Origin of the sequence: Pseudidiomarina sp., from assembly GCF_048268165.1 — a bacterium.
In the GTDB taxonomy this organism is placed as follows: Bacteria; Pseudomonadota; Gammaproteobacteria; order Enterobacterales; family Alteromonadaceae; genus Pseudidiomarina.
Genome location: NZ_JBLWWA010000001.1, coordinates 518,337 through 576,007, shown reverse-complemented (window position 1 = coordinate 576,007; position 57,671 = coordinate 518,337). Strand labels below are relative to the sequence as shown.

At 46.7% G+C, this 57,671-nt stretch carries 51 protein-coding genes and 1 tRNA gene (1 of these 52 only partly in view); 15 read left to right on the top strand and 37 right to left on the bottom strand.

From position 1 onward, the window contains the following. Positions 1-898 carry the final stretch of an FAD-binding and (Fe-S)-binding domain-containing protein gene (locus ACN0UY_RS02690; RefSeq protein WP_417665247.1) on the top strand. 2,162 nt of this gene lie to the left of the window's left edge, so 898 of the gene's 3,060 nt are visible here — the last part of the coding sequence; its start codon lies off the left edge, out of view; it ends in the stop codon at positions 896-898. Here ACN0UY_RS02690 and ACN0UY_RS02685 read toward each other — a convergent pair. Next, positions 895-1,938 carry a Glu/Leu/Phe/Val dehydrogenase dimerization domain-containing protein gene (locus ACN0UY_RS02685; protein ID WP_417665246.1) on the bottom strand — a complete coding sequence of 348 codons (1,044 nt, stop codon included), beginning with the start codon at positions 1,936-1,938 and terminating at the stop codon, positions 895-897. The two genes, ACN0UY_RS02690 and ACN0UY_RS02685, sit on opposite strands and share 4 nt — an antisense overlap. A 244-nt stretch (positions 1,939-2,182) precedes the next feature. Between ACN0UY_RS02685 and ACN0UY_RS02680 the strand changes: the two genes are divergently transcribed. After that, complete coding sequence (locus tag ACN0UY_RS02680) at positions 2,183-2,581, top strand: DUF4826 family protein (RefSeq protein WP_417665245.1); 399 nt, start codon at positions 2,183-2,185, stop codon at positions 2,579-2,581. Here the strand turns inward: ACN0UY_RS02680 and ACN0UY_RS02675 are convergent. From ACN0UY_RS02675 to ACN0UY_RS02655, 5 genes are read right to left on the bottom strand one after another with little or no spacing between them, the layout of a single operon-like run. After that, positions 2,578-3,729, bottom strand: a complete 1,152-nt coding sequence (locus tag ACN0UY_RS02675) for a cupin domain-containing protein (protein ID WP_417665244.1) — start codon at positions 3,727-3,729, stop codon at positions 2,578-2,580. The two genes, ACN0UY_RS02680 and ACN0UY_RS02675, sit on opposite strands and share 4 nt — an antisense overlap. Then, the gene (purB, locus tag ACN0UY_RS02670; RefSeq protein WP_417665903.1) at positions 3,726-5,099 is read right to left on the bottom strand and encodes an adenylosuccinate lyase; all 1,374 of its coding nucleotides are present in this window, start codon (positions 5,097-5,099) and stop codon (positions 3,726-3,728) included. The genes ACN0UY_RS02675 and purB overlap by 4 nt, the downstream gene beginning before the upstream one ends. Further along, complete coding sequence (hflD, locus tag ACN0UY_RS02665) at positions 5,099-5,767, bottom strand: high frequency lysogenization protein HflD (protein WP_417665243.1); 669 nt, start codon at positions 5,765-5,767, stop codon at positions 5,099-5,101. The genes purB and hflD overlap by 1 nt, the downstream gene beginning before the upstream one ends. After that, positions 5,764-6,894, bottom strand: coding sequence for a tRNA 2-thiouridine(34) synthase MnmA (mnmA, locus tag ACN0UY_RS02660; RefSeq protein WP_417665242.1), 1,131 nt, complete (start codon positions 6,892-6,894; stop codon positions 5,764-5,766). Before mnmA ends, hflD begins: the two co-directional genes overlap by 4 nt. A 40-nt stretch (positions 6,895-6,934) precedes the next feature. Beyond that, on the bottom strand, positions 6,935-7,471 hold the full coding sequence (locus ACN0UY_RS02655) for a pseudouridine synthase (protein WP_417665902.1): 537 nt from the start codon (positions 7,469-7,471) through the stop codon (positions 6,935-6,937). A 216-nt stretch (positions 7,472-7,687) separates the two neighbouring features. Here ACN0UY_RS02655 and ACN0UY_RS02650 point away from each other — a divergent pair, with 216 nt between their 5' ends. Further along, positions 7,688-8,485, top strand: coding sequence for a hypothetical protein (locus ACN0UY_RS02650; RefSeq protein ID WP_417665241.1), 798 nt, complete (start codon positions 7,688-7,690; stop codon positions 8,483-8,485). Positions 8,486-8,487: 2 nt separating this feature from the next. Further along, on the top strand, positions 8,488-9,315 hold the full coding sequence (locus tag ACN0UY_RS02645) for a glucosaminidase domain-containing protein (RefSeq protein WP_417665240.1): 828 nt from the start codon (positions 8,488-8,490) through the stop codon (positions 9,313-9,315). Here the strand turns inward: ACN0UY_RS02645 and ttcA are convergent. The 10 genes from ttcA to ccoN form a co-directional block, all read right to left on the bottom strand. Beyond that, on the bottom strand, positions 9,290-10,228 hold the full coding sequence (gene ttcA / locus ACN0UY_RS02640) for a tRNA 2-thiocytidine(32) synthetase TtcA (protein ID WP_417665239.1): 939 nt from the start codon (positions 10,226-10,228) through the stop codon (positions 9,290-9,292). The genes ACN0UY_RS02645 and ttcA overlap by 26 nt on opposite strands. Before the next feature lie 38 nt (positions 10,229-10,266). Then, positions 10,267-11,196, bottom strand: a complete 930-nt coding sequence (gene uspE, locus ACN0UY_RS02635) for a universal stress protein UspE (protein WP_417665238.1) — start codon at positions 11,194-11,196, stop codon at positions 10,267-10,269. 67 nt (positions 11,197-11,263) lie between these two features. Next, positions 11,264-11,923: a sulfite exporter TauE/SafE family protein gene (locus tag ACN0UY_RS02630; protein WP_417665237.1), complete on the bottom strand. Its 660-nt coding sequence runs from the start codon at positions 11,921-11,923 to the stop codon at positions 11,264-11,266. Beyond that, positions 11,913-12,095 carry a cbb3-type cytochrome oxidase assembly protein CcoS gene (ccoS, locus tag ACN0UY_RS02625; RefSeq protein ID WP_417665236.1) on the bottom strand — a complete coding sequence of 61 codons (183 nt, stop codon included), beginning with the start codon at positions 12,093-12,095 and terminating at the stop codon, positions 11,913-11,915. Before ccoS ends, ACN0UY_RS02630 begins: the two co-directional genes overlap by 11 nt. Next, entirely contained in the window at positions 12,095-14,533 is a 2,439-nt protein-coding gene (locus tag ACN0UY_RS02620; RefSeq protein WP_417665235.1) for a heavy metal translocating P-type ATPase, read from the bottom strand. The genes ccoS and ACN0UY_RS02620 overlap by 1 nt, the downstream gene beginning before the upstream one ends. 3 nt (positions 14,534-14,536) lie before the next feature. Next, positions 14,537-15,034: a FixH family protein gene (locus ACN0UY_RS02615; RefSeq protein WP_417665234.1), complete on the bottom strand. Its 498-nt coding sequence runs from the start codon at positions 15,032-15,034 to the stop codon at positions 14,537-14,539. 64 nt (positions 15,035-15,098) lie between these two features. Beyond that, complete coding sequence (gene ccoP / locus ACN0UY_RS02610) at positions 15,099-16,046, bottom strand: cytochrome-c oxidase, cbb3-type subunit III (protein WP_417665233.1); 948 nt, start codon at positions 16,044-16,046, stop codon at positions 15,099-15,101. After that, positions 16,039-16,230, bottom strand: coding sequence for a cbb3-type cytochrome oxidase subunit 3 (locus tag ACN0UY_RS02605; protein ID WP_128351550.1), 192 nt, complete (start codon positions 16,228-16,230; stop codon positions 16,039-16,041). Before ACN0UY_RS02605 ends, ccoP begins: the two co-directional genes overlap by 8 nt. Position 16,231: 1 nt before the next feature. Then, the gene (ccoO, locus tag ACN0UY_RS02600) at positions 16,232-16,852 is read right to left on the bottom strand and encodes a cytochrome-c oxidase, cbb3-type subunit II (protein WP_417665232.1); all 621 of its coding nucleotides are present in this window, start codon (positions 16,850-16,852) and stop codon (positions 16,232-16,234) included. A 12-nt stretch (positions 16,853-16,864) separates the two neighbouring features. Next, the gene (gene ccoN, locus ACN0UY_RS02595; protein WP_417665231.1) at positions 16,865-18,328 is read right to left on the bottom strand and encodes a cytochrome-c oxidase, cbb3-type subunit I; all 1,464 of its coding nucleotides are present in this window, start codon (positions 18,326-18,328) and stop codon (positions 16,865-16,867) included. Positions 18,329-18,552: 224 nt separating this feature from the next. Between ccoN and ACN0UY_RS02590 the strand changes: the two genes are divergently transcribed. The 7 genes from ACN0UY_RS02590 to ACN0UY_RS02560 all read left to right on the top strand — a co-directional run bounded on the left by ACN0UY_RS02590 (position 18,553) and on the right by ACN0UY_RS02560 (position 26,284). Next, positions 18,553-18,945, top strand: a complete 393-nt coding sequence (locus ACN0UY_RS02590; RefSeq protein WP_417665230.1) for a hypothetical protein — start codon at positions 18,553-18,555, stop codon at positions 18,943-18,945. 74 nt (positions 18,946-19,019) lie between these two features. Continuing rightward, a complete protein-coding gene (locus ACN0UY_RS02585) occupies positions 19,020-19,490 on the top strand; it encodes an NfeD family protein (protein WP_417665229.1) in 471 nt (156 codons plus the stop codon). Beyond that, positions 19,487-20,416, top strand: coding sequence for a stomatin-like protein (locus tag ACN0UY_RS02580; RefSeq protein ID WP_128351545.1), 930 nt, complete (start codon positions 19,487-19,489; stop codon positions 20,414-20,416). Before ACN0UY_RS02585 ends, ACN0UY_RS02580 begins: the two co-directional genes overlap by 4 nt. A 119-nt stretch (positions 20,417-20,535) precedes the next feature. Continuing rightward, a complete protein-coding gene (locus tag ACN0UY_RS02575) occupies positions 20,536-21,588 on the top strand; it encodes an efflux RND transporter periplasmic adaptor subunit (RefSeq protein ID WP_417665228.1) in 1,053 nt (350 codons plus the stop codon). Continuing rightward, complete coding sequence (locus ACN0UY_RS02570) at positions 21,585-24,671, top strand: efflux RND transporter permease subunit (RefSeq protein WP_417665227.1); 3,087 nt, start codon at positions 21,585-21,587, stop codon at positions 24,669-24,671. Before ACN0UY_RS02575 ends, ACN0UY_RS02570 begins: the two co-directional genes overlap by 4 nt. Then, positions 24,671-25,216, top strand: a complete 546-nt coding sequence (locus ACN0UY_RS02565) for an SRPBCC family protein (RefSeq protein WP_417665226.1) — start codon at positions 24,671-24,673, stop codon at positions 25,214-25,216. The genes ACN0UY_RS02570 and ACN0UY_RS02565 overlap by 1 nt, the downstream gene beginning before the upstream one ends. Before the next feature lie 63 nt (positions 25,217-25,279). Continuing rightward, entirely contained in the window at positions 25,280-26,284 is a 1,005-nt protein-coding gene (locus ACN0UY_RS02560; RefSeq protein WP_417665225.1) for a CFI-box-CTERM domain-containing protein, read from the top strand. Between the two features lie 229 nt (positions 26,285-26,513). Here the strand turns inward: ACN0UY_RS02560 and ACN0UY_RS02555 are convergent, their stop codons facing one another. Further along, complete coding sequence (locus tag ACN0UY_RS02555; protein ID WP_417665224.1) at positions 26,514-26,828, bottom strand: helix-turn-helix transcriptional regulator; 315 nt, start codon at positions 26,826-26,828, stop codon at positions 26,514-26,516. A gap of 8 nt (positions 26,829-26,836) precedes the next feature. Further along, positions 26,837-27,247 carry a hypothetical protein gene (locus ACN0UY_RS02550; RefSeq protein ID WP_417665223.1) on the bottom strand — a complete coding sequence of 137 codons (411 nt, stop codon included), beginning with the start codon at positions 27,245-27,247 and terminating at the stop codon, positions 26,837-26,839. Between the two features lie 191 nt (positions 27,248-27,438). On the opposite strand from ACN0UY_RS02550, the gene ACN0UY_RS02545 reads away from it, so the two are divergent. The 3 genes from ACN0UY_RS02545 (at position 27,439) to fabA (ending at position 30,908) form a co-directional block, all read left to right on the top strand. After that, positions 27,439-28,311, top strand: a complete 873-nt coding sequence (locus ACN0UY_RS02545) for a TraB/GumN family protein (RefSeq protein ID WP_417665222.1) — start codon at positions 27,439-27,441, stop codon at positions 28,309-28,311. A 64-nt stretch (positions 28,312-28,375) separates the two neighbouring features. Continuing rightward, complete coding sequence (locus tag ACN0UY_RS02540; protein WP_417665221.1) at positions 28,376-30,292, top strand: AAA family ATPase; 1,917 nt, start codon at positions 28,376-28,378, stop codon at positions 30,290-30,292. A 103-nt stretch (positions 30,293-30,395) separates the two neighbouring features. After that, complete coding sequence (gene fabA, locus ACN0UY_RS02535) at positions 30,396-30,908, top strand: 3-hydroxyacyl-[acyl-carrier-protein] dehydratase FabA (protein WP_128351537.1); 513 nt, start codon at positions 30,396-30,398, stop codon at positions 30,906-30,908. Positions 30,909-31,009: 101 nt separating this feature from the next. Here the strand turns inward: fabA and rmf are convergent, their stop codons facing one another. From rmf to rlmKL, 5 genes are all read right to left on the bottom strand, one after another. Then, on the bottom strand, positions 31,010-31,183 hold the full coding sequence (rmf, locus tag ACN0UY_RS02530) for a ribosome modulation factor (protein WP_128351536.1): 174 nt from the start codon (positions 31,181-31,183) through the stop codon (positions 31,010-31,012). 211 nt (positions 31,184-31,394) lie between these two features. Continuing rightward, positions 31,395-33,146, bottom strand: a complete 1,752-nt coding sequence (locus ACN0UY_RS02525) for a DUF3466 family protein (protein WP_417665220.1) — start codon at positions 33,144-33,146, stop codon at positions 31,395-31,397. A gap of 7 nt (positions 33,147-33,153) precedes the next feature. Continuing rightward, positions 33,154-35,061: an ABC transporter ATP-binding protein gene (locus tag ACN0UY_RS02520; RefSeq protein ID WP_417665219.1), complete on the bottom strand. Its 1,908-nt coding sequence runs from the start codon at positions 35,059-35,061 to the stop codon at positions 33,154-33,156. Beyond that, a complete protein-coding gene (locus ACN0UY_RS02515; protein WP_417665218.1) occupies positions 35,058-35,294 on the bottom strand; it encodes a glutaredoxin family protein in 237 nt (78 codons plus the stop codon). The genes ACN0UY_RS02520 and ACN0UY_RS02515 overlap by 4 nt, the downstream gene beginning before the upstream one ends. After that, positions 35,287-37,434: a bifunctional 23S rRNA (guanine(2069)-N(7))-methyltransferase RlmK/23S rRNA (guanine(2445)-N(2))-methyltransferase RlmL gene (gene rlmKL, locus ACN0UY_RS02510; RefSeq protein ID WP_417665217.1), complete on the bottom strand. Its 2,148-nt coding sequence runs from the start codon at positions 37,432-37,434 to the stop codon at positions 35,287-35,289. Before rlmKL ends, ACN0UY_RS02515 begins: the two co-directional genes overlap by 8 nt. A gap of 174 nt (positions 37,435-37,608) precedes the next feature. Here rlmKL and ACN0UY_RS02505 point away from each other — a divergent pair. After that, positions 37,609-37,685 (top strand) — tRNA-Met (locus ACN0UY_RS02505). Here the strand turns inward: ACN0UY_RS02505 and ACN0UY_RS02500 are convergent. The 14 genes from ACN0UY_RS02500 to ACN0UY_RS02435 form a co-directional block, all read right to left on the bottom strand. Then, the gene (locus tag ACN0UY_RS02500) at positions 37,642-39,357 is read right to left on the bottom strand and encodes a 5'-nucleotidase C-terminal domain-containing protein (RefSeq protein WP_417665901.1); all 1,716 of its coding nucleotides are present in this window, start codon (positions 39,355-39,357) and stop codon (positions 37,642-37,644) included. The genes ACN0UY_RS02505 and ACN0UY_RS02500 overlap by 44 nt on opposite strands. Before the next feature lie 51 nt (positions 39,358-39,408). After that, complete coding sequence (locus ACN0UY_RS02495) at positions 39,409-39,957, bottom strand: cell division protein ZapC domain-containing protein (RefSeq protein ID WP_417665216.1); 549 nt, start codon at positions 39,955-39,957, stop codon at positions 39,409-39,411. A gap of 54 nt (positions 39,958-40,011) precedes the next feature. Continuing rightward, positions 40,012-41,022: a quinone-dependent dihydroorotate dehydrogenase gene (pyrD, locus tag ACN0UY_RS02490; RefSeq protein WP_417665900.1), complete on the bottom strand. Its 1,011-nt coding sequence runs from the start codon at positions 41,020-41,022 to the stop codon at positions 40,012-40,014. Continuing rightward, entirely contained in the window at positions 41,022-45,866 is a 4,845-nt protein-coding gene (locus ACN0UY_RS02485) for an NAD-glutamate dehydrogenase (RefSeq protein ID WP_417665215.1), read from the bottom strand. The genes pyrD and ACN0UY_RS02485 overlap by 1 nt, the downstream gene beginning before the upstream one ends. Before the next feature lie 217 nt (positions 45,867-46,083). Next, the gene (gene pepN / locus ACN0UY_RS02480; protein ID WP_417665214.1) at positions 46,084-48,705 is read right to left on the bottom strand and encodes an aminopeptidase N; all 2,622 of its coding nucleotides are present in this window, start codon (positions 48,703-48,705) and stop codon (positions 46,084-46,086) included. A gap of 20 nt (positions 48,706-48,725) precedes the next feature. Continuing rightward, entirely contained in the window at positions 48,726-50,186 is a 1,461-nt protein-coding gene (nhaC, locus tag ACN0UY_RS02475) for a Na+/H+ antiporter NhaC (protein WP_417665213.1), read from the bottom strand. Between the two features lie 22 nt (positions 50,187-50,208). After that, positions 50,209-51,591, bottom strand: coding sequence for a sodium-dependent transporter (locus tag ACN0UY_RS02470; protein WP_417665212.1), 1,383 nt, complete (start codon positions 51,589-51,591; stop codon positions 50,209-50,211). A gap of 88 nt (positions 51,592-51,679) precedes the next feature. After that, complete coding sequence (gene prc / locus ACN0UY_RS02465) at positions 51,680-53,740, bottom strand: carboxy terminal-processing peptidase (protein ID WP_417665211.1); 2,061 nt, start codon at positions 53,738-53,740, stop codon at positions 51,680-51,682. 12 nt (positions 53,741-53,752) lie between these two features. Beyond that, positions 53,753-54,406, bottom strand: coding sequence for an RNA chaperone ProQ (proQ, locus tag ACN0UY_RS02460; RefSeq protein WP_417665899.1), 654 nt, complete (start codon positions 54,404-54,406; stop codon positions 53,753-53,755). Then, positions 54,396-54,689, bottom strand: a complete 294-nt coding sequence (locus ACN0UY_RS02455) for a hypothetical protein (protein WP_128351525.1) — start codon at positions 54,687-54,689, stop codon at positions 54,396-54,398. Before ACN0UY_RS02455 ends, proQ begins: the two co-directional genes overlap by 11 nt. Positions 54,690-54,708: 19 nt before the next feature. Continuing rightward, positions 54,709-55,173 carry a GAF domain-containing protein gene (locus ACN0UY_RS02450; RefSeq protein ID WP_417665210.1) on the bottom strand — a complete coding sequence of 155 codons (465 nt, stop codon included), beginning with the start codon at positions 55,171-55,173 and terminating at the stop codon, positions 54,709-54,711. Between the two features lie 8 nt (positions 55,174-55,181). Then, a complete protein-coding gene (locus tag ACN0UY_RS02445) occupies positions 55,182-55,475 on the bottom strand; it encodes a YeaC family protein (RefSeq protein ID WP_417665209.1) in 294 nt (97 codons plus the stop codon). Continuing rightward, a complete protein-coding gene (locus ACN0UY_RS02440) occupies positions 55,475-55,804 on the bottom strand; it encodes a hypothetical protein (RefSeq protein WP_417665208.1) in 330 nt (109 codons plus the stop codon). Before ACN0UY_RS02440 ends, ACN0UY_RS02445 begins: the two co-directional genes overlap by 1 nt. A gap of 126 nt (positions 55,805-55,930) precedes the next feature. After that, positions 55,931-57,616, bottom strand: coding sequence for an alanine/glycine:cation symporter family protein (locus ACN0UY_RS02435; protein ID WP_417665207.1), 1,686 nt, complete (start codon positions 57,614-57,616; stop codon positions 55,931-55,933). Between the last annotated feature and the right edge of the window lie 55 nt (positions 57,617-57,671).

The window sequence follows — 57,671 nt, the reverse complement described above, 5'->3', positions numbered from 1 at the left end:
AACCATGGCGAAATTGCCAAGGCTGAGCAATTTTCTCACCCACAACGTTGTTAGCCGGTGGGTTACGGAGCGCGTAGTCGGGTACGTTGATGCCCCTAAACTATCTACGCCAACTGCCGCGCAGCGGTGGCGTAAGTTGCAATGGCCAAGCTATTCCGCTGATCAACTGAAACAATTAAGTGCAGCGGAGCAAAATGATTTGGTGGTTCTGGTTCAAGACCCGTTTACTAGCTTTTACGAAGCCGACTTACTTGAGGCGTTTGGCACCGTTGCCGAGCGCCTTGGCTTTAAGCCGGTGTTGTTGGAGTTTGTAGGAAATGGCAAGGCGCAGCATGTTAAGGGCTTTCTTGATGCGTTCACCGATACAGCGACGCGCGTGACGCAACAATTGAATACGGTTGCCGGATTAGGCCTGCCATTAGTCGGGCTTGATGCTTCGACCGTACTTTGCTTGCACGATGAATATCGTGAATACGTTGCCGATGAGCAAAACTATCGGGTGTTACTGGCACATGAATGGCTAAGCGATGTATTGCCATCCCGCGCCGAGCGGTTAAGTTTAATACCACCTGAACTACCGATGCAGTTGCTTAGCCATTGTACCGAGCAAACGGCATTACCGACGGCTGCGAAGCAGTGGCAACAGATATTTGCTACTTGGCATGTGCCTTTAAACCTTGTTGCGACAGGCTGCTGTGGTATGGCAGGTACGTATGGTCATGAGTTGGCGCATCAGGAAACCAGCAAGAAGCTTTATGATATGAGTTGGAAAGCAAAGGTAGAGCAAGACGTAGTTACGCTTGCGACGGGCTTTTCATGTCGCTCTCAAGTGCACCGAATGAGCACAAAAAAGCGGGCATTACACCCGCTTCAATGGCTTGCTAATAACTGCGCTTAACGCGCAGCTTTAGCGTTGGCAATAACTTCACGCGCCATCTGGTCAGCAATCTCGCCAGTAGGACGCTGTTCTTCAGCTGAACGCGCAAAGATTTGATCGAGGGTGTCGTAGATATCACGCACACGCTTGTCAGTTTCCGCACGGCTCATGTTTGCAGCTTCACTGCAAACGTGGATAACACCACCAGCGTTGATAACATAGTCAGGGGCATACAAAATACCCATGTCCATGACAATTTTGTCATGCGCAGGCGTTGCTAACTGGTTGTTCGCACTGCCAGCAATGATTTTAGCCTTAATCAGTTTCAAGGTGTCATCATTGACCGTTGCGCCAAGTGCACAAGGTGCGTACACGTCAACGTCTAAGCCGTAGATTTCGTCTAACCCTACAACCGTGGCATTCAATTCACTTGCCGCACGGGCACAGGCTTCTTCATTAATGTCTGTTACGAACAATTGCGCGCCTTCTTTAGCGCAGTATTCTGCAAAGTCATAACCAACCGCACCAAGACCTTGAATTGCGATTTTAATTCCGTTCAAGTCGTCGCTACCAAGCTTGTGTTTAGCTGCTGCTTTTAGCCCTAAATAGGTGCCTAATGCTGTGTGTGGTGATGGGTCACCGGCTTTTTCAGCTGTGCCTGCAACAAACGCTGTTTCTTCCGCCACATAAGCAATGTCGCTGGTACGAATGTTAACGTCTTCAGCAGTGATATAACGACCGCTGAGCGAGTTCACGAAACGGCCATAGGCGCGCATCAATTCTGGTGTTTTAATCGTTTTTGCGTCGCCAATGATAACGGCTTTGCCGCCGCCAAGAGGCAGACCTGCCAAGGCGCTTTTATATGTCATACCGCGTGATAAGCGCAGTACGTCAGTTAATGCTTCCGCTGATGAAGGGTAGTTCCACATACGGGTTCCACCAAGCGATGGACCAAGCGTGGTGTCGTGAATAGCAATAATTGCTTTTAAACCCGTTTCTTTGTCATGACAAAACACGACTTGTTCGTGTTGGTCGAACTCTTTGTGTTCGAATAGAGACATTCTAGGTAATCCTCGTTCATCCCAAAAAATTGCGCGAACATTAGCATTTTGATCTGTATTTCGCTAGTGAATTACCGAAATAAACTGTTAACGTTTACGTAAACTGTTGCAAGCTAAGTTTACAGTCGGTAAAACCGTTGCGTTTAAGCCAAATCTCGGTAGTATAACTGAACGATTTAAGCGTATATGTTAACCATTATAAGCAGTAGGGCGAGACAAAATTATGGCAGAGCAGCCGCCAAAAATGACAGAAGAACAAATTTCCGAATGGGTTCGTGCGCAATTTCAGGCCGCGAATAAATACCTGGCAGAGCAGGGCATTATCACTGACCGTATTCTTTCGAAAGACAGTCGGTATTTAGTGCCACACGTAGCCGTTTGGAAGTTTACTACACAAGATAAAAAGACCTTGTGGGTAATCAATGGCGATGTGCCGACCGATATCATTGGTGAAAAGGCCGCGAAAGATGCGCGTGATGCCATGCGCTATTTTGCACTGCGTTGGCAGATGCAGGCGGAGGGCGTATTGCAGCAAGCAACGAACGAGCCTGAGCAAAAAAAATACGCTCAGTATTTGATTAATCGTGCCGAAAATTTGTATCAGTTATCTGAAAGCAAAGAAATGTGGCAGCAGCAAGCTTAGTCTTGCTGCGCAATCACATCAATTACACCGTTATTAATAAGGTCGCAGCATAAAGCTACGGCCTTTTTATTTTGTAGCACCGGAATTAAGTCTGTCAACGCGGTGTCTTCCCATAGCTTCCCAATAAACTCGGCAAGCGGCAGAACATCATTGTTTAATGGCCATGATTCACCATTTGCGTAAAGCTGCTCAGCGTTGGGCCCTATCAAGATCCGTGCTCCCGGTGTACGTGCGATATACACGTCCGTAGGCTGGCTTAATAGTTCAACGAGCTCTTCAGCTTGAATGAAGCCTTCAGGCTGCGGTAATGGCCGTTTGCTTTGCGACAACACCAACAACATGGCATGGTCGAGATTAATGCTGTTCATTGAATTCAGCAAAAACTCACGTACATGCTGCAATTGTTCGGTTGTTACATGATGTGGCTCACCGTAGCTTGATGCCTGTGCGTCACGGTAGCGCGGTAGCTGTACATCATTTAACTGACTTAGCATATCGGTTACAGAAGCACCCAATTCTGCAGTGTTTGGCGCACGAAAACCCACTGAATAATTAATACTAGGTTCTAAAGCGACGCCATTGTGCGGGCAACCGGCTGGGATATAGAGCATATCGCCGGGTTCCAGAATGGCATCAATTATGGGTTCAAATGTATCTGCAAGCTGTTTTAAATCGGGATGTGGGCAAATTTCATTAGCGCCGCTAACACGCGCACCAACCTGCCAATGCCGTCGGCCACTTCCTTGAATAATAAATACGTCGTATTGATCGAGGTGTGGGCCAACACCACCGTGTTCTGTGGCAAAACTAATCATCACATCATCGATACGCCAATCAGGCAAAAATCGAAATGGCGCAATGAGTTGCTGAACTTCCGGCACCCATTCGTTCACGGACTGGACTAAGAGTGTCCAGCCTTCTTCACCAAATCCATCATAGGATTCGAATGGGCCGTGGGTAACGTTCCAAGTGCCGGCATGGTTTTCAATTACCCGCGAATCAACACCTTCTTCAAGCGCCAGCCCAGCGAGTATTTCCGGTTCAATTAAGTCATTAAAGTTCTTAAAAGCACCGCGGATTAAACGTGGGTGTTGCTGCCAAGCTTCACGCAGAAAGTTGGCATGATCGATATTCAATTTCAAGCTCATTCGCTCAGCTCATCAACAAAAGCAATCGCACGGCCAATGTAGGTGGCAGGCGTCAGTTGCTTAAGTTCTGCTTTGGCATCTGCTGGCATATCCAGACTGTCGATAAAATCAGCCATTGCCGCTTGATTGATGCGTTTACCACGGGTTAATTCTTTTAGTTTTTCATACGGTTTTTCAATACCGTAGCGACGCATAACTGTTTGCACGGGCTCTGCTAATAATTCCCAATTCTGGTCCAATTCACGCAATAGATTGTCCGCATTCACTTCAAGCTTGCTAATACCTTTCAGGGTGGCTTGATAGGCGATAAGCGCGTAGGCAAAACCCACACCCAAGTTACGCAGCACGGTAGAATCTGTTAAGTCACGTTGCCAGCGGCTAATTGGCAGTTTTTGGGCTAAATGTGTCATGACCGCATTCGCCAGGCCTAGGTTACCTTCTGAGTTTTCGAAATCGATAGGGTTAACTTTATGCGGCATAGTTGATGAACCCACTTCACCAGCGATTGTGCGTTGTTTGAAGTGATTCAACGCAATGTAACCCCAAACGTCGCGATTAAAATCAATCACAATGGTATTAAAGCGTGCTACGGCATCAAATAATTCAGCAATGTAGTCATGCGGTTCAATTTGCGTGGTATAGGCATTCCAGGTTAGCCCCAACGAAGTTACAAATTGCTCCGATACCTGATGCCAATCAACGTCAGGGTAGGCCGCGATATGGGCGTTATAATTACCCACTGCGCCGTTTAGTTTTCCAAGAAATGGCACCGCAGCTATCTGGTCAAGTTGACGCTGCAAACGTACAAACACGTTCGCCATCTCTTTGCCCATGGTAGTAGGTGTTGCTGGTTGCCCATGGGTGCGCGCCATCATGGCCACTGATTTATGCTCAACGGCTAACCCACGAATAGCGCTGGTGAGCTCCTGCATACTCGGTAACATGACGGTTTCCATTGCCGCACGTAGCATTAACGCGTGCGATAGATTGTTTATGTCTTCAGAGGTGCAGGCAAAATGAATAAATTCGCTTACAGCGTTCAATTCGTCGTGTTCAGCAACTTTCTCTTTCAGAAAGTATTCGACTGCTTTCACATCGTGGTTGGTGGTGCGCTCAATGTCTTTTACGCGCTGGGCGTCTTGCTCCGAAAAGTTATCAATGATGTTCTGCAGAAATTGATTGGCTGATTCTGATAGTGCTGGAACTTCACTGATTTGTTCAACCGAAGCCAGTTGCTGCAACCAGCGGACTTCGACAATCACCCGGTTGTGAATAAGACCAAACTCACTGAAAATAGGGCGTAAAGCCGCTGCTTTGCTGCCGTAACGGCCATCAACTGGAGATAAAGCGGTGAGTGCAGATAAGTTCATCATGATAAAGGCTCCGAGTGCTCACGTAATTCGCGCAAGATTTGTTGAGCAACGCGCACCATGCGTTGCCGTGAGAAAATAAACTGACGGCGCTTGCCGTCAAGCTGACGCCACAACACCGCGTTTCGCACACCAGCTAACAGTAGGGCGCGGATCAGGTGTTGATTACTAGGTTGGTTCAAAAATTCTTGTTTCCCATTGATTTTTAATGGTTGCCCAAGCGGAGAAATCACATCGCTGTAGGTGCTTCCCATTCCCGCAAGTACGGTGTCATCAGCAAACTGAAATTCATGACGCTGGCGATGTAACTGTTGCAACCGTTGGCCCAACTGGTCAAGCGCCTTAGTATTGCGTTGTAAACGCCGCTCTAACGCCAATATGCCAACAACATAGCGCGTTACTTCAACGTCTTTGTCTTTGGTTGCGCCAATTTGTTGTAACAAGCTCTCCAAACCTAAGCGTAAATGGCTAAGATCTGGATACATTTCAACCACAGTAGTGGGGTTTTGATTGAGCACGCTGTCCAGCAATACACGTGTTGCCAGCGGGTCGCGCACACTGCCAAAGCGCGCCACTTGTTTTACGGCGGCAGCAGCTTGCGTTAAAGCCGCCAATGCCACCACGCGTTCAAACCAAGGATCACGTTGCAGGCGTGCAATATCGATCACAATAATACCTCATGACTGGCAATGCGCTGTTCGATAATACCGCCACCGAGGCACACATCACCTTGATAAAACACGGCTGATTGCCCTGGTGTTACTGCTGCGACGGGCTCGTTAAATTCAACGCGTACTTTGCCGTCGTCAAGCGGGGTAACACGGCAAGGAATATCTTGTTGGCGGTATCGCGTTTTAACAACGCAATCAAACGCTTCATGGCGCGGCTCACGGTCCACCCAGTCCAATTGACCCGCAATCAAACCGGTCGAGAACAAGCGCGGATGATTTTTCCCTTGCGCAACCACCAGTACATTGCGCTCAACATCTTTATCGACCACGTACCAAGGTTCGTCGCCGGCATCAGCTAAACCGCCTATGTGTAAGCCTTTGCGTTGGCCCAGCGTGTGATACATCAAGCCTTCGTGGTGCCCCAGCTCGGTGCCGTCTACCGATTCGATAACACCCGGTTGTGCCGGCAAATATTGCTGTAAAAAGTCTTTAAACTTGCGCTCGCCAATGAAACAGATGCCCGTTGAGTCTTTTTTGTCAGCCGTAACCAACCCTTGCTGTTCCGCAATCCGTCTTACTTCAGGCTTTTCAATATCGCCAACAGGGAATAACGTTTGCGCGACATGAGTATGCGCGAGGGTGTACAGGAAATAACTTTGATCTTTATTGGCGTCGCGGCCACGAATTAATTGATATTTTCCGTTATGCTCGCGTCTGCGCACATAATGCCCAGTTGCGATGTAATCGGCACCGAGAGCACCCGCAGCGAATTCAAGAAACGCTTTAAACTTGATCTCTTTGTTGCACATGATGTCGGGATTAGGTGTGCGACCAGCGCGGTACTCTTCTAAAAAGTACTCAAACACATTGTCCCAATATTCCGCAGCAAAGTTTACCGTATGAAGTTCAATACCGAGCTTGGCACAAACGGCTTCTGCATCGGCGAGGTCACTCGCTGCAGCGCAATATTCGTCAGTATCGTCTTCTTCCCAGTTTTTCATGAACAGGCCTTCAACCTGATAGCCCTGTTGTTGAAGCAGATACGCAGAAACCGAGGAATCAACCCCGCCGGACATACCAACGATGACTTTTTTGCTAGCGTTTTCGCTTTGATTTACTGACATTAGCCCTAACTACACTCGCGATTCTTAATGGCCGCGGATTTTACCACACAGGAGGCTCTTCGCGCCACTCGCCTGGCTGCAAAGTACGTAATAACCATGGCCCAATTCCGGCACGAATTAGGCGCAAAGTGGGGTGCCCAATAGCTGCTGTCATTCGGCGTACCTGGCGATTACGACCCTCACTGATTTTAATGCATAGCCAACAATCTGGAACAGATTTGCGTTCGCGCACCGGTGGATTGCGTGGCCATAAATTCATGGGTTCATCCATACGGATAATTTCTGCCGGTAATGTTATACCGTCGTTCAGTTCAACCCCATCACACAACTGCTGGAGTGCGTCATCCGTTGGAATACCTTCAACCTGTACCCAATACGTTTTGGTTAGTTTATGTTTTGGATGACAAATTTTATGTTGCAGCTCACCATCATTCGTCAATACCAATAAACCTTCGCTATCTTTATCAAGACGGCCGGCAGGGTACACGTCGTTATATGGAACCAAACCTTTGAGGGTTTCTTCACCGTCTTCCCCAGAAAATTGACTGACTACCCCATAGGGTTTGTTTAATAAAATCAGTCGCGGATTCGCGGTTCTTGGTTTAGATGGTTTCGCGCGGCGTCGTGAAAAACGGCGTTGATTTGTTCCAGACTTCACTAAAACTCCTTGGCAAAAAGGTGACTTATGGATGGTAACTTGGTTTATTATCCCATAAGTGAGCGGTATTGCCATTGGTAACGCATTAATCGTTACCGTATAATCGCTGGCAAAATCAACAAGGAGATTTTTTGCGTGTCTAATAACTCAAACAACACGGCACCCAACCTACCAGTCGGGGACTTTGGCCAGGCTTTGCGTGGCGAGATTAAGCTAACCATTGGGCAATTATTGCAGCGCTCATGGGATATCACATTACGGTCACTGCCATGGATGCTCGGTGTATTCATCGGTATTGTGGCGTTGAACATCGTAGTTTCTGATGTGCTCGCATTGGTTTTTCCATTTGACGAACAGGTGCTTGCTGAGCAAACCGAGATTGACTGGGATCAGGTTAATGTTGGTAACTTTATAGCTGGCAGCGTGCTGCAGGAACTTATATTAGCGCCATTTGCGGCGATGCTGGTTTATATTGGCATGCTTAATGCGGCAGACCGCAAGCCGTCGCTTAAGAAACTGCGCGGCGTATTAAAGTTTGCGCCGCAGTTAGTGTTGGTAGCCTTTATTAAGCTGGTTTTGACGGCTTTAGTGGCGGGCATCTTTGCCGCATTGGGGATGCTGTTGGGTGGTATTTTCGCGGTGGTATTGGTCATGCTGGCAGTGATTTACCTGCAGTTAGTGATGATGTTTGCCGTGCCACTTGTTATTGACCGTGAACTGAACGCGCCACGGGCGCTACTGGCGTCGTTTTTGGTGATCAATAAAGCAATGTTTCCCGTATTAGGGTTCATGGCGTTGGTTGTTATTATTTGTGCAATCAGTGCAATCCCATTGTTTTTGGGATTGATTTTTACCCTACCGATGGCGTTTAACGCAATAGGCGTTGTTTATCATGCGCTTATCGGCTTGGCCGACACGGAAATAGTGGAGTAACTATGCGATTTTTGGGATGGAGTTTTGCGGTTTTATTGGTGGCGTTGGCAATCTGGTTGCCAACCTTATTCCATGATAAAGCGGAATACTCCGAACAAGTAGTCAGTGAGGCTGTGGTTGCTGTGCCAACTATAACCGAAGTTCCTAATTTTAATGCCTTTGCCGACGTGCGGGATAAAAAACAGGCCTTCTTTGGTTATTTGGCGCCTATCGTTACAGCTGAAAACGCAAAAATTGAAGCGGAGCGAAATCGCGCACTTCAACTTGAGAACATCACGAAAAGCGGCACAAAATTGAATAAGCAGCAGCGCCAGCAACTCGAAGCGATTGCTTCGCGTTACAATGTCGAAGTTGATTATAATGATTTAGAGGCAACGTTTGGAGTGCTGATGCGCCGCGTAGACGTGGTGCCTGAAGCTTTGGTCTTGGTGCAAGCTGCTAACGAATCGGGGTGGGGCACCTCACGTTTTGCCCTCGATGCGCTGAACTTCTTCGGTCAGTGGTGTTTTTCTCCGGGATGTGGTTTGGTGCCGGACTCGCGCGTGGATGGTATGAACCATGAAGTGCGTAAGTTTGATTCAGTCAATGCCTCGGTACGTAGTTACTTACGCAACATAAATACGCACCCTGCGTACTTTGACTTGCGCCGACTGCGGGCAGAGCGACGGAGTGCTGGTGCTGACGTAAGAGCATTAGACCTTACGCCAGGGTTGTTGAGCTATTCGGAGCGGGGCGAAGATTACATTCATGAATTAAATTCTATGATACGTGTTAATCGCCCGATAATTGTCGATGTGCTTGAGCCTAACTTAAATTCAGCACCCGAATAACGCCGGATTTATCAACTAAATCCTGGCTGTCTTCTTCATCGCGATAATTCAGAAAAGTGGCTGGCGTGCTGTGATCAAACGCAGTATCGCCATCACTGTTCTCCTCACCGGTTGCTTGAATTGATTTGAATCCAAACAATGCGGTGTCCGCCAAATGCGAAGGCACAACATTTTGCAGTGCGCTCGCCATACTTTCGATACGCCCCGGATACTGACGATCCCATTGTTTCAGCAAGTCTTTAATCACTTTACGCTGAAGATTTTCCTGCGATCCACACAAGTTGCAGGGAATAATCGGGAAATCCATGTAGTCTGAATAGTTGGTAATGTCCTTTTCGCGCGCGTAGGCTAATGGGCGAATGACCACGTGTTTACCGTTATCGCTTACAAGTTTGGGTGGCATTGATTTAATCGTACCGCCGTAAAACATATTCAGCATAAGCGTTTCGAGCATGTCATCCCGGTGGTGGCCAAGCGCAATCTTAGTAGCACCTAACTCGCTTGCAACACGATATAAAATGCCACGGCGCAGGCGTGAACACAGCGAGCACGTGGTTTTGCCTTCAGGTATTTTTTCTTTAACGATGCTGTAGGTGTCTTCTTCGATAATGCGGAAATCAACACCTTCGTTTTTCAGGTACTCCGGCAAAATATGCTCAGGAAAGCCGGGTTGCTTCTGGTCAAGGTTTACCGCAATAATCTCAAACTTTATCGGGGCGACCCGTTGCATGAAACGCAGAATATCAAGCAGGGTATAACTGTCTTTGCCGCCCGATAAACACACCATGATGCGATCGCCGTCTTCAATCATATTGAAGTCTTGAATGGCTTGCCCAACTGAGCGGCGAAGTCGTTTTTTAAGTTTGTTAAAACCTTGCTGATTAGCTTGAGCCGTATTATTTTCTGCGCGCATAAGCACCTTCACTGAAACCGATAAAAAAGCGGCCGCGATTATAGCTTAATTGGCGACACAAATCCTTCCGGTTTTACTGCAAGTAAATCACAGTTGATGGACTCAATGACGTGTTCAGCGGTATTGCCCAGCAATGCAGCCGAAAACCCTGTACGGCCGATGGTTCCAAGTACAACGAGTTCAGCATCAAGTTCTTCAGCCAACTCTGGGATAACCTGTTCAGGCAAGCCCTCTCTAACATGCTGATTTTGCGGCGGTATATGAAAAGGCATGGCATGTTCAGCCAAGGCTACTTTGTGGTTTTCTTGAATGGTTTCGCGGTAATTTGTGGTGTCAAACTCGGGAATTTCCGCTGCGATTGTAATGGGAGCGCCCGGAAATGCATTCACCAAGTGGACGTCACTGTGCAAGCATTGTGCGAACTGTAGGGCAGCCTCAGTAACGATGCGGTTTAGAGAACGATGGTGTTCATGTTCACCGGTGGTATGAATTGCTGCGAGTATTTTGCCGTGTTCGGGCCATTCATGCTCTTTCACCAACAATACTTTGCACGGTGCTTTGCGTAGCAAATGCCAATCAGTTGGCGTGAACAGAAGGGCAGCGAGGCCTTCGTGCTCATGTGTGGCTTTAACGATGATGTCGTAGTTGCCTTGCATGGCGGTTTCAATGATGGCCTCAAATGGGCGGTTGTGCCATAAGATGTTAACGTCGTAGTCGATGTCGCGCGTGTTGTAATCTTCGAGAATATCTTTAACCCAAACTTTCCGATCGGTGATCAAACTATCACGCATACTATTGCGCTCGTCAGCCGCTAACATGGTGGTCATTTCATACGAGAAGTCATAAATAGAAAGCATAAAGGTGACATGGGCACCACTAATGCGCGCTAAATGAAGAGCTCGATTCAGTGCTTTTTGCTGTTGGCGATCGCCATCTAATACAGCTAGAATTTTCGTTACGCAACTCATAGTGCACCTCTGTTATAACAGTCACTCAATGATTTAAGTCTAGCTAACAAAAGGTTAAACAGCCAAGTTAGTTTATGAGTTGTAATTGACGCAAGGCAATAATCAATGTCCACAAGCCGTAAACGATCATTATCGCCCCCATCAGTTGTCGAAAACCTTTGGACTTAAGAAATTGCTGTAAGGTATGACTTAACCAACCAAAGGCAAACATTGCAGGCAGCGTACCGACACCGAAAGCGGCCATGTAAAGTGCGCCATTCGTGGCTGAGCCGCTGACGGCGGCCCAACTTAATGCGCTGTACACCAAGCCGCAGGGTAGCCAACCCCATAGCATTCCGGCACTAAATAGCATTGGGTAGGAGTGGTTTTTTCGCATCCGCGCCGCAAGGGGTTGTAGCTGACGCCATAGGGGTTGTCCTAAGCGCTCAAGGTAGCGTAGCCCGAACCACCACTGCCCAAGATAGAGACCAAACAAGATAAGAATGAATGCAGCAAAAATTCGCAATCCAATTAAACCATTCTCAGCAAACCCTGCTAGGCTGCCAACGGCGGCACCAATAAGCGCCCCTGCAATGCTGTAAGACACAATGCGACCGATGTTATAGATCAACAGTTGAAAGGTGGTTATGCGGCCCGCAAAAGCCCCCGCAATACCGCCACACATCATGATGCAATGCCCAGCGCCGGCTAGCCCCATGAGTACTGCGGCAAAAATATCAATGCTCATCGGGTTCCGACTTCTCAGGTTTCTTTTTTTGCGGTTGGTCGTCGAGCAATATGTTCATGCCCTGGCGTTCGAGGTCTTCAAATTGGTCACTACGAACGGCCCACAAGAAAACGCCAACCGCTATAAGTACGAAGAGAATTGCGATGGGTATTAAAACGTAAAGACTGTCCATTAGCGATATAACCTAAGTGAATTGAGCAATACAATGAGTGAGCTCGCTGACATACCGATGGCTGCAATATAAGGTGTCACGAATCCTGCCATTGCAACGGGCAGAATACCAATATTGTAAATTAAAGCCCATAGTATATTTTGTCGCAGTATTGCCCGAGCCTTTTGGGTGATCATGCGAAATTCCAGTAATGCGCTAAATTGATTTCGTAGCAGTACCACATCCGATGCGGTACGCGCTAGGTCAGCAGCATGGCCAAAGGTAATTGAAACATCGGCTTGAGCGAGCACCGGGCCGTCATTTAAACCATCGCCGATCATGGCAACTGGGCCGTCCTGCTGAGCTTTGGTTAAATGCGTGAGTTTATCCGCTGGTAGGCAGTCTGCAAATACATCTTGAATACCAAGCTGCTCAGCGACTTGCGCTGCAAGGTTGGCACGATCTCCGGTGAGCATAATGACACGAATATCAGCCTGTTGCAGAGCTTGCACGGCGGTTTTGGTGTCGTCGCGTAATTTGTCTCCAACATAAAATTCAGCTAACACAGCCGTTGGCGTGGCAACAAATACTTGCGCCAAATCTAATCTTGGTGAGAAAGTCGGGTGCCATTGCTGAATGTAACGAAGGCTGCCGAGACGAACTGGCGTCACTGCGTTTGTTGTTACCGACTGTGGCGTCCAACTCGCTTCAATACCGAGCCCTTGTTCGTGGTGCACAGCAGACACCTGGGCTTGTTGATCGGTTAGTTGCTGCAGTGGCGCTGCAAGCGGATGCTCAGAGGTAAGTTCTAAGGTTTGAACCAAGGCTTTAATCGCCTCAGGTTGGTGCTCTGAATTATGGAAGTGCGTGCTTTGCAGTGAAAACTCACCGGTGGTTAAGGTGCCCGTTTTATCGACAAAGATGGTTTTAACGTCAGGTAGTAACTGCAACACGTCCGCATTACGCAGCAAAATTCCTGATTTATTCAACTTATGAATAGCGCCGGTAACGGCGGTAGGGGCAGCTAAAGCGAGCGCGCATGGACAGGTGGCTACAAGCACCGATAAGGTCACCCAAAACGCTTGTGCAGGGTCGATTACCGTCCAGATTAAGAAGGTTGCGGCGGCTAGCATTAATATGCGCACAACAAATTTACTGGCCATGCGCTCGGCCACACGCGCCAGTTTCGGCTTGCGTGATAAGGCTAAGTCTTGTAGCTCAATAATACTCGCTAACACGGTTTCTTGCTGGGTTGTCGTGACCTTAACGCGAATCGGCTGCGTTTTATTAATACTGCCGGCAAGCACGGGGTCACTTTCGCGTTTCGTGATCAAGCGGCTTTCGCCTGTTAACAGACTTTCATTCACGCCTGCTTGCTGCGTCAGTAGCTCGCCATCAGCAGGGATGGTGGCGCCAGGAAGCACTTGAATGATATCACCAATTTGTAGCTGGCTGACTGGCACAGAGGTTAGCCTTGCTGTGCTATCTTCGCGTTGAGCGATGGCTGGAAGCAGTTTAACCAAATTGGCTGAAGCGCTAATTGCTTTCTGACGGGCTAACAATTCAAAGTAACGGCCAACCAGCAAAAAGAAGGTAAACATCGCCACCGATTCAAAATACACTTCACCTTGGTTTATGAAGGTTGCGTATGCGCTTGCACCGTATGCTGATAACAGAGCAACTGTGACCGGGACATCCATGTTGGGTTGACCGGCTTGAATGCTGCGAATAGCGCCGATATAGAAGGGTTGCGCACTATAAAGTAATACCGGTGTTGCCATAAATAGGCTTATCCACCACATAAACTGACGCAACTGCGGGTCAAGATCACTGACAACCCCGAAGTAAAGGCCAATTGCTAGCATCATGACTTGCATGGTGGCGATGCCAGCAACGCCTAGGCGCGTAACAAAGTAGCGTCGGCGTTTTTTAAAAGCCTGTTCTTGCGTTGCTGACTGAAATGGCAAAGCGCGATAACCAAGTTCAGCAATTGCTTGAAGAATTTGGCTGAGCTGGAGCTGATCGTTGCGCCAGGCAATTTGCACACGCTCGGTGGTGGCATTGACCTGAACGCGCTGAACACCTTCTAGGCGCTTCACGTGTTGTTCGATTAACCACGCACAGGCAGAGCAAGTCATGCCTTCAAGGGATAAGCTAATGGTCCGTATTCCGTCAGTTTCGCGTGTGAATTGCTTTTGTAACTCGGTGTCGTCGTAAGCTTTAAGTTGTTGCAATTCTTCCGGAACCAAAGGCACCTGAAGTGGGTTGCTGGTATCTCGATATTGATAAAAGTGCAGTAAATTTTGTTGCGCAATAGTTTCTGCTACAGCCTGGCAGCCGTAGCAGCAAACTGAATAGTTTTGATCATCAATCGTTACGCTGTAACCACCATCACTCGGCAGTGGCTGCAAACAATGGAAGCATTGGCCTTCTGGTGGCTGTGGTAACGATGCACTCATGCATTATACGCCGTAGGTTAACGGTTTAATTGCAAGCTCACGGTAGGCGGGTAGATTTACTTGCTGTGAAACACGCCAACTGTTATCGAAAGGCGTGATAGTAATGGTCCATTTGCCTTCTTGATTGTTGAGCATCTCACCGCGGTAAAGCCCCTGACCATCTGCGGTTAAGGTTACCGAGAAATCTTTTTCTGCCAAGGTGCTGTGGTAGAAATTCACTTTCAATGCAGTCAATTGGCTGGGGGCACCGCTCGTGTAAGCCAATGTGAATTGTTTATCGTTCTGATTAAAGGCAAATTCAATATTGAGCGCTTGGGCGGCTTGAACTTTCTCAACTTGCGTATTAATGCCGCGGCCTTTCTTGTAGTAATCGTCAACAACCATCGGGTTATCGCCATAGCCGCTCGCGATGGTCAGTGTAATAATCATCGCTATGATAACTGAAAACGGAATGAGCATTAGGAACCACGGCCAAAACTGCTTATACCAAGGTTTTTCCATGCGACGTTACCCTCAATTTAATTCGATATAAAAGAAAAAACCCCGCAGCAGCGGGGTCTTTTGTTTAGTCCTGCGACAGCCCGTAAACATACGAACTTATGACATGAATTTTATCCTCTCCGAGAATATCTTTCCATGCTGGCATAACACCGTTACGACCATTACGTAAGGTTTCTTCAATAGTGCTTTGTGAGCCGCCATATAACCATATGTTGTCGGTTAAGTTTGGCGCACCAAGCGCTTGATTGCCTTTACCATCCTGGCCATGACATGCAGAGCAAACCGCAAAGTTAGCTTCACCCGCTTTAGCAAGCTCAGGGTCAACTTTACGACCACTTAGGCTAATAACATACGTAGCGAGCTCGGTTATCTGTTGCTCATTGAACTGGCTTTGCGCTGGCATCATACCGTTACGACCGGCAATTAACGACTGTTTAATAGCAGCAGGGGTGCCACCGTAAAGCCAATCGTCGTCAGTCAGGTTAGGGAAGCCTTTACCGCCCATAGCATTTGAACCATGACACTGCGCACAGTTTTGGATAAACAGACGTTGACCAATTTTAACCGCTTCAGGGTCCTGCGAGAGTTCTTCAATAGAACGCTCAGAAAGGGCCGCAAAGACTGGGCCAAACTTTTCTTCGGCTTGATCAATTTGGCGGTCGTACTCGACAATTAAACCAGCTTCACGTGCTGCTTCAGTTGCTTGTTTTGACTCTTCTAAAGAACGTACATCCTGATTTGAACTGCTCCAGCCTAGCAGGCCAGCGAAGTTACCCAAGCCCGGATACAATGCCAAATAGAGGAAGCCCCACACGATAGTGATCCAGAACAATATCGTCCACCAACGTGGCATCGGGTTGTTGATTTCCACGATACCATCAAACTCGTGGTCCATTAATTCGCCTTCTTTGATCCCGGTATAATTGGTCATATTCCAGCGAAGCAGCCAGATGATACCGACCAAGAAGGCCAAAGTTAGCACAATTATCCATGCACTCCAGAAGCTACTCATTATTCTTCGACTCCTGTTTAGTAGTGTCCTTGGTTACTGACGATTTTTTATCTTCGTCAAAAATAGAGTTGGCCGCTTCGTCAAAACGCTTCTTTTGACCTTTACTGAACGCCCACCAAACTACACCAATGAACAGTACGAAAACTAAAACGGTGTAAAAACTACGCCAAGTAATGTAGTCCATCTTACTTAGCCTGCGTCAAGCCAGTTCCAAGCACTTGCAGATAAGCAATTAAGGCTTCCATTTCGGTTTTGCCTTGCACTGCTACCTTCGCACCAGCGATATCTTCGTCGGTGTAAGGAACTCCAAATGAACGGAATACTTCGAGTTTTTTCGCTGTTAATTCGCCATCAAGCGTATTTTCAGCAAGCCATGGGAAGCCCGGCATATTTGATTCAGGAACCACATCACGCGGATTCATTAAGTGAACGTAGTGCCATTCATCGCTGTACCGACCGCCAACACGAGCAAGGTCAGGCCCTGTTCGCTTAGAGCCCCACAAGAAAGGGCGTTCCCAAACGTGCTCACCCGCGAGCGAGTAGTGCCCATAGCGCTCCGTTTCTGAGCGAAATGGACGAATCATCTGGCTGTGACAGTTGTTACACCCTTCACGGATGTACACGTCACGACCTTCCATTTCCAACGCAGTATAAGGTTTCAGACCAATTACCGGTTCGTTGGTTTGCTTTTGGAATAACAGTGGCGTGATCTCGACCAAGCCGCCGATTGAAATAGCAATAGTCATTAATACTGCTAACCAACCAACGCGCTTTTCAACGAAATCATGTTTAATGTTTTTGCTCATTGAATCGACTCCTTACGCTGACTGAGTAGCTGCTGGGGCAGGTGTATGGTCAACTGCTTCAACATACTCAACAGTTGGCTTGCCGGCGCGAACGGTGCGATATACGTTAACCGCCATTAATACCATACCCGCTACGATAAACAGGCCACCAACAAAGCGGATGAACCAGAACGGATAGGACGCCACGACGCTCTCTACGAAGCTGTAGGTAAGCGTACCGTCAGTCGCATTTACTGCACGCCACATCAGACCTTGCATTACGCCTGAAATCCATAGTGCAACGATATAAAGCACCACACCTATGGTATGCAACCAGAAGTGAATGTTAATCCAACGTACGTTGTGCATTTGCGTTTGGTTCCATAAGCGTGGAATCAAATAATACAACGAGCCGATAGTAATCATTGCAACCCAACCCAGGGCGCCCGAGTGCACGTGGCCAATTGTCCAGTCGGTATAATGCGATAGCGCATTCACCGATTTAATTGCCATCATCGGGCCTTCAAAGGTCGACATGCCATAAAATGACAGCGAAACGATCAGGAAGCGCAAAATTGGATCGGTTTTAAGCTTATGCCATGCACCAGATAAGGTCATGATACCGTTGATCATACCACCCCATGAAGGCACGAATAGAATTACCGACATAACCATGCCCAGTGACTGAGCCCAGTCAGGCAAGGCGGTGTAGTGCAAGTGGTGAGGACCTGCCCATATATACAGTGAAATCAATGCCCAGAAGTGAACAACGGACAAACGGTATGAATACACTGGACGTTCAGCTTGCTTTGGTACGAAATAGTACATCATGCCTAAGAAGCCAGCCGTAAGCAGGAAGCCTACCGCGTTGTGGCCGTACCACCACTGCACCATGGCATCCACTGAGCCTGCATATAAGCTATACGACTTGGTAAAGGAAACCGGCACCGCCATGCTGTTCACAATGTGTAGCACTGCGATGGTGACAATAAACCCACCGTAAAACCAGTTGGCGACATAAATATGTGAGGTGTTACGCTTAACCAAGGTACCAAAAAATACGATGATGTAGGCAACCCAAACCAGCGTTATCAAGATATCAATTGGCCACTCAAGTTCAGCATATTCTTTTGAACTGGTTAAGCCCATAGGTAGGGTAATTACCGCAAGGATGATTACCGTTTGCCAACCCCAGAAAACGAAGCTTGCAAGCTTGTTCGAGAACAACGCAGTTTTACAAGTCTTTTGAACAATATAAAACGATGTTCCTATTAGCGCCGATGTACCAAATGCAAAAATCACCGCGTTGGTATGCAATGGACGTAACCTGGAATAGGTTAGCCAAGGCGTGTCAAAGTTTAATTCTGGCCAGATCAGCTGGGCAGCAATAAATACGCCCACTGTCATGCCAATGATTCCCCAAATAACGGTCATAATGGCGAACTGCCTTACAACCTTTAGGTTATATTCAATCTGTAGTGGATTCGTTTGGCTCATTTTTGTTTTCCGCGTTGATGCTCTGAAAGTTTAGGACAGAGTAACGTGACATATAATAAGGTTGCCTGTCGGTTCCCATGTCGGTAGTTTGACAAACGCCGTTATTTTACGATTTTTACAGCAAGAAAAATAGGCTGAAAACAGGAAAAATGCGCGCTATACAGGCGCTTGGCGAATTTTTAGACAACTATTTTATTTCCTAATTTAAGGTTATTTATACCCACATGAAACGTATGGTCTTTATTTTCGTGCTTTGTAGCCTTGTTATGTTAACCGCTTGTGAACAGCGAGCGCACAAGGTTGAGGATAGTTCAAATAAAAAAATCTTCCATAAAATTGATCCTGATCAACCTCGGGTGGAGCAGGAAATACTTGTGGTTTTTGAAGCACCTGAAGCGTTTCGACTGGGCCATGGACGCGTTGAAGGCGTGAATATGTATATGGGCTACATGCCGGTTCGCGTGTCGCGGATAAGCGCGACACAATGGCAGGCAAAATTCCAGTTAGGTGCATGTACTGAGCCATCAATGCTCTGGCGGGTTAGCATTCCATGGCAAACTGCCGCTGGAAACGAGCAGGGGGTTTACCAATTTGAATTTGCCACCGAAACTAATTGAAACAAATATTACAAGTGTAAAACTTAGGCGCATGATATATTTTTTAAAATAACATTTGGCTACAAGGTGACTACATGTCGATTGCATTGCTGTGGATTCTAGTAGGCGTAGTGCTAATTTTGTCCGAACTCATGTTAACCAGCGTGGTTGCAGTGTTTCTGGGCATCGGCGCTATCGTAACAGGGCTTTTAGTGCACTGGGGTTTGGTTGATGAAATGTCAATTCAGTTTGCGGTTTTTGGAACTGTCAGTTTGGTGACGTTGCTATTAGCTAGAGGGCGTATAAAGCAGTGGTTTACAGGCTATACGGCCGATCATGATGAAACAAAACCCAACTTTCAACGCGACATTGGTGCGCGTGTCACTGTGGTTAAAGAATTCAAACATGGCGCAGGCCGCGTATTGTTAAATGGGGTGCAGTGGGATGCTTTTTCGGAAGACGAATTGAATGTCGGCGACACCGCCTGGGTAGTTGCGAACGAAGGCATTCAACTCACTGTGCAAAAAAAACGGATGCCCGTTCAAATGAAGGAAGGTAATTCATGAATGCTACTTTTAATGTAGAAACTGTTTTAGCACTTGGTTTCGCTATTGCAGTTATTATTATTGTTCTCAAGTCAGCGCGTATTGTTCCGCAGCGTTCTAACTATGTGATTGAGCGGCTTGGTAAATATAACCGCACCCTTGATTCAGGTTTTCACTTTTTAATTCCTTTTATCGACAAAGTTGCCTATCAACATACGTTAAAAGAAGAAGTAATTGATGTTGAACGTCAAGCCTGTGTAACCCGGGATAATATTCAAGTTGGTATTAATGGTGTGCTGTATATTCAGGTGGTTGACGCACATAAAGCCAGTTACGGTATTAATAACTATCGTTACGCAGCATCGCAACTAGCACAAACTACTATGCGTTCGGTGATTGGTCAGACGGACCTTGATAAAACATTCGAAGAACGTGCCAAGATTAACGAAATTGTGGTTCAAGCGCTTGATGAGGCTGCCTCACCATGGGGTATCAAGGTGTTACGTTACGAGATTTCCGACATTGAACTGCCATTAAGTATTAAGGATGCGTTGGAGCAGCAGATGCGTGCGGAGCGAGAGCGTCGTGCAGCCATTGCAAAGTCTGAAGGCGAGCGTCAGGCAATGATTAACGTATCTGAAGGTCAGAAGCAGGAAGTTATTAATTTGTCTGAAGCTGAAAAGCAAAAGCAAATTAATGAAGCGGAAGGCCGTGCACGTGAAATCGAATTGATTGCAGTGGCGACGGCCGAAGGGCTTGGTAAGATTGCCATAGCCATTCAACAACCTGGTGGCCAAGACGCTGTGAGTTTGCGTGTTGCTGAGCAATACGTGAAAGAGTTCGGTAATTTAGCGAAAGAAAGCACCACCCTCATTTTACCTGCACAACTTGCTGATATTGGCAGTGCAGTTGCTGGACTTACTGAAATTATTAAGAAAAAGAATTAACGCAATTCACCTTTCCGGCGTACCTAGAAGGTCGTTCATCGAGGATGAGCGACCTTTTGTGATCAATTTTGCCAATATATACCTATAAAGCACAATCATTTTCATTGGGATACTAATTCATGCAGTTGTTTAATCGGTTGGTGATTATCGGAAGCTTTATTGTTGTAAGCCTATGTGCGCCCTGGAGTGCATACGGCCAGCAATGGGGCGGCGGTGACCGAGCGGCATTGGTGGTGATGCAACCGGTGGGATTTGAACGTGTACAACGTAATGTTGAATCGGTTGGTTACGCTGAAGCATTGCGCTCCGTAGAGCTTTATCCAGCGGTCGGTGACTTGGTGCTATCAGTCAATTTCAATCCGGGCGACCGTGTTGAGGCGGGTGATGTGTTGGTTCGTTTAGACGACCGCCAACAGCAAGTTGACCTTGAACGAGCGCGTATTCAACTTGAAGATGCTGAACGCACTGTTAAACGTTTAACCACGAGCCGTCAGCAAGGAGCAATCTCACAAAGTGAACTCGACGTAGCGGTTACTGCGCGAGATTTATGGAAAGTTGCGGTACGTGAAGCTGAAGTTGCGTATGAAGATCGTCAAGTGCGCGCGCCGTTTGACGGTGTGGTAGGTATCACCGACGTTGAAGCTGGCGATCGTATTACTGAGCAAACGATGATCACAACGATTGACCAACGTGATGAATTGTATATCGATTTTAATGCGCCTGAAGTTGCAATTGAAATGTTACAAAAGGACGCAGAATTGATTGTGCGCCCTTGGACGAGCCGTAACACAGATATACCGGCCGAAATCATAGACATTGACTCGCGTGTTGATGTAACCAACAGAACCATTCGCGTACGCGCAAAAATTGATAATAGTAATGATTTGTGGCGTCCTGGCATGAGTTTTCGGGTAGCTTTGGCCTATCAAGGCGATAGCTATGCGGTTGTTCCTGAAGCAGCGTTAATGTGGAGTGCCGATGGCGCCTACGTTTGGGTGGAAAAAGAAGGGAAAGCCCAGCGCGTTGACGTGAATATTCAGCAGCGCCTTGAGGGACGGATACTGGTGACTGGAAACCTGCAACTGGGCGATAATCTCATTGTCGAGGGAGTACAAAGTATTCGTTCAGGCCAGAGCGTTCGTGACGTTAGCGATGCGGAGTCAGAGTCATGAAATTTGCGCCTCAACTGAACGATTTACCATCGTTGGCGATTCGCCGACCAATCTTAATTATTGTTTTAAACTTACTCATTATTTTAGCCGGTTACGCTGCTATTAATGGCGTTGAAGTGCGCGAGTTACCTGATGTTGACCGTCCTATCGTTACCGTCTCAGGAAGTTTCCCTGGTGCCGCACCTGAAACCGTTGATACCGAGGTAACGAGCCGGCTCGAAGGCGCTGTGGCGCGCGTCAGTGGTGTCAAACAGATTCGCGCTTCAAGCGAAGAGGGCAGCTCACGTATCGTGGTTGAGTTTAGACCGGGTATTGACCTTGATAATGCGGCCAATGAAATTCGAGAGGCAGTAAGCCAAGTACAACGGCAATTGCCAGAAGAAGTTGAAAACGTTGCAATAATTAAAGCAGATAACGATGCTCAATCGGTAGTTTCACTGGCTATCTCAAGTAAAACACTGGATTTAGAAACGCTTACAGAACGGGTTGAGACAGACCTAGCACCGAACTTTTTGAGTGTGCCCGGGGTTGCCGATGTTCGCTTGAATGGCGATAGAGAGCGGGTTTTGCGGGTGGTTCTAGACCCCTTGAGGCTTGCCAGTTACGAACTAACCGTAACGGATGTAGCAAACGTATTACGCCAAGCACCATTTGATGTGCCGGCAGGCAGTTTAAAGTCAACCGATCAACAATTGATTGTGCGTGCCGATGCCAGCTCGATATCGGTTGACGATGTCGAAAACATTGTAGTGCGTGATACCACGCGCATTGGCGATGTGGCCACGGTATATTTTGGTCCAGCAGATGCAAACAGCATGGTTCGCCTGGATGGAAAACCGGTAATCGGCTTGGGGGTTATTCGTCAAGCGCGGTCTAACACCATTGAAATTTCAGATGAAGTGCTTGCCCTCGTTGAAAAACTCAAGGTGCAGTATCCTGAACTCGAAATACAAGTTACCTCGGATGATGCTAAATTTATTCGTAGTTCGGTGGAAGAAGTCTTTATTTCACTGGCGTTGACCATCGCCTTGGTGGTAGTCACGCTATGGGTGTTTATCGGCTCTGGGCGCGCGACAATTATTCCCGCTTTGGCGATACCTGTTGCACTTATTGGGTCGATAGCCGTTATCTGGGTGCTTGGATTCTCCGTCAACATTTTGACATTGTTGGCTTTAGTGCTTGCAACCGGCCTTATCGTTGATGATGCAATCGTCGTTTCTGAAAATATTCAGCGCCGCCGTAGTTTAGGGCTTGGAGCGCGCGCCGCTGCGGTTATTGGTACGCGTGAAGTGTTCTTCGCGGTCGTGGCAACCACCGCTGTGCTCGTTGCCGTTTTTGTGCCAATTGCATTTTTGCCGTCAACCGCAGGGAGACTGTTTCGAGAGTTTGGCGGTGTGCTGGCAGCAGCTGTCATCATTTCATCATTCGTCGCGTTATCTTTGGTACCAGCATTGACTGCTCGATTACCACTTAAAACTGCCAAGGAAACAGGGCTGCAGCGCTTCGGTACAAAATTGCGCAATGCGTATAGCAAAACCTTACATATAGCACTCGATAAAGCTATTTGGGTGTTTTTAGCAAGCTGCGTTATTGCGGCCGCGGCCGCCTATTTATACTTCCAAGTCGATAATGAATTAATGCCTGATGAAGACCGCGGTACTATTCGTATCTTCGCGCGCGGACCGGACGGTGTAGGCATTGATTTTATGGATCGCCAGGCCCAGCAAATGGAAGAGATCTTATTGCCTTACGTGAATGGCGGGGCGGTTGACAGTATCAACACTGTGGTTGGCCAATGGGATCCAAATTTGGTCTTCATTACCGTGCGCTTAACGGATTGGGAAGAACGCGACAAAAGCCAGCAGGATATTATTGATGAAATTAGTGGGCCGCTAAGCCAAATTCCAGGCGCACCAGCCCGTGCATTTGGCTCAAACAGTCTGAATCTGCGTGGCCAAGGTGGTGGTCTAGAGTTTGCATTAACCGGTGAAAATTACGCGGAAATATTCCGTGCAGCGCAGAAATTCACTGCTCGACTGCAAGAGGAATTGCCCGAAGTGGGTTACCCGCGAATTTCTTATCAGCCAACGCAGCCTCAGCTCAGGGTTAATATCGATCGTAAGCGTGCGGAAGAGCTGGGAGTTCCATTAAGTGATATTTCGACAACGTTGCGGGCAGCAATTAATGGCTTGGATGTTACTGATCTAAATATCGGTGACCAAGCTGTGCCGATTATGTTGCAAGCACAACGCAGTTTAATTCGTGATCCGACCGACATCATGAACCTGTATGTCGGTTCCCGAGAAACCGGTTTGGTGCCGCTGTCGAGTTTAACCACGATTACCGAAGAAGGTGTTCCGGCCGAACTTGAGCGTCGTGCACAACGTCGGGCTATTGAAGTGGATATGGAACAGCCTACCTCGATTCCATTAGAAGATGTGGTTGCGCAACTACGTCAATTGGCAGCAGATGAGCTTCCAAGTGGCATTGGCTTGGTATTACTTGGTGAAGCCGAGGCCTATGAGGAAACATCTCGCGAAGTAGCGCTGACGTACATTCTTGCTTTTATTATTGTATTTTTGGTACTTGCTGCTCAGTTTGAAAGCGTTAATTCAGCGGTTGTTGTCATGGCAACTGTACCTTTTGGTATCGCAGCCGCATTTTTCGCGCTATACGTGACCGGCACATCCATCAATATCTTTTCGCAAATTGGACTGGTGATGCTGATAGGTCTGATTGCGAAAAATTCAATTCTCCTTGTGGAGTTTGCTGACCAATTGCGCGACCAGGGTCAGCATGTGCGTGAAGCAATTGAAAATGCAGCGGAAATTCGCCTGCGTCCAATCATGATGACATTAGTATCAACACTACTTGGGGCGCTGCCGCTAATTTTATCGATGGGAGCGGGAGCTGAATCACGCAACTCTATCGGTTGGGTGGTATTTGGTGGGTTAGCCTTTGCGGTGCTATTTACGCTATATTTAACGCCTGTCATCTATCTGGCTTTGGCACGCTTTACGAAGCCACGAGCTGATGAAACGAACCGATTAGAAAGTGAAATGGAAAAGGCAGGTGAAATGTAATGAAAATTCAAATTACAGGGAATGTACTCGGATTATTGGCTGGGTTGCTATTGGTTACGCAGCCCGCTAATGGCGAGGTAATTGATAGTAGCCAAAATGGATTTACCATTGAATTTAAGCGTGAAATTAATGCGCCAGTCAGTGACGTGTACGGTGCACTCACGGACAATATTGGTCAGTGGTGGCTCGATGCCCACACTTGGTATGGCTCTGGTAAAAACATGACGCTCACCGCTGAAGCTATGGGCTGCTTTTGTGAGAAGTTTGGCGACTCCGAAACCATGCACATGCAAGTTGCAAAGGTTGAGCCCAATAACCTTATTCGTTTACTCGGCGGGCTTGGTCCGTTGCAAGGCGAGGGGGTAACTGGTGTCATGGAATGGCGCATGAAAGTCATCGCAGATAATCGCACTGAGTTTTCGCTGTTCTGCCGTGTAGGCGGCTATACGCCAAGCGATTTGAGTCAGTGGGCTGGTGCAGTAGATGGCGTACTGCAACAACAAATAGGCGCGATGAAAAGCTTTGTTGAGCAAGTTAATCAATAAAAACTGGCACTTAGGTTCAGTTCATCTAAACTTATCCCATCTAAAAATATGGATGGGATTGCTATGTTTTCACGACGTTACCCTCGATTAGCCGCAGCCTTAACGCTCTGTGGCTTATCCTCAGCGGCTTACGCCCAAGAATCTCTGCCTTTATGCGAAACCACAATTAAAGAAGGTGCTTTCATTTCAGAAGCGACCTTATACGAAGATGATTATGATTATTTTTATGTGAGTATATGGATTTCGCGTCAACTTAAAGATGGCACAACCCTCGTAACAGATGACCCTGAAGCTGAATTTATCTCCCAGGTTGTCGATGCTTCAACGCTTAAGTTTAAATTCAATTACGATTCAAATGCCAATGGCGAGTGGGGGTATAGTCCACAAATAGGCCAGCTTTGGTTGCCGGGGTTTTACACGACAAACGACCAAGGCGAGCGTTTAGAACATCAGGTACACGTACAAAGTTTTCGCGTTAAAAATACCGACTACGACGTAACAACCGATGCCGAGCATAACGGCAATTTTATGTACGATTATGAATTACCACGTGATGCAATTACTGCAATGAACAATTTCTGGGTCATGAATGAGCCAGTTCAGGTGATTATGTCATTGTATCCAGATTCACCAAGTGCTTATGTCACGGTTGATGATTCCGGTTGGCTGGAATTCAGTGAGCGAATTAATTCCAGCACCAAAGCGTTACTGGACGATTACCTTGCTGAGAAATGTAACCCTGAATACGGTTGCTTTTTTACAACGGCAGCGGTTCATAACATTGGCTTAAACGATGACTGCTGGGAATTAAGTTATTTAAGAAAATTTAGAGATACTGTTTTACAAGAAACTGAAGCAGGCCGACATGTTATCGAAATCTATTATCAACAAGCGCCCACAATTGTCCGAAAAATTGAACAGCGAACCGATGCAAAGTTGGTTTGGTTAAAAACCTATTGGTTAGGTGTGCTACCAACAGCGGTTCTTACTCAGTTAGGTTTAAATAGATTAGCCATGAAACATTATGAAAAATTATTCAATAAGCTGCAGAAAATAGCCAATTCATAAAATCGTGCGCTACGTGAAATCTACATGGGTTTGCGTAGCGTAACTGCCAAAAATTTAAAAAACACGCTTATTTCCGCCAAAGGTGTAAGTCATCACTTGTTCTAGTTACCATTTATAATAGTTTATTTAACATAATATACATTATGCGAAATTGATTGTGGGTGTAAAAAAAAGGCCGCGGTCGAGTTTTCCGCGGCCTCTCGTCTGTGCAATTAACCGCTGTACGCTGTTATGGATTCGCCAGAAACGTGATAGCAGCGCCTATTGCCATACCGCATATGAGAATCCCTATATAAACAAGCCACTGCGTACCTAATACTGCACGTTGCAGTTGTTGATCATTTTTACGTGGTACAACAAATAATTCTTCTCGTGTTATTTCGAAAACGGCGCAAAGTGCCGATAAAGTTTCAGGAGCAGCGTTGCCGTCTTTTTCGATGCGTTGAATGGTTCTTAAACTTACACCACATGCTTCAGCTAGATGTTGTTGAGTCCACCCGTGTTGGCTTCTAAGTTCTCGAACCTTTCGAGCTTGAATGTCCATGTGTGCCCCTACACGAAGAGTTTTACGAGGTATGCGCTCAGCGCACCAAAAACTAAGCCCGCGGCAAACATGATAAAGAAGGTTTTCCAACCTAATTTGGTGTTATTAATTGCCATGGCGTGTTCATTGGTTTCAACGTGTTTATCGTCGACATACAAGTGACAGGCAATTTGTCCTCTCCAAATACTGACAACATCAAACACAACACGGTATTGGTGACCGTCAAGCTCAAATTCGTGACCGCTCTTGAAACGCCAGGAAAGCTTCGTCGAAACCTTGCTGTCATCCACGTATAGCGTTTCACGGCCGCTAAACCCGCTGGCGTGTGCGGCTATTTCATGGTTGTTATGGGTGAAATAAAACCAAAAGCCATTACGTAGAATGTCTAACATGCCAACAGTTTGTTCGTCTTTTTTCATTTTCTTATTCCTAGGTGTCGATAACAAGTTAGGTGTAAGTTACCGATAATCCTGCACAACCGTGACGACATTTAGTGGACAGTCATACAATTTGTCGCATCTGTCGTATTCGTGTCGTATTAAGTCCGTCATGCTATATTGTGCCATTATTGTGCCATTCAGGTATATGATTCAACTGGGGTTATCCGGCTATGCGCTATTTATTTGTTATTACTTTTTTACTTTACTTTGCCGTTCTGACGCCGGTTCAGGCGAACATATTTTTTAAGGTTTCTCATCCCGACCACCAACCTACTTCGTATCTTTTCGGTACTATGCATATGGTTTGTGGTGTTGAAATAGAAACGCCTAAGCCGGTTCTTAGTGCGTTTGAAAGCTCCCAGCAACTTGTTGTTGAAGTGAATTTAGCGGAGCCAGAGCAACAACTCGCCCTGCGACAAAATGTATTGCAACAACCAGCAGATTATTTGCAGCAAACATTGAATGATGCAGATTTTTTGCGATTCAAGGCGCTGGTTGAGAACGAGTTAAACGTACCGTTTCAACAGATTTCAGCGTTACGGCCAGTGTTTTTAAGTGCCCTATTTCTACAAAACTATCTGGAGTGTGCAACCGCGCCATTAAGGCTGGATGAATTTTTTACAATTCAGGCAAACCAAACCCAAAAAACTATTGTTGGTTTGGAGTCTGTGGCCGACCAGATTTCGCTTTTTGACGCCATTCCACTTAATTTACAAGTCACCTCACTATTTGAGTTGGCTACCGAGCCAGCCCAAAGTAAGCAATCGTTACAGCAGCTTGAGCAAGCCTATTTAGCCGGTAACGGTGACGAAGTTTATCAACTTATTCAAGATCAAGATGACTTTGGTGACTATCAATATGGGCTGCTTGATCGTCGAAATGAGCAATGGCTTGAGAAACTTCCGAAATTGCTGGCAACCCAATCCACGTTTATTGCAGTCGGAGCTGGTCATTTAGGCGGTTCAAACGGGCTTGTCGCGTTGTTAGAAAGCGAGGGATATACAGTTACCCCGATTCAAGTCAGTTTTGTTATTCAGGATTAAGGGAATGCGTGGCGAGCGCCACTTACAGTGGTATCATGGGCTGTAACTCAAAGGGAGACAAAGAATGCGCATTGCTGCGGAAGCACTACAACCACAAATAACCGAATGGGCCGACCAACGGCCAGCCACTTCAACGCCTAGTGCGTTAGTTGGGCAGCAGCGTGCGCTGTCAGCTCTGCAGCAGGCTTTAAGCATAGCCGGCCGCTATGCACATGGATTTATTGTAACGCCCGCCGGCATGCGTACACTCGATGTGCTGAACGAAGTTCAGAATGAACAACACTGGTTACATGCCAGTAAATTTGACTGGGTGTATGTAGCGAATCCAGAAAGTGCCTATCAACCGCTTTGCGTAAACCTACCATGCGGAAAAGCCAACGATTTTCTGATTAAACTTTGGGAATTTTTACAGGCGGATGTTTCTGTACGCGGCCCGTTGAAAGACTTTATTTTGGAAACCTACACCAGTGAACGCGTTGCTAAGTATATTGGGTTAATTGAAGATAGAACCTTTGACGATTTACCCGGTTCTGAACTGGCGACGGTTATTGTCACTCACGATGAAAATGAACCGTTCATGTTGTGTGATCGTGTCACAGAATCGACGCTGTTTGGTAGCATTCGGTTGCAAAGTGTTGAAGGAACTATTTCGTCCGATCTTCACCTCATTGAAGCTGGTGCGGTACTTAAGGCCAACGGTGGTGTGCTAGCCATTGACGCGGAAGAACTCCTAATACAACCAGGTTTGTGGCGTAAATTAAAGTATATTCTACGCACTAGCGAATTTGATTGGGCGCAACCTGGCGACGCCAACATCGCGGCCTATTATCAGCCCGAGGCGATTCCCGTCCACATAAAAGTGCTACTGCTTGGCGAGCGAGAAATTTACGCTCAATTACGGGAACTCGATCGTGATTTTGATAATTTATTTCCCTATTTAGCTGACTTTTCATCACATTACTCGCTGCAAAAAGCGCCACTGGCGCCCTACTTCGATTACTTAAGCTATGTTGTGCGCGAAGCGGCTGTGCAGCCATTAGCTGCCGATGCGTATTCCGCATTATTTAAATTTGTAACGCGTATTACCGATTTTCAAACGGAGTTGTCACTCGACACCATCGCAATTATGCAGTTGTTACGTGAAGCTTGCGCACTGGCAACCAAGGCGCAGAGCGCAGAGATAAGCGGTGAGCATATTCGCCAAGCGCTTGCTCAGCGTGATCAGCGCGATGGCTACATTGCTGAACTTAGTCGTCGCTCTATTCTTGAAGGGCAAGTTTATATTGCCACCGAAGGCGAAGTTATCGGCCAGATTAATGGCTTAACCGTGATTACCGCAGGCGGTCATGAGTTTGGTGAACCAACGCGAATAACAGCAACGGTGCATTATGGTGATGGCGACATTATTGATATTGATCGTAAATCTGAACTGAGTGGCAGTATCCATACTAAAGGTGTAATGATTTTAAGTGCCTACATCGCCAACGTATTTGCTCGCAATGAAGCCATGGCGTTGTCAGCCACGATTGTATTTGAACAGTCCTACCATGAAGTTGACGGCGACAGCGCGTCGCTAGCGGAACTGTGTTGCTTGCTATCAGCGCTTGCTGAGGCCCCTATTCAACAAGGTTTGGCGATTACCGGTGCGGTTGATCAATTTGGCCGTGTACAAGCAATTGGTGCCGTTAATGAAAAAATTGAAGGTTATTTCGAACTCTGTCGTATCCGGGGCCTGAGTGGGCAACAAGGCGTGATTATTCCTGCTGCTAACTTGAGCCAGCTCAATCTTGGTGATGACGTGATTAAAGCTGTTCAAGCCAATGAGTTTCATGTGTACGCAATAGAACACGTTGGCCAGGCCTTGGAGTTACTGACTCAATCTGAGCAAAAACAACTATATGCGCGCATTGAACAGCGCTTAAATGAGTTGCAGCACATAGACCGTGAGCTGCCTTGGTGGCGTAAATTTATTGCACGATAATACTTGTCGGACTTGTTAAGCGTACACGTGTTCGCTAATCTACGCGAGAAACCTCACAATGATTAGCGTTTCCAAATGATTGACGCAGCAAAACAAGGTACTTATGAAACAAAATAGTTTTACTCGCGAAGAGCTCTTAGCTTGCTCACGCGGCGAAATGTTTGGTCCTGGTAATAGCCAGCTCCCTGCCCCTAATATGCTCATGATGGACCGTGTCTTAGAGATTACGGAAGACGGTGGAGCTTACGGCAAAGGGTATATTCACGCCGAACTGGATATTAACCCCGACTTATGGTTTTTTGACTGTCACTTTATTGGCGATCCGGTTATGCCCGGTTGTCTTGGGCTCGATGCGATGTGGCAACTAACAGGTTTCTTCTTAGCCTGTTTAGGTGGCCCTGGTCGCGGGCGCGCGCTTGGTGTTGGAGAAGTTAAATTTACTGGACAAATTCTTCCTTCCGCTAAAAAAGTAAGTTATTTCATTGATTATAAACGCGTTTTAAAGCGTTCATTATATATGGGAATAGCTGACGGACGCGTTGAAGTCGACGGTAGAACTATCTATACCGCAAAAGATTTGAAAGTTGGTTTATTTACTGACACGTCAACTTTCTAAAATAACAGCAGTCGGAATAAACGTTAAAAGCCCGCTAATTTTTGGCGGGCTTTTTCATTGGTAGGATTAGTTTTCCACTCAACGTGTGGACGGGATTTATATCAGCGGAATAAACCGCCACCTCGCGCTTCCATGGCATCTCGCCAACCGCCTAACCACTGTGATCGTACTTCTTGGTTCTGATAAGGACATAGTTCCTTTGAACGACCAGATACTCCGGCTTTGAAACCCTGTGCGTGCGCACGTTCTAGGCGATCGCGTTTTTGTCGTTTCATAATTCACTTCCTCGTCCGATTTTACGAAATTTTAATTGTTTTCAGAGCATCGTGGCTGCCAATTTATTGCATTGGCTGATGCTCTTAATTAATAGATAGCAATTTTGGGAGGGAGTTCAAATCAAAAAAAAGGCGTATTTTCGAATGACATTTTAAGTCAATGAAAACACGCCGTTTATTAAAACAAGTTTGCTTAGATTAACTTGTTTGATTAACGCATAAATTTACGACGAACTGTAATAAGACCACCAATCAGCAACATAGCAAACAGGCCCAAAGGAGACATAGCCCCACCCTGGCGTTGAATTTGGCTGCCCTCGTCTGTGCAGTTGGTGATTTCACCTGATTCAGGATTTAGAATTAAGCTCAATGACACTTGTTCAGATTGAGTTTCCCCTTCCGAGTTTGTGTAATCTTTGTCAGTCGTTGCCGTCACCAAAATTTGATTTTGCTCGTTGATACCATCGGCTGACACGATAAAGTAATCAGCGCTGCAGCCAACGGCGTCATTTAAATCTATCAAACCTTGGTCCGGATTGTTCATGTCATAAACGAAACCAACGCGGCGGCGGGTCGTGTTCGCAGTCGAATCTATTTCCGCGCTGCCAACCACAAAGCCTTGGTTATTGATGGCGTTTGGATAAGTTGATGAACCCGTAAAGAACGTTGGCAACAGCTCAAAGGCATCGCTGTTCACATCATACTTAAACGGGTAAGCACGGCGTGTTCCTTCAAAGTTTCGCAATACGAAGCCTACGGCTATATCATCATCATTGATATCTGTGGCCGTACCCCAAACATAGGTTTCATCGGTTATTACAGGACGCGTTTCGCCATTGATAAATATGGCTGGCATTTTGATTCGTCCACCAACTTGCGGCTCGTCACCAAAATAGGTCCAGCTCTGGCCTACTGCCACACCATTGTTATTAACTGCGTAGGCATACGTTGACCACTCATTTTCGTCGTCTGCCAATTGCTCAACCAGTGGTGCATATTGAGTTTGACTGATAACCTCGCCTTGAGCATCAAGCTGCCACAGCGTTGCATGCATGTTGTAGATGGAACCATTGGTGCGAAGCTCGGTACCACGGAATGAACTTAAGTTAGTCGCTGTGCCACGTTGGAAGGCGTGCCAAGCGCTCCAAACACAGGTATAGCTTGGAATCGCGGAGCTTGGGTCTGAATCAAACTCAAGGCATGTATCAATACGAGTTTGTGCTCGAGGTGTTATTGATACACTCGTAAAACCAGCCGCAACATTGTTTTCATTGATATCAAACAAGCCTGACTCGCCACCAAGAATGGTTTGCTCAGAAGGCTCTAATAACTTATAGGTTGTTCCGTCATACCACATGGCACGGCTGGTAAAATCACGCTTCACATAGCTTGTCGTGACCGGATCAGGTGTGTCCTGTCCTTCTGCCGGCTCTGGTTGGTACGTGTATTCAAAACGCTCATAAGGCGCTGTAGCTATACCGACTCGAATATTGTTCTGGTTCAAGCCTAAAAACTGATGATCGGCGGAGTTCAATTGGCTCGACGCCCCATTGCCTTCGCTATTTAGAAATGCAGGCAATGACAGGGTTTGGCCGTCGTAATCGGCGGCGAAATTCACAGCAATACGCAGCGACGAAGGCGATTCATTCACACGGTCTTCAAGGCGTTGTACTAACGCAACGTATTGCGCGTAACTTAACGTATCGGTTTCCGGATCAAAGTCAGCAGGAATACCCAGTTCTTGCAGTAAAGCCAAGCTAATGAACTCGAAATCCAATTCAGCGTTGCGAGGAATTCGTGCTTGCAGTGCCGCTATACCTTGGTCGTTCAAGGCCACACCATATACGTTTCGAACAGATTCAGGTGATTCGATAACTTGTAGCGAGTAACTTTGTGCAGCGGCACCTGTGCTAACGAGCGCGGCAACGGATGCCGCAAGCAAACGGGTCTTAAATTGTTTCATATATGACTTAACTACTCTCTTGTTGTAGATTTTCTAACTCATCCCAGCGTTCAAGGGCTGCCATAAGTTCATTTTCTAATTCACCTAAGCGTTCAAGTACCGGCGCTGTCACTGTATGTGGCTGATTGTAAAAATCCGGTGCGCTTGATTGCTGCTCTAATTGTTGTTGTTCTTTTTCTAGCGCCGCAACTTGCTCAGGCAGCATATCTAATTCGCGTTGTAATTTGTAGGATAACTTTTTCCGCGGCTCAGCAGAACCCCGTTCTTTCTGAACTGGCTTGTCTGACTGACTTGAACTAGGTTTAGTTCCCTGTTTTTCTCGCAAATAATGGTTTATTTCGGTGAAGCCACCAACAATTTCGGTCACTACTCCCTGCCCCTCAAATAACAAGACGCTGGTGGCAGTATTATCAACAAATTCGCGATCGTGACTTACCAGAATGACCGTGCCTTGATACTCAGCAATAATCTGTTCGAGTAACTCAAGTGTATCGATATCGAGGTCGTTGGTTGGTTCATCAAGTATCAAGAAGTTACTTGGCTGTAGAAATAATTTAGCCAGTAATGCCCGGTTGCGTTCACCACCGGACAAAGCTTTAACTGGCGTGCGTGCTTGTTTCGGACTGAATAAAAAGTCCTGTAAATAACTTAGAATATGCCGTGTACGGCCATTATAAGTAACGTCTTGCTTACCATCACCTATATTTTCAGCGACCGAAAGTTCCGGATCGAGCTGAGCACGATGTTGATCAAAATAAGCAACTTGAAGATTCGTACCAACCTTTACCATGCCAGCGTCAACGTTCTGTTGCCCAATTAATACACGAATCAGTGTACTCTTACCGCAACCATTAGGGCCAACCAGTGCAATTTTGTCGCCGCGCTGCAGCGTTAAACTAAAATCTTTCAGTATTGGCTTATCTGCAAAACTCAAATCTAAGTGCTCGCCTTCAAATACCAGTTTGCCGGAACGATTGGCTTCTTGCACGGCAAGCTTGGCTGAACCTTGTTGCTCACGCCGAGCTTGACGTTCGCGGCGTAATGCTTGCAATGCACGAACACGACCTTCATTACGGGTTCGGCGCGCTTTAACCCCCTGACGAATCCACGCCTCTTCTTGGGCGAGTTTCTTATCAAACTCGGCGTTTTGTGACGCTTCAATTTCAATTTGCTCTTGTTTAGCAGTTAAATATTTCTCGTAATCGCCAGGGAAACTCGTTAGTTTGCCGCGATCAAGATCAATAATGCGGGTTGCCAAATTACGAATAAAAGCGCGATCGTGGCTAATAAATAATACCGCGCCGCGAAACTCTTTAACCATTGTTTCAAGCCAAGTCACCATTTCTACATCAAGGTGGTTGGTTGGCTCATCAAGAAGCAACAGATCAGGGCTAACAACTAAGGCGCGTGCCAACGCAACGCGACGCAGCCAACCGCCGGATAATGAGTCCATCGTGGCGTCTTCAGGGAGCTCTAGTTGGGTTAATATACTTTCAATGCGCGACTGCAGTTGCCAGCCATCTGCGGCCTCTATTGCAGTTTGCAAACGCGCTAAGGTCTGTAACGCTTTATCGTCATCGGGGTGGTCATTCAATCGCGACACCGCACTGTGGTATTGCTGCAATACGCGACCAACATCAGCTAGCCCTTCAGCAACGTAGTCATATACCGATTGCGACGAGTTCGCGGGTGGGTCTTGCGGTAAGCGCGCCACAACGGTATCACCCACCACTTGAACCACACCGTCATCAAGCAATACATCGCCGGCAATAATTTTCAGTAGTGTCGATTTCCCGGCGCCATTACGGCCCACGATACAAACACGTTCACCTGATTCAATGACCAGATCTGCATGATCCAAGATAGGATCGTTACCAAACGCGAGCTGCGCTTGGTTAAGTCGCACTAAATTCATGTATTTAAAAATTCCTCAATAGGTTGGCTAAAAGGCCAACGCAATTCTGCATCGTCACGGGCCCGAACTAAAACCGGAACCAACCATGCATATTCATCTTGTAGTTCAGGTTGCTCTGTAATATCAACAACATGCAACCGTATTGGGTTATCAGGCTTAGCCTGATGCAACAACTTGAGCGCTTCATCACAGAGTGGGCACTTAGGCTTACTCAGTAAATAGAAATCAGTCACTGTGACGTACCTTAAACAGATGATGAATACCCTTATTACGGGCAAAATCTGGTGATATAGAACGCTGGGTTAAATCTTCAGCGATCAAATACTCCCCATTTAGCCTTTCTTCATCGAGTTTAAAACGGCGTTTGTTGTTGGAAAACAATATTACACCGTCATCGGTTAATAACCGTGCCGCCAATTTCAACAACATTACGTGATCACGCTGAATGTCCAGCACATCATCCATACGCTTTGAATTTGAAAACGTTGGGGGATCTAGAAAAATAACATCAAAACGTTGCTGAGGACGTTGGTCACGAAGCCATTGCAGGCAATCTGCTTGCACAAACTCAAATTGGCGCCCGTAGAGTTTATTCAAGTTGAAGTTTCGTTGTCCCCACGCAAGGTAGGTATGTGAAAGATCAACAGAAACAACCTCTTTCGCTCCACCTAAAGCGGCGTGAACAGATGCGGTACAGGTGTATGCAAACAAATTAAGAACGTTTTTACCGGCACTTAATTTGCCAAGCTCACGACGCGTCCAACGGTGGTCAAGAAATAAGCCAGTATCCAAATAATCACTTAAGTTCACTTCAAACTGCGCATCATACTCATGCACGATGCGAACCAAACCACGCGGCTCTTGTTTTTCATATTGTTGCTTGCCAGATTGACGCTGGCGAACTTTTAACGTCATATTTTCGGCGGCAAAAGGTAGTTCTTGGGCAAGCGTATCGATTAAAAACCACAACCTGTCCTTTGCAACGGCTTCAGGAATGTCTTTCGGGGCTGCATATTCTTGAATCACTAGGCAATCGTCATATACATCAACTGCTGCATTGTATTCCGGCAGGTCGGCGTCATACAGTCGCCAAGCACTAACCCCTTCTTTTGCCGCCCATTTTTCAAATTTCTGGTAATTTTTCTTGAATCTATTGGCTAAATCACTTGATTGCGTTTGGGTAAACTCTGGTTGCTCAATAGTTAAATCATAAAGCGCTAAAGTGGTCTCTAAAGCACCGTTAAAGAGCTTGTATTTGCGTTGGCTGCGCAATTTCATACGTTTGAGTAAGGTGTCGTCACCTGCTAATACCCCAACCTGCCAACCGGTGAAATGATTGCGTAACTGCGCCCCAAATCGACGGTACATCAGCAAGGTTTCAATCTCTTCGCCTAAACGTTCGCCGTATGGCGGGTTACAAATCAATAAAGGTGCTGATTGCGGTGTAAGGTTTTCGATATTTGGTGGCGTTACCTGCTCAGCATTGCCAACTTGCCATTCACAACGCTCATTTAAACCGAGCCGTATGGCATTTTGTTCAGCGATTGCGAGCATCTTGGGGTCATTATCGTACCCGATAAAACGCGCTTGATGCTGCGCGCACGCCGCTTCGTATCGCTGCTGCGCTTCGCTAAGAACCTGCTGCCAAGCCGTCACATCGTGCCCGCGCCATTGCTCAAAACCCCAGTGGCTTCGAGTTAGCCCTGGTGCACGGTCAAATCGAATCATTGCGGCTTCAAGTAACAGGGTTCCTGAGCCACAAAATGGATCAAACACAACCTCAGTTTCAGCCGTCATACCGCTACGAATGACAACAGCCGCCGCTAAGGTTTCACGCAGCGGAGCCGCGCCTTGCTGCTGCCGGTATCCCCGCTTGTGCAGGCTTTCACCTGCTAAATCGAGATACCACGTGAGTTTATCTTTTTGAATGTGCGCATTAATGCGTATATCAGGTTGTTCTTTTGATACATTTGGCCGTTCAAGGCCTTGCGCACGAAATCGGTCCACAATGCCGTCTTTAATCAGTTGCGCGCCAAATTGCGTGTGACGAATCTCATGGTGGCGTCCACTAAAGTCAATAAGGAACGTCTGGTCAGAACTAAACACCTCTTCCCACGGCGTTTCCGCAACGGCTGCCGGTATATCCTGAGCGTTTTTAAAATAAGTATCGCCAAGGGTCAGCAACACGCGGTTCGCTAAACGCGTCCACAAGCAGACACGATAAGCATTTTCAAGATCACTTTGAAACCAGCAACCTCCTGCAGTTTGCCGAACATCGCTAACACCTAACTGATGTAGCTCGTCGAATAAGAGTGGCTCAAGGCCCTTTGCGCAGGTTGCAAATAAACGCATTGAAGAAGACGGTGTGGTCATTGAATTATCAAGGTTAGTTATCATGGCGGCTATTATAGCGAAATCGGCACCGTCTGTATTGCGCGAATTGCTTGTTTATTGGGCGGTTAAACCGGAATCGACTATTAAATAAGCGAACGGTGAATTTAGCTATTGCGTTTAGGTTGGGGTATCTATAACATGCGCAGCATCGGACGCGGGGTGGAGCAGTCTGGTAGCTCGTCGGGCTCATAACCCGAAGGTCGTAGGTTCAAATCCTGCCCCCGCAACCAATTTCCAATTTTCTTCCAGTTCTGGGCTATAGCCCTTCTCTCCTAAGCTTTTTAAATACTCAATCAAAATATGTTGTAGCTGATCGGGCGCGCGGTAAATAATTTGCGAGCCATCAAGATTAGCAAAATCACCGCCACCACTGGCACGATAATTATTAGTAATCACCACATAGTCGTGCTCATCGTTAATATCATCAGTTGTTGAAACCCGCTGCCCTACTTTTTGGCTTGGATCAATCTCATAATTTAACCCTTTAAACGTGTCGAATTGATAAGACGGAATCTCTTTATTTACCCAACTCCATCGATCGTTTGGCTGCCCAACTGTTAACGCTTTAGCTGATTCTTCTAACCATTGTTTTAGCGCAGCCCCCTTTATTTTCACCACTTCAAGCGTATTGGGATAACGGTAGAGATCGCCAATGTCACCCAGTGTCACTGCGCCTGGTTCAATCAAGGTGTAACTATCATTGGCATGTAAGGCTGCATGAAACGGAGCTGCCGCGCTGAAGCGTGGTATGTTCTGCCAGGCTGGGTTTGCAGCTTCGACATAGCGTTCGATGTACCACAATTGTGCATCATGAATCAGCTGCATAGCTAATGTAGGCTGCAAGCGAGCATATTGCTGACTCAAAGCGGCCTGCGTGATGCCGATGGGTTGTTTCATAAACGCCAAGGTTGCTGTGTGCGCCGATGCTAACATCTGGTTAACTCGCGTATCGCGCGTTGCGCCGACTTGAAGGACTGATGATTGATGCGACTCAACGTGCCATGTTTTGTGGCTTTCATCAAAGCTTAACGCGAGATCAATCACACCCAGATACTCGCCATGAACACCTGGTTGAACCGCTGGAACACCAAATATAGTGCCTTTTTGACTATCCACATTAGTGAGTTGATCATAAACCGACGTGCCCGGAAATAATTCGTGCTGATGTCCAAAAATAATTGCGTCAACGCCCTCTATTTGCGCCAGTTCCCATACCGCCTGTTCGCTGTCGCTGGTTATGTCTGAATGTTTGGGCATTCCGGTATGGGCAACTAACACCACCAAATCAGCGCCTGCAGCGCGTGCCTGCCGAATTTCTCGTTCAGCCGCACCACGCATCGCCTCAACCTGCACATGTTCAGCTAAATGATGGGTATCCCACTGCATGACTTGCGGTGGCAACACGCCGACCAAACCAATCTTCAAAGCGACATTACGGTCACCAACGGGCATATCTTTTTCAATGATGGTGTAGGCGCGATGATTCAATTGCTGCTTGGCGTAATCTGATTGGGCAATCAAGTTGGCGCTGAGTATAGGCGCATCAAGCCCATGATAAGCGGCGGCTAAATAGTCGAGACCGTAATTAAATTCATGGTTACCTAAATTTACGGCGTCATAATCGAGGTAATTTAATAGAGGTGCGAGCGGAAGTTTGGCGTGCTGTTCACTTTGCGCAACCATCCAGTCGGTAAACGGCGAGCCTTGAATAAGATCGCCATTCTCAATTAACAGACTGGCATCAGCTTGTTGCCGGGCTGCGTTAATAAGTTCGGCTGTGTAGGCCAGCCCTTTTTGCTCATAACGGTCGGCAAAATAATTGAATCCAGTAAAGTGTCCATGCACGTCACTGGTCGCAAGTATGCGCAGCGTATTTGTAGGGGGTGTCGCAGCCGAGGTCATCGATGTCATAAAAAATAGACCAGTCAGAGCAATGGATTTGCGCCACATGAACTAAGCTTGACGCAGGTTATCTGGCTGTTGGTGCGTATCGGCAAAGGCAGACTGGAGCCGGTTAGGCATTACCTTAATCACGTCATATTGACTTAAGGTTTTAATATCAGACAGCGGAAACTTATCCGCTAAAACCATGCACTCAACGAACTCACCGTCGGTTGTGCATATCGCACACAATACGTCCGCAAGCCCTGAGTTTAATCGCACCAATGTGCCTACTGTTAACGGGTAGTTTGGCGTTACGTCGGCAGTTTGGAAATACCAACTTTGCGGCATTTGCGGCCGGCCAAATTTTTGGTAAATCGTATGGTTTAACGCAGCTTCAAGTATTGTTTGTGGGCTAAGTCGATGGTGTTCATCAAGAGCGTCAAAAAAGCTCTGAAAGTTTGCTGCATCTTCTGTTGAAAACGTAGCATTTAATGCATGCAACGGCACCAATCGCGAAGCCTTGTAGGGCGCTGTATGCACCAGCCCCTGCTCCAGCTCAATCTGCAATTGTTGTTGGTCTGGATCATAAACCCAGCGCCATTGTTGTGTCGCGTGCACGTCATATCCTTGTCGAGAAAATCTAGCAATTAAAGTATCTAAATGCGTACCAATTTACAAGCTGTTGACAATATCTCTTACTAATCGCGGACCGTGATAAATAAATCCGGTATAGATTTGTACCAAACTTGCACCTGCTGCTAATTTATCTTTTGCTGCCTGCGCGCTATCAATACCGCCTACAGCAATAATCGGTAACTGGCCTTTACTATGTTTCGCAATAACTTTCACAACATGAGTACTGGCCTCAAACAAGACTTTACCACTTAAGCCCCCGGCTTCATCCGCATGAGGTAAACCTGCAACAGCTTCCCGACTCAGCGTGGTGTTGGTGGCAATTACAGCATCAATATGATGTGTCATGAGCGCATCAGTGATTGCGCAAATACCTTCATCGGTTAAATCTGGCGCAATCTTGACCGCGATTGGAACGTAACGGCCATATTTGCTCTCAAGTTCAGCTTGCTCGGCCTTTAAAGCTGCTAATAGCGAATCCAACGCACTCCCGTGCTGAAACTCACGCAGCCCCGGTGTGTTAGGTGATGAAATATTTACCGTAATATAGGCCGCAAACGCATAGACCTTGCGCATACAGTGCAGATAATCTTGTACCGCCTCAGCTTCAGGTGTGTCTTTATTCTTACCAATGTTAATCCCTAACACACCACTGAATTTTGCCTGGCGCACCTGTTCAACAAGATGATCAACACCTAAATTGTTGAAACCCATACGATTAATTATGGCTTCTTTTTCTGTAATGCGAAACAGACGTGGCTTTGGATTTCCCGGTTGCGGGCGCGGTGTTACGGTGCCTACTTCGATGAAGCCAAACCCCATCTGCGAAAAAGCATCGATACACTCTGCGTTTTTGTCGAGTCCTGCGGCTAAACCTACGGGGTTTGGAAATTCAATTCCCATCACCGTGACTGGACGATGTGCCAAGCGCTGCCGCCACGCAATTGAAAACGGCGTGTGCGCAAACTTCTTAAGTAAATTTAAAGTCAAATCGTGTGACTGTTCAGCATCCTTACTGAACAGCCATTTACGCATGAGTGCATACATAATTATGAATTTACCGACGTGCAATTATGGTTCAATAACATCAGCTCACGTAAAGCAACTGAGAATTTCGCAAACTCATGAGTTTTCGTGGTGCGGAAGTCAGATAGCATAACCAACCAACGGTCGACGTAAACTTTGTTGTCACTTATCCATGTATCGAGAACGGCCATAGCGTCTTGCTTGGTATCTCCTGCTTTCAACATGCTCATGGTGAGTGAACGTTGTTGCCAGTCAAGCTCCTCGCGGAAGGCTGCGCGTGCAAGCGCTTGCCAATGGTTATCAACCGGCTGACTGTTGATTTGATCAAGGAACCAATGCAACGAAACGCGTGAACCAAGGTTAAAGTAGGCCTTCGCAACAGTACCGACTTGGCGACCTGTTTCATGTGAGATATCGGCTAAGTCCAGGGCTGAGAACAAAGTGGTTAGAATCGCAATGTTATGCGCCAGTTTCGCTGGTACACCTTGCGCTTGTAACTTATCAATTTGTTTCTCGATTTGTGCACGCTCGTCATCAACCAAATAAGTCAGCACGTTTTTGCGCAAGTCATCGAAACTTGATTTATAGAAATCAATTTGTTCCTGAATAGTTGCTAGGTTTGGATTGCGATGGCGCAAGAACCAACGTGTAGAGCGACGCACAACACGGCGGATTTGGAATAACATGCCGTTTTGTACATCGGCCGGAATCTTGTTGTTACACGCTTCAATTTGTTCCATTAATGCACGTAAATCAAAGCATTCGCGGGCAACCACATACGCTGACGCAACTTCAGCTTCCGTTGCGCCTGTAGCGTCTACCTTGCGATACACAAAGTTCGGGCCCATATCGTTGACAATGTTGTTCGCCAAACGGGTTGCAATGATTTGGCCGCGCAATGGATGGTTTTCCATTGCTTCCGCGTATTTTTCTTGCAGCGGTTTCGGGAACGCATTGATCAATGAACGCGCATGGAACGGATCAGACATGATTGCATCGTCAAGCAACTGTTCTTTCAGAACCATCTTGCCATAAGCAGTTATTACAGCGAGTTCAGGGCGTGTAAGGCCCTTCCCTTGCGCCTGACGCTCGGCTAACTCATCGTCATCCGGCAAAAACTCGAGCGCACGGTTTAACTGCCCTTCGCGTTCCAAATGATGAATAAAACGCTGCAACTCTTTGATTTGATCGGCACCACGAATCGCTGTCACTGAAATTGATTGTGACTGACGGAAACAATCTTTAATCACGATTTGTGATACTTCGTCGGTCATGTCGTATAACAGTTGATCGCGTTGCTTACGCGTTAAATCACCGCTTGCAACCAAGCCATTTAGCAAAATTTTGATATTAACTTCGTTATCTGAGCAGTCCACACCACCCACGTTATCTATGGCATCCGTGTTTATGCGGCCGCCTGTGCGGGCATACTCAATACGACCGAGTTGGGTGAAGCCTAAATTACCGCCCTCGCCCACAATTTTCGCGCGCAAATCTTTACCGTTGATGCGCAATGCATCGTTGGCGCGGTCGCCTACGTCACTGTCACTCTCTTTGGCCGATTTAACGTAAGTACCGATACCACCGTTCCAGAACAAATCAACGTTAAGCGTCAAAATGGCTTTGATCAATTCATTCGGCGTGAAGGTCTTCTTCTGCGTATTGAATAATTTTTTCATTTCGGGCGGTAGTTCAATTGCTTTCGCGCTTCGCGAGAATATACCACCACCTTCTGAAATCAGTGATTTGTCAAAATCCTCCCAAGATGAACGCGGCAGCTTAAACAAACGTTCACGTTCAGCATAGGTTTTTTCGGCACTTGGATTTGGGTCCACAAAAATGTGTAAATGGTTGAATGCGCCAACTAAACGGGTGTGTTTAGATAACAGCATACCGTTACCGAACACGTCACCAGCCATATCACCCACCCCAACCGCGGTAAAATCGGTGGTTTGACAATCGATCCCCATTTCACGGAAATGACGTTTAACCGATTCCCACGCGCCGCGTGCGGTAATGCCCATTTTTTTATGGTCGTAACCAACCGAACCACCCGACGCGAAAGCATCACCCAACCAGAAGTTGTATTCAGCAGAAATACCATTGGCAATGTCTGAGAAAGTTGCTGTACCTTTATCCGCTGCAACAACTAAGTAAGTATCATCTTCATCATGGCGTACAACGTCTTTCGGTGGAACTACTTCGCCACTCACAATGTTATCGGTAATATCTAACAGAGCACGAATAAAGGTGCGGTAGCAGTTTTTACCTTCTTCAAAGAACGCTTCGCGCTCTTCCGGTAAGTTTTTACAGAAAAAGCCACCTTTCGCACCCACAGGAACGATAACTGTATTTTTAACCTGCTGTGCTTTAACCAAACCGAGCACTTCGGTGCGGAAGTCTTCGCGACGGTCAGACCAACGCAAACCGCCACGAGCAACCTTGCCACCGCGCAGGTGAACACCTTCCACGCGCGGTGAATAAACAAAAATCTCATATTTCGGCAATGGCAGTGGCATTTCTGGAATCATTTCCGGCATAAATTTCACGGAGATGTATGGCTTTTCATTGCCCTGCTCGTCACTTTGGAAGAAGTTGGTGCGCAAAGCAGCCAAAATGAGCTCAACATAGCGACGAATGATGCGGTCATCATCCAAGTTCGCAACGTTTTCCAATTCTGAATTGATACGTGTTTCAAGCGCTTCAATTTTCTTGTCGCGACTTTTCTCTTTCGGATCAAATTTCGAATAGAACAGCTTCACAATAAGTTTAGCGATCAGAGGGTACTTACTGAACGTGCTCTCAATATAGGCTTGGCTAAATGTGGTACCAATTTGGCGCATGTATTTTGCAAACATACGTAAAATGATTACCTGCCGGCCAGTTAATCCTGCACTTAAGACGAGACGGTTAAAACCATCATCTTCGTACAACCCGTCCCAAACTTTGGCAAATCCGTTTTGGAATAAATCACGGCTCGCCTCAAGGTCAAGTTTCGCGTTGCTGTGCAGCATTTGGAAATCAAGTATCCAGAACAAGCTGCCATCGGTCGTTTTAATCTGATACGGGCTTTCACCAATAATACGCAGGCCAAAGTTTTCCAACATAGGTAATACGTCAGACAAGTGAATTGGCTCGTCTTTGTGGAATAGTTTTAACCGAATTTTCTTACTGGTTTCATTTTCTTCACGCGAACGATAAAACAGCATGCCAAGTTTGTGGTCGTCATCAAGCGCTTCAATTTGCGCGATATCGGCAATCGCGACCGAGGGCAGTACTTCTTCTTTATACGCACGCGGGAACGCATTGGAATAGCGCTTGTTGAGTGCATTGGCTTTTGCTTCGCCAAAGGTGCTGCTTAAAATTCGCTCAAAGTTGTCTTCCCAAGTGCGGGCTGCTTCAATAAGGTTTTGTTCAAGTTCTTTCACGTCAATGTCCTGTACGTGTTCGCCGAGGCGCACGGTGTAATGAGTTCGGGCTAGCGATGATTCCGAAAAGTATGTGGTGAAATCTACATCACTGGTGCCAGCTAAAGTGCGGGCGAGAATTTGCTGTGTTTTTTGTCGTAACAAGGTGTTGTAGCGCTCTTTTGGCACGTACACCATGCAGGATGCGAACCGACCAAAAATATCACGGCGCACAAAAACTCGGGTCATGTCGCGCTCTTGCATTTGCAAAACGCCTAAACCGACTTCCAATAAGTCATCTTCAGGTGCCTGCACGATCTCATCACGTGGATAAGTTTCTAAAATGTTCAACAGTGCTTTTGCAGCGTGTGAGTTCGGCGCAAAACCAGACTCTTCCATAACGCGTCTAATTTTATCACCGACCAACGGCACATCGCGGGCGCTATTGTTGTAAAAACTACTTGAGTACAAGCCAATAAAGCGGTCTTCGCCAATAACCTTGCCGTTTTTATCGAACCGTTTAATCCCAATGTAATCACAGTATGCAGGACGATGAACGCGCGATTTGGTATTCGTTTTAGTTAATAGCAGTAAACTGTTATCAAAGGTAAGATCGCGGGCAACTTCGGGTAGAGACGATACCAACCGTTCTTTGTTGTTCGCACTTTTTCGCATCAAACCGAGGCTTGATTCGGCCACTTGACGAATGACGTAGTCACCTTTTACCGGCGATAAATCGTAGCGGCGATACCCCATTAACGTGAAGTTGTCTTTCGCCAGCCACCCCAAGAAGCGCTGTGCTTCTTGAAGTTGCTTCTTGTCACCTGGGTAATTGATGTCACTGAGGCTTGCCGCTATTTCGCTGAGACGCTCACGCATAGGTAACCAATCCGATACGGATAAGTTAATTTCGTCCATAACTGACGCAAGCTCTTTCTTCAAGGTGGTGATCGCTTCTTTACTGGTTTGACGATCCACTTCAATCAGGAAAACCGTATCCACTTCGTTATCTTCGTTGCGGGTACCGGCTTTGAGAAGCTCAGTAATTTGATTTTTCTCGTCACGCTTATGGCTTATGGGCAGATGCAAAAGTAAGTGCGATGTAATACCTAAGCGCGACAAAGCCATGCGAATCGAGTCCACCATAAACGGACTATCCGATTGAATGACTTCAATAATAGTATGCGCCGACTCCCAGCCGTGACGCGGCACTTCTGGATTGTAGATTTTGATGAGCGCTTTTTCGCCGGGATTGTAGTCGTTAAACGTGTGCCACAAGCCCATTACAGCACCATACATGTCGCTGTCATTTCGCAGCGAGAGATCATCCGGTGAGATATTGCGGAATAACCTCATCGCAAAATCTTTGATTAAATCGGCTCGGTCGGTAGCGCGTTGCTGAATCAGCTCAGCCACCTTCTGCAAAACAACGGGAATCTGGCCTTCGCCAAACGCATTCATGATGGTGTCCTTTTACGTGATAGGTATTACGAAGTTGTGATAGTTGCTATAGGTCGCTATCACCCAACGAAATAATTGCCATCATTGTCGGACATTTAGGTTGGTTATTCAATGCTTATTATCACGAAAAAACCAGTGTTCAGACCACGGTTTTCGGGGTCTGAACATGATTATGAGGATGCTTTGCATGTTTATTACAAAGCCGATCAAATTCAGCCTAATCTGTTGCGAGACTTTGGCTTATTTTTTCATCTAAATCAGAGGCCAAAGCTGGCAATTTATGCAAGCCTTCAAGTACCGCTTTCATCTGTTGCTGGCGTTGCTCATCGTAACGGCGCCATTGGGTTAACGGTGTAACAAGACGCGCTGCAACTTGTGGGTTCTTCGTGTTTAAGTAGCTGATCATATCGGCCATTAACCGATATCCAGCACCGTCAGCGCGGTGAAATTGCACCATGTTACGCCCAAAAGTAGCATATAAAGCGTATTGACGATTTGGATTATCCGGATTGAAGCGACTGTGTTTTTTCAGAGTTGCTACGGTTTCTGCAACATCCGCATGCGGGGCGCCCGCTTGAATCGCAAACCATTTATCCAGAACGAGTGGATCATTTTGCCATTGTTGCTCAAAAGCATCCAACAACTGTTGCTTGCTGTCCAAGTTAAGATGCACCGCAATTTGCAAGGCACTTTGCTGTGCGGTCATGTTGTCCGCTTTTGAAAAGTAACGAGCAACTTCATTACTAAACTGTGCCGGCTTATTCAGGGCAAGATAGTAAAGCGCAGTATGCTGCAAGCTTCGATTCGCAATCGCCGAACCGCTTAGCTGATATGGCTCTTGCTTGCGCGTTGTCCAAATGGCTAGAAACTCGTTATGTAAACAATTTGCAATTTGTTGACGCAAGCTATTTACCGCATCATCAATGGCTGCCAAGGGTATATTTCGGGTAAAATATTCCGCTATTTCCTCCACCGTTGGCGGCGTTACCACCAGTGATTTTAATGCCGCATCAAGCGGTGTGGCTGCCATATTCTGCAAGGCTTTCGCGACGGACTGCGGAAGTTCAAGCGGGTGTTGATTGCTTACCGCATCGAGAATTAATTTGGTATAAATGTGTTGAGCAGCTTCCCAGCGAGTTACATCCTGTTGCGCATTCGCAAGCAATACAATGCTGTCTGAAAAATCTTGCTCGAATTCCAATTTTACCGGAGCGCTGAAGTTCTCGAGCAATGCCAATACCGGAGCTTCCTCAATATTTTCAATCGTCAGCTGGTCGGTTTGCTTTGTGAGTTCAAATAGTAAACTCCCCGACTCATGGCGGCGAAGCTGTGGATGCTGCATCGCGATCAATTGACCATTTGCCGTGTATGCACTGAGCAAAATTGGAATATGTACCGCCAACTTTTCCGCTTGGCCGGGGGTTGGCGGTGTTTCCTGCGCGAATTTTAAGGTTAATGTTTTAGCCTGAGCATCGTAATGCTGGCTAACCTTAACTGTCGGCGTTCCAGCTTGACTGTACCACCGCTGAAAATGCCTTAAGTCCGTATTAGTTGCGTCCGCCATTGCCGCGACAAAGTCATCACAGGTCACAGCCTGGCCATCATGACGTTGCACATAGAGCTTCATACCGGCTTGAAAGCCCTTTTCACCCAGTAAGGTGTGCAGCATACGAATAACTTCGGCGCCCTTGTTATAAACCGTTACCGTATAAAAATTATTCATTTCTATAACTTTGTCGGGACGGATCGGATGCGCCATAGGGCTGGCATCTTCATTGAACTGATGGGTTCGAATAATACGAATTGCATCAATGCGATTAACGGCCCGTGAGCCGAGGTCTGAACTGAATTCCTGGTCGCGGAATACTGTTAAGCCTTCTTTTAAACTCAGTTGAAACCAATCACGACAGGTAATTCGATTACCCGTCCAATTATGGAAATACTCGTGCCCTATCACCGATTCTACATTCAAAAAATCTTGGTCGGTTGCTGTTTTTGAATCGGCCAACACATAGCGTGAATTAAATACGTTTAAGCCTTTATTTTCCATTGCCCCCATGTTGAAGAAATCAACGGCGACAATCATATAAATATCTAAATCGTATTCAAGGCCAAATCGTTCTTCATCCCAGCGCATCGAATTTTTTAAAGCTGCCATTGCATAGTCCGCACGCTTTAAATTCCCGTGGTCAACAAATAGCTGCAATAAAACTTCACGACCACTTTTGGTGGTGTAATGGTCTGTTAAAACCTCAAAATCACCAGCTACCAAAGCGAACAAATAAGCTGGTTTCGGATGCGGATCATGCCAACGTACCCAATGCGTTCCATCACTGTTATCACCTTGAGCGACAGCATTTCCGTTGCTCAATAAATAAGGATAAGTTTGCTTATCTGCGGTAATTGTTGTGGTAAAAATCGCAAGAATGTCCGGTCTATCCAAATAATAGGTAATGCGTCGGAACCCTTCAGCTTCACATTGGGTGCAGAACGCCCCACCCGACTTATAAAGTCCCTCAAGGGCGCTATTTGCAGCAGGGTTAATGGTATTGACGATAGTTAACTCAAACGCTTCCTTTGGCACACAGGTAAGGGTTAGTGCTTTATCGGTAATCTGGTAATCCTGTTCCGACAAGCTTTGGCCGTTAATTTTAACGCTCTGCAACGACATATGCTCGCCATGCAAGCGCAACTCTGTACAAGCTGTAATCGGCTCGATCTGCATGCGATTGGTCACATGCGTTCGGGAATCATGCAGATCAACAGTTAAATCGACCGAGGTGATACGAAACTCCGGAGCTTGATAATCGCTCCGAAGCTTTGCCAATTGTGCAGTCATAATTACCTATAATTGTTTAATTAAGCGGTTTTCGGTACCGGCAAGCGTAAGATGCGGAAGCCTGTATAAGCATAAGTTAATGCTATTAGTGGTGTTAACCAGTTAAAGAAGGCAAATGGTGCATAAATCCATGGGCTAACGCCCAATGCGCCCATCATAAAGGCACCACACGTATTCCAAGGGATTAATGCGGACGTTAAGGTTGCACTGTCTTCCAACGTACGTGATAACACGCGTGGGTCTAATCCGCGCCGCTCAAACTCTTCACGATACATGCGGCCTGGAAGAACAATCGCCATGTATTGATCGGCAGTTAGAATGTTCGCCCCGAAACAGGTAAATAATGTCGCACCTATCAAGCTGCCTATCGACTTCACATACCCCAACAGACCAGCTATAAGACGTTGCAGTAAGCCAAGTTTTTCCATGATGGCGCCGAAGGTCATGGCACTGAGAATCAACCACACCGTATTAAGCATGCTCGACATGCCGCCGCCGCTAAGCAGCTGGTCTAGATCTTCAGAGCCCGTTTCAATGGTTACCCCGTCTGAAAGTGCGCCCCAAATAACTTTGGCGGTACCAACCACAGACTCATCACCACCAGCTATTTTAGTTATCATTTCTGGTTGAAAGATAACGGCCCAGGCACCACCAAGCAGAGCGCCAAAGAAAACCGTTGGCAAGGCTGGCTTGCGCGTTGCTGCTAAATAAAGAAGCACCAACAATGGTACCAGCATGATCCAACCGATATTAAAGGTGTTACGCAGCTCCAATTGCATTTTTTCCAGTTCTAATAGACTTACCGAACTGTCGGCGTTGAAGCCTAGAATCAAGAATATAATTAAAGTAATGATAAATGCGGGACCTGCCGTATAGGCCATGTAACGAATGTGTGAGAATAATTCTGAACCTGCTACAGCTGGTGCGAGATTGGTGGTATCACTTAATGGCGACATTTTATCGCCAAAATATGCACCTGAAACCACTGCGCCGGCGGTAATTGCTGGTGATAAATCCATACCTGCAGCAACGCCCATTAGGGCTACACCGATGGTTGCAGCTGTAGTCCACGAGCTGCCGATAGCCAGTGAAATGATGGCGCATATAAGCGCTGATGCAGCGTAGAACCAACTTGGGTTTAATAATTCGAGACCGAAATAAATCATGCTTGGTACGGTACCGGCAAGCAGCCAGGTACCGATAAGAGAGCCCACCGCGAGAATTATCAATAACGCGCCCAGAGCAACCGAAATCCCCTCTTTTATGCCGTCTTCGATGTCTGCCCATGAAAATTTATTATAAAACCCAATCGCTATGGCAACACCGGCTGCTATCCATAAGGCAATTTGATTGGGTCCGTAAGATGAATCTTCGCCAAACAAAAAAACTGACAAACCAAGCATAATGATAAGCGCGATTAGCGGCAGTGATGCTTGCAGGATTGTTGGAGTACGTTGCTCCAACGTTGTATTGTTTTGCATAATTATTCTCTAATTCAAAAAATTAAAACTGAATAATACCGATCAGTTGTAAGAAAATCAGAACAATTGCTATCGGTGCCAACCAGCGCACGATAAATTGCCATAGTCGGAAAACTTTCGGGTTAGTATTAAGCTCATCGCTACTATACGCCGATTTCATAACCCAGCCTGCGAAAATAGCAAGCAGCAGCCCACCAAGTGGCAGTAACACGTTAGACGTGGCGTAATCAATCACATCAAATAATGACGTAAGCTGTTTGCCAGGAACCTGCCAATCAATCTGTGTCCAACTGGCACCACTGAAGCTGTAGATGGTAACTTGACCCAGCAACCAGAGCGTGAAGCCCGCCGCCATAGTGGCTGGCCAACGATTCAGCTTAAACCGTTCTTCCATAAAGGCCACTGCAGATTCAATCATGGCGATTGCTGAGGTGAACGCCGCAATTACAAGCATAATGAAGAAAATAGTACCGAGTGTATTTCCCGCTGGCATTTGGCTAAAAGCGACGGGTAAGGTCTGGAATATCAAGCCCGGACCAGCTTCAGGGGTAAGCTGACTACCAAAAACAATCGGGAAAATAGCTAATCCCGCCAGCAATGCCACCAATGTATCCGCAAGTGCTACCCATAACGAAGTTTGAACAACCGAAGTCGACTTTGATAAATAAGCGCCATACATAATCACCACACCCGACGCGAGTCCGAGTGAAAAGAATGCATGCCCAAGCGCTAACATCACGCCGTTGATGGTCAATTCGGAAAAGTCCGGCGCAAACATGAAGTCGACAGCTGCTGCGAAGTCACCAATATATGCGGCATAGCCAGCTAGGCCTATCAGCAAAATAACCATTGCGGGAAGCAACCAAGAGACGGCGCGCTCTAGGCCATCTTTAATACCATTACCAACAACCAATACGACGCCTGCAATGATCAGCCCATGCCATAAGGTGAGGCGTGCCGATGAGCTAACGAGATCGCCGAATACCTGATTGATTTCAGCGACGCTGGCTCCGGCAAAGGTTCCACTTGCAGCTTCGTACACATAGGCCAGTGCCCAACCGGCAATAACCGCATAAAAGCTCAACACTAGGAAACCTGTCGCCATACCAACCCAACCGGTTATCTGCCAAGCTTTGCTGCGCCCTGACTCTCGTGCCACTTGGCGCGCAGCGTAGCCTGGGCTGTGCCGGCCTCGGCGACCAATAATAATTTCGGCGATCATGATTGGAATGCCGATGCCAGCAATACATAGCAGATAAACCAGCACAAAAGCGCCACCACCGTTTTCGCCGGTAATATAAGGAAACTTCCAGATATTCCCTAAACCTACAGCGGCGGCAGTTGAGGCTAATATAAACAATAAGCGACTCGACCAGCGACTCGCGATAGAGGGTGACTCATGCATGAATGTTATTGTTCCGTGTTTTTTGTAATTATTATTTAGCTATAAAAAAGCCGCATAATGCGGCTTTCTAGCTAGTTCGTAGATAAGTTTAATTCATCGCAAGCTTATGTGCATCAATCAATGCAAGGCTCAAGGCTACCGTTTCTTGTAAGTAGGGATCATCCAACTCAAGATCTGTTGGAATGTCGTCAACCTTTTCAACAGGTTCCATACCCAAACGACTCAGGCGAGCATTTGCGCGGTCAAGCTTTTCTTGTTCGTCACGCGCTTGTTCTGCTTTGCGCTCATCAAGAACTAAGCTAACCCAGGTGCGATCTTTGTCGCGTTCATAGGCTTCAATGTCTTCAAAGACAAACTTAAACTCTGGGTTCTCTTGCACCCGAGCATCTAGCTTTTCCTGCCATTTTTTGAACTGTGTTGACGGAATCAGATTGAGCGGCTCGTACGACGCTGCCGGCAATTTATCCCACGGCAAAGCATTTTCTTGGCTACTTTCACCAAATTCTTCGGCATCAATCATTGACGGTAAATGAAGATCTGGCGTTACACCACGCATTTGAGTACTACCACCGTTAATACGATAAAACTTAGCAATGGTAAACTGTACACTGCCTAGTGGATTTTCGTAATTATCAAATGGGTACATTTGCAACGCTCGGTGGTGCTGCACAGTTCCCTTACCGTATGTGTTTTCGCCAACGATAACTGCGCGTTGATAATCCTGCATGGCTGCAGCAAAAATTTCTGATGCCGAAGCACTATAACGATCAACCATAACCACTAACGGACCATCGTAAAATATTTTACCATCACGATCGCCATTGATGTCACGGCGTTTGCGGCCATCGAGTATCTGAACAACAGGGCCTTTATCAATAAACAAACCTGACAAAGAAATCGATTCAGACAATGAACCACCGCCGTTACCGCGTAGATCTATAACGAGTGCTTCAGCTTTTTGTTCTTGCGCTTCACTGATTAGGCCTTCCACATCATCGGTTAGCCCATTATAAAAACCAGGAATCTCGATAACGCCAACTTTACGACCGGCGTATTGCCCTTCTTCTGGCGCCTCAATTTCTAATTTCGCAGCGCGGTCTTCTAATTTGACCTTATCACGAACAATGGCAATTTCTTTCGGCTGTGCACCGGCGCTCTGGTTGGCTTTTAATACCTGTAACCGAACCGTTGAGCCTTTCGGGCCCTTAATAAGCTCGACCACTTCATCGAGTCGCCAACCAATCACATCAACAAAAGTTTCGTCATCACCTTGTGCAACGCCAACAATTTTGTCATCAACCGCCAACTCGCCACCGTTGTCAGCCGGACCGCCCGGAACCAAGCTACGAATCACTGTGTAGTCATATTCAGCTTGTAAAACTGCGCCAATACCTTCTAGCGACAAGTTCATGTTTTGCTCAAAGCGCTCGGCGTTACTTGGCGATAAATAGCTTGTATGTGCTTCTACGCTACGCGCAAAAGCATTCATTATGGTTTGAAATACATCTTCACTATTGGTTTGCGTTAACCGTTTGAGTGCGTTGTTGTAGCGTTTACCTAAGGTCTCTACAACCTCCGGCCATTCTTTACCCGTTAAGGTTAAATTTAACGCGTCATACTTAACGCGTTGACGCCATAACTCATCCAACTCGGATTCTGTTTTGGCCCAGGTTGCTTCTTCACGATCGAAGTGGTACTTGTCGCCAGCCACTGTAAAGTCGAATGGTTGCTCTTCGTCAAGCAACGAAAGTGCGTAGCTGTAGCGTTCAAAACGGCGATTCAACGACTTTTCATACAGCGAATAGGCCGCATTAAGTTTGCCGGTTAGAATCATGTCATCAAATAGCTGCTTATATTCTTGAGCTTGATCGACATCGTCCTGTAGCAAAAACATTTTGCTATAGTCCAACATATCAAGATAACGGGATAAAATTTGCGATGACAGCTCGTTATCGAGCTCCATTTGCTTGAAATGGTCGCGCGTGAAAAACCGAGCAACGCGGTGGCTTGCAACACCATGTTGTTCTTGTGGTTTAAGTTGCGGTAATTCATCCGGCGAGTGGGCCGGCGGAATAGCTAATGCTGCAGCCGACAGGCCAGCGCTAAGCGAAACCGCAAGTGCAAATTTAGAAATCACGCGCTTGGTCATACTTCACTACTCCTATTTCGTGACAAATACAGCGTTTACATTCACTTTGACCGTCAAGCCGTTTTGAAGTTGCACATAAATGTCATCGCGATCAATTTCAGTCACTTGGCCTGCTATGGGAGACAGACCCGCTTTAACCTGAACCTGTTGCCCTACCCGCAACTGATCACCTTTAACTGCCTGTAAATCGAGTTTTGGGGTGGGTGCAGGTTTCGCCACTGCTGGTTTTTTGGCTGGCCGTTTAGCCCGCGCTTTTCGCGCTTCCTGGTTCGCTGGTTTGGCAGCCTTAGCTTGCGCAGCTTGTTCTTTGCGTTTCGCCGCTGCACGCTCAGCTGCAACCGCCTTTGACTCCGCCAATGTTTGTTCAGCGTGTTGCTGATGCTCTTCCTCTATAATACCTGCGTCAGCACCGTCGAGATCAACGCGTTGCGTACCAACTTTCACACTGCGTAGATACCGCCAGCTATTGGTATAGTGTCGTAAGGCTGTTCGTAGCCGTGTTTTACTTACCGTTTCATCGTCAGCTAAACGCGCAGCAAGATCTTCAAAAATACCAATTTTTAGGGGCTTCGCGTCACCTTCAAGCGTAAAGCATTGAGGAAATTTTTCAGCTAAATAGGTAATTACTTCTTTCGTATTCGTTAACTTTTTTACGTCAGTCGTCATCGTCATTAAATTCCTGCTGACGCACGTCAGCTAGTTGCTCCATGATATACGCTTGCATTTCTTCACTATCGAGTTCAAGAAGTTCGGGATTTTCTATCCAATCAAATAGTGTGCGGCGTACAACTTCTTCTAATTGTTCTATCGTATCTTCGGCATCGCTAAACTCGGCAATGTAATGCAACATCTCATTCATTTGATCTGTTGCTGCTTCTTCTTCACCTTCGAAGAAACGCATGTCGAGATGACTTACTAAGTACGCATAAATATCAAATTCACTATACATAAAATTGTTGTTGCCTGCCCTACTGCGACCAATTAAGTTGCTCTATATATCGCCCAATGCGCGTTAAGCCCTCAGCATCCGCTTCAGAAAATCGAGCGACACTTGGGCTATCAAGGTCAAATACGCCAACCACCTCGTTATTCACAATCAATGGCACAACAACTTCAGAATTAGAAGCTGCGTCGCATGCAATGTGGCCAGCAAAGGCGTGCACATCCTCAATGCGTTGGGTTGTGCGTGTTGCAGCTGCCGCGCCGCAAACACCGCGACCAAAGGCAATGCGCAAGCATGCCACTTTACCCTGAAATGGGCCTAACACCAAGGTTTCCGGCTCACGGGTTAGGTAAAAGCCGACCCAATTAACATCGTCTAAAGCGTCGTACACAAGTGCGGAAATGTTACTTAAATTTGCAATTAAGTCCGGTTCACCCTTAGTAATTGCACGGGCTTGTTCAAGCAAAAGGTCATAATTTGTGGTTTGCATGGGCGTGACTAGGATGCCTCACTTGAAGAATTAAGCGGAAAACTTGCGATAGTATCTGCTGGCTTAATTTCAGCTTTCATATCGCGCTTGCTGCGCGTAACTAATTGGCCGTCAGCGCCAATCCGAAATGCTTCCTCAGACGGGGTGTAACGCGCCTGATAGGCCATCACCAACTGAATGGAATGCTCGCGTTGCTGTTCAGTAAGCTTAACGCCGTCCGGCCATTTACCCAGCTCTACCGCTTGAACCAAACGCTCAAAAGTTTCAGGTGTTATCGATGAAAGCAAATCATCAAACTGCATTAACTACGTTTCCTTTTGATAAAAACTAACCGTACGCGGTTTATGACAAACCCTATTAAACCAACAATCATTAAGCCATAAGAAACTTTGGCCGGCCAGGTTTCTGGTAACGGCTGTTGAATGAAATAGTACGTAAATGCCGCAATTGCAATTAATAACGCAAGCATTGACTGACTAACAAGGCGCTCACGCTTGCTTGCCATAACGCGCTGCCATTCACGGTCGAGTTCTTCTCCCGATAAACCTGTTAGCTTAAAATCACAATGTGGGCAGTTTGTAGCTTTGTCAGACACCCGCTTACTGCATGAGGGGCATTGAATAAGCGCCATGTAAACCTCGTTTACGTTTCTGTTAAATAGGCAATATAAGGGATTTGGCTCTAAATTCAAGCCGCCGCACCCCTATAAGTTACAGAGAGACCCGCCGCAGCGGGTCTCTCTAAGTATTAACAACGCTTACTTTTCAGCATCTTTTTTGCTTTTTTCAGCATCAAAGTCTTGCCAATAAGCTTTTACGGTATCTTTCATTTCTCGGCGTAACAAGAAAATACCGAATAAGTTCGGCAACGTCATCAGTACGATGGCCACGTACGACATGGTCCACACCAGCGTCGTATCAGCGAATGAAGCAACGAAGAACCCTGCTACATAGATAATACGGTATGGCATTACGCCTCGTTGACCAAAAAGATAAACCACTGCGCGGTCACCGTAGTACGACCATGCGATTGCCGTTGAAAATGCAAACAGCATTAAGCTAATCGGTACAATGTACTCACCAGCCGGGCCTAAGAAGCCCATGCTAAATGCTTTTGACGTTAGCGCCGCCGAGTGAATCAATGAATCACCGATAATAACAATGTCTTCTTTGCGCAACTGCCCATCTTCAATACGTAGCGTGCCGGTGTATGGGTCTTCGCCAGCGACGATGAAGCGTACATTCTCTGCAACAGAACGTGCATGCAGCATGGTGTAACCATTGCTAACCGCTTTACCGTCACGCACTTGGATGGCACCCGTAAACTTCTCAATGGTGTTTTCGTCTGTATCATTTAAGTAATGATAAAGCGCTTCCCGGTCCACTTCTGTCGCGTCTGAATAATTACCCGCAACAATCTCTAGATCGGTGCGTGAGAAAGTATTCTCATGCTTTTGCGACCACACACCAGACGAAAGAATAACTAAACCAGTTAACGTACAGATGATGATGGTATCGATAAACGGTTCGAGAATTGACACCATGCCCTCGGACACAGGCTCGTCAGCGCGCGCAGCAGCGTGAGCTATAGGTGCTGAACCTTGCCCTGCTTCATTTGAGAACAAGCCACGGTTGACACCACGGTTGAACGCATAAGCAAAGGTTGCACCCAAGAAGCCACCGGTTGCTGCAGAGCCGGTAAAGGCATTAGTAAATATTGATGCAAACGAAGGACCAATCTGATCAAGGTTAAAAAAGATAACACTTAATGAGCCGAGTATGTAAAGCACACCCATGATTGGCACAATCTTTGAGGTCACTGCAGCAATCCGCGAAATACCGCCGATAATAACCAGTGCAAGTAGTATCGAAAGTACCCCACCAACAATCATTGGCTCAAACCCAAAGCTCATTTCCATACTTTGAGCAATGTTGTTGATTTGCGGCATGTTACCGGTACCAAACGAGCTGATGATGGTTGCGATGGCAAAAATTACTGCCAACCATTTCATGTTCAAGCGGCGGTCCATGTAATACATCGGGCCGCCAGCCATGGTTCCGTCTTCGGTTTGTACACGGTATTTATGCGACAGCGTGACTTCCACAAACTTCGTTGTCATACCTAAAAACGCGGTAATCCACATCCAAAATATTGCTGCTGGGCCACCCAAGAATATGGCCAACGCAACACCACCAATATTACCGGTACCTACTGTACCCGATAGCGCTGTTGACAATGCTTGGAAGTGACTGGTGTCACCTTGCGCACCTTTTTTATCGAACTTCCCAGTTACAACTTTCCAGGCGTGGCCAAAAAATCGAATTTGTGGAAACCCAAGGTACAAGGTAAAGAAGATACCAACACCAAGTAAAATATATGGGAAGTATGCTGCAGACCCTAAATAGCTATCGAGTAGCAGTAAAAAGTTATTTATCGCTTCCAAGGTGTCCCCCTTGTCGAGTTATTATTGTTGTTGTTCACGTTCAAGCTAGCGTGCG

What these genes read in the sequence shown, in the direction of transcription:
- ACN0UY_RS02685 (WP_417665246.1), bottom strand. Translation starts at nt 1,938, where the DNA reads ATGTCTCTATTCGAACACAAAGAGTTCGACCAACACGAACAAGTCGTG.
- ACN0UY_RS02680 (WP_417665245.1), top strand. Translation starts at nt 2,183, where the DNA reads ATGACAGAAGAACAAATTTCCGAATGGGTTCGTGCGCAATTTCAGGCC.
- ACN0UY_RS02675 (WP_417665244.1), bottom strand. Translation starts at nt 3,729, where the DNA reads ATGAGCTTGAAATTGAATATCGATCATGCCAACTTTCTGCGTGAAGCT.
- purB (WP_417665903.1), bottom strand. Translation starts at nt 5,099, where the DNA reads ATGAACTTATCTGCACTCACCGCTTTATCTCCAGTTGATGGCCGTTAC.
- mnmA (WP_417665242.1), bottom strand. Translation starts at nt 6,894, where the DNA reads ATGTCAGTAAATCAAAGCGAAAACGCTAGCAAAAAAGTCATCGTTGGT.
- ACN0UY_RS02645 (WP_417665240.1), top strand. Translation starts at nt 8,488, where the DNA reads ATGCGATTTTTGGGATGGAGTTTTGCGGTTTTATTGGTGGCGTTGGCA.
- ttcA (WP_417665239.1), bottom strand. Translation starts at nt 10,228, where the DNA reads ATGCGCGCAGAAAATAATACGGCTCAAGCTAATCAGCAAGGTTTTAAC.
- uspE (WP_417665238.1), bottom strand. Translation starts at nt 11,196, where the DNA reads ATGAGTTGCGTAACGAAAATTCTAGCTGTATTAGATGGCGATCGCCAA.
- ACN0UY_RS02630 (WP_417665237.1), bottom strand. Translation starts at nt 11,923, where the DNA reads ATGAGCATTGATATTTTTGCCGCAGTACTCATGGGGCTAGCCGGCGCT.
- ccoS (WP_417665236.1), bottom strand. Translation starts at nt 12,095, where the DNA reads ATGGACAGTCTTTACGTTTTAATACCCATCGCAATTCTCTTCGTACTT.
- ACN0UY_RS02620 (WP_417665235.1), bottom strand. Translation starts at nt 14,533, where the DNA reads ATGAGTGCATCGTTACCACAGCCACCAGAAGGCCAATGCTTCCATTGT.
- ACN0UY_RS02615 (WP_417665234.1), bottom strand. Translation starts at nt 15,034, where the DNA reads ATGGAAAAACCTTGGTATAAGCAGTTTTGGCCGTGGTTCCTAATGCTC.
- ccoP (WP_417665233.1), bottom strand. Translation starts at nt 16,046, where the DNA reads ATGAGTAGCTTCTGGAGTGCATGGATAATTGTGCTAACTTTGGCCTTC.
- ACN0UY_RS02605 (WP_128351550.1), bottom strand. Translation starts at nt 16,230, where the DNA reads ATGGACTACATTACTTGGCGTAGTTTTTACACCGTTTTAGTTTTCGTA.
- ccoO (WP_417665232.1), bottom strand. Translation starts at nt 16,852, where the DNA reads ATGAGCAAAAACATTAAACATGATTTCGTTGAAAAGCGCGTTGGTTGG.
- ccoN (WP_417665231.1), bottom strand. Translation starts at nt 18,328, where the DNA reads ATGAGCCAAACGAATCCACTACAGATTGAATATAACCTAAAGGTTGTA.
- ACN0UY_RS02590 (WP_417665230.1), top strand. Translation starts at nt 18,553, where the DNA reads ATGAAACGTATGGTCTTTATTTTCGTGCTTTGTAGCCTTGTTATGTTA.
- ACN0UY_RS02585 (WP_417665229.1), top strand. Translation starts at nt 19,020, where the DNA reads ATGTCGATTGCATTGCTGTGGATTCTAGTAGGCGTAGTGCTAATTTTG.
- ACN0UY_RS02580 (WP_128351545.1), top strand. Translation starts at nt 19,487, where the DNA reads ATGAATGCTACTTTTAATGTAGAAACTGTTTTAGCACTTGGTTTCGCT.
- ACN0UY_RS02575 (WP_417665228.1), top strand. Translation starts at nt 20,536, where the DNA reads ATGCAGTTGTTTAATCGGTTGGTGATTATCGGAAGCTTTATTGTTGTA.
- ACN0UY_RS02570 (WP_417665227.1), top strand. Translation starts at nt 21,585, where the DNA reads ATGAAATTTGCGCCTCAACTGAACGATTTACCATCGTTGGCGATTCGC.
- ACN0UY_RS02565 (WP_417665226.1), top strand. Translation starts at nt 24,671, where the DNA reads ATGAAAATTCAAATTACAGGGAATGTACTCGGATTATTGGCTGGGTTG.
- ACN0UY_RS02560 (WP_417665225.1), top strand. Translation starts at nt 25,280, where the DNA reads ATGTTTTCACGACGTTACCCTCGATTAGCCGCAGCCTTAACGCTCTGT.
- ACN0UY_RS02555 (WP_417665224.1), bottom strand. Translation starts at nt 26,828, where the DNA reads ATGGACATTCAAGCTCGAAAGGTTCGAGAACTTAGAAGCCAACACGGG.
- ACN0UY_RS02550 (WP_417665223.1), bottom strand. Translation starts at nt 27,247, where the DNA reads ATGAAAAAAGACGAACAAACTGTTGGCATGTTAGACATTCTACGTAAT.
- ACN0UY_RS02545 (WP_417665222.1), top strand. Translation starts at nt 27,439, where the DNA reads ATGCGCTATTTATTTGTTATTACTTTTTTACTTTACTTTGCCGTTCTG.
- ACN0UY_RS02540 (WP_417665221.1), top strand. Translation starts at nt 28,376, where the DNA reads ATGCGCATTGCTGCGGAAGCACTACAACCACAAATAACCGAATGGGCC.
- fabA (WP_128351537.1), top strand. Translation starts at nt 30,396, where the DNA reads ATGAAACAAAATAGTTTTACTCGCGAAGAGCTCTTAGCTTGCTCACGC.
- rmf (WP_128351536.1), bottom strand. Translation starts at nt 31,183, where the DNA reads ATGAAACGACAAAAACGCGATCGCCTAGAACGTGCGCACGCACAGGGT.
- ACN0UY_RS02525 (WP_417665220.1), bottom strand. Translation starts at nt 33,146, where the DNA reads ATGAAACAATTTAAGACCCGTTTGCTTGCGGCATCCGTTGCCGCGCTC.
- ACN0UY_RS02520 (WP_417665219.1), bottom strand. Translation starts at nt 35,061, where the DNA reads ATGAATTTAGTGCGACTTAACCAAGCGCAGCTCGCGTTTGGTAACGAT.
- rlmKL (WP_417665217.1), bottom strand. Translation starts at nt 37,434, where the DNA reads ATGACCACACCGTCTTCTTCAATGCGTTTATTTGCAACCTGCGCAAAG.
- ACN0UY_RS02500 (WP_417665901.1), bottom strand. Translation starts at nt 39,357, where the DNA reads ATGACCTCGGCTGCGACACCCCCTACAAATACGCTGCGCATACTTGCG.
- ACN0UY_RS02485 (WP_417665215.1), bottom strand. Translation starts at nt 45,866, where the DNA reads ATGAATGCGTTTGGCGAAGGCCAGATTCCCGTTGTTTTGCAGAAGGTG.
- pepN (WP_417665214.1), bottom strand. Translation starts at nt 48,705, where the DNA reads ATGACTGCACAATTGGCAAAGCTTCGGAGCGATTATCAAGCTCCGGAG.
- nhaC (WP_417665213.1), bottom strand. Translation starts at nt 50,186, where the DNA reads ATGCAAAACAATACAACGTTGGAGCAACGTACTCCAACAATCCTGCAA.
- ACN0UY_RS02470 (WP_417665212.1), bottom strand. Translation starts at nt 51,591, where the DNA reads ATGCATGAGTCACCCTCTATCGCGAGTCGCTGGTCGAGTCGCTTATTG.
- prc (WP_417665211.1), bottom strand. Translation starts at nt 53,740, where the DNA reads ATGACCAAGCGCGTGATTTCTAAATTTGCACTTGCGGTTTCGCTTAGC.
- proQ (WP_417665899.1), bottom strand. Translation starts at nt 54,406, where the DNA reads ATGACGACTGACGTAAAAAAGTTAACGAATACGAAAGAAGTAATTACC.
- ACN0UY_RS02455 (WP_128351525.1), bottom strand. Translation starts at nt 54,689, where the DNA reads ATGTATAGTGAATTTGATATTTATGCGTACTTAGTAAGTCATCTCGAC.
- ACN0UY_RS02450 (WP_417665210.1), bottom strand. Translation starts at nt 55,173, where the DNA reads ATGCAAACCACAAATTATGACCTTTTGCTTGAACAAGCCCGTGCAATT.
- ACN0UY_RS02445 (WP_417665209.1), bottom strand. Translation starts at nt 55,475, where the DNA reads ATGCAGTTTGATGATTTGCTTTCATCGATAACACCTGAAACTTTTGAG.
- ACN0UY_RS02440 (WP_417665208.1), bottom strand. Translation starts at nt 55,804, where the DNA reads ATGGCGCTTATTCAATGCCCCTCATGCAGTAAGCGGGTGTCTGACAAA.